This is a genomic window from endosymbiont of Ridgeia piscesae (assembly GCF_001443665.1).
Lineage (GTDB): Bacteria > Pseudomonadota > Gammaproteobacteria > Chromatiales > Chromatiaceae > Endoriftia > Endoriftia persephonae.
Genome location: NZ_KQ557138.1, coordinates 1 through 55,326, shown reverse-complemented (window position 1 = coordinate 55,326; position 55,326 = coordinate 1). Strand labels below are relative to the sequence as shown.

The following is a 55,326-nucleotide window of genomic DNA, read 5'->3' as shown; positions in this document are numbered from 1 at the left end:
ATGCCACCGATGGTGGTCAGAAATTCGGCCGTGTCATCCATTGTCTCCCCTTAACGTGAAGTATGGACAAGAATCGACTATCGCTGAAGCTGATGCTCCAGATAGCCCAGCCACTCCGCCAGCTGCTTACGCTGTGGTTCACCTTTGGCCAGCGGCTCTGCCCGAGTGAATGCCGCCTGCGCCTCTGGAAATTTGTTCAGGCGGATATAGACAGCCCCCAGCAGCACCCAGTTATCGTAACTGGGTCGTTTCAGCTGTTTTACAGCCCGTTGCAGGCGTTCCGCCGCTTCATCCCAACGCTCCAGCTCCACCAGCTGTTCCGCGCCGCGCAACTCCCAGCGGCCACTCTGATCGCGCTTGGCCAATGCATCGAATACCGGCAACGCCTTCTCCGGCTCCCGTGCCAGCACCCAGGCCTGGGCGAGCAGCTCCAGTGCCTTCTGGTCCTGCTCCGCCTCCCCTGTCGCCAGCAGCTGCGCCGCCAGCTGCGGCATCTTTTGATGCAGGTAGAGCTGCGCCAGCCAGAGGATCTCCCGCTGCTTCAGCTGGTCTCTGGAATGCGCCAGCTCCAGAGTCGCCAGCGCATCCCGCTCCCGTCCCAGCTCCATCTGCAACCCGGCCAGTTGCCGCCAGTAGGCCGCCGTCGCCGGAAAGCGGACGATCATCTTCGATAATAGGGCAACCGCCTGTTTAGTCTTCTTCGCGTCGAGATAGAGGCCGATCAACAGTTGAAACCAGGACTCTGCGGGATCATCACTCAGCCGGATCGCCGTCTCGAGATCATCGATTGCCGCCTCGATCTGATCCAGGGCACGGTGGATCTGTGCCTTCAGCAGATAGACGCGGGGCGGAGGTTTTGCCTCAGACTTCATCCAGCGGATCAAGAGCTGCAGTGCGGCCGCCGCATCATCCTCCTGAAACAGCAGCTGGACCAGCGTGTAACTTAGCTGGTGCGACACCTCCGCGGGCAGTTGCGCCGAATTCACTGCGGCCCTGAAGTGCCGGATCGCACTCGGATACCTCTCCCGACCGATCTCCACATAGCCAAAACTCTGATGTACCAGGGCGGTTTCGTAGCCATTGCCCGCGACACGCTGCAGCAACCCCTCAAGCTCCAGTGCCGCTTCATCGTAACGCTGATGGCGCATCAGTGCCTCCACCAGAAACAGGTATTCGTAGGTAAGACGGGAGGCGAGCTGAGCGGGCGGCGGCTCCTTGGCAAAGGCGTCGCTGGCGAAGGCGATCAACAGCAGAGGGAGCAGTAACAGCTTGATCATTTTTTCAGGGAGAAGCGGATTGTCTGGGTAGCTGAACGCGCCACGGCCACGCCATTTTCCAGCTGGGGCTGGAACTTCCAACCGCGAATCGCGCGCAGCGCAGCCTGCTCAAAAAAACCCTTCGGCTCGGCCTCCACCACTTTCGGGTCGCTCACCCCGCCATCGGGGTCGATGGTGAACTGCACCACCACATGGCCCTCGGTGCGGCGCAGCAGGGCTCGCCGCGGATAGCGTGGCGGGATCCGCACCAGCGGCACCGGCTCCGCCGGCAGCGGGGGTGGTGGCGGTGTCGCGAAGCCCCCCAGGTAGGGACCATTGCCTACATCCAGCGGCAGCGCAAGATTCGGCGCCTGCCAGGAGGGCAGTTCAATCTGTGGATTTTTCGCCGCGGCCGCAGCAGGCATCGGCCGCGGCAGCTCAGGCGTCGGCTCCTCCACTTCAGACGGTGGCTCCTCAGCTGGCGGCGGCGGTTCCTCGGGGGGCAGGCGCACAAAGTCGATCGGCAATGCTTTGGACAGCTGCGTGTTGCCCCGCTGGTGATCGGGGGTAACCATCGACTGCATCAGCTTCAGTAACCCGAAATTAACCAACAGTGCGATCAGCAGCGCCAGCCCCCATCTCACCGCCCCGGCACCTCGCTGGCAGCGATAGAGACACTGGCAGCACCGGCAAGACGCGCCTGATCGAGCACTTGGATCACCACCCCGGTAGGCGCCTGTCGGTCGGCCTGGATGACTACCGCTCCCTCAGGGTTCTCGGCCCGCAACCGCTCCACATTGGCACGCACCGCACGCGGGTCGATGCGCCGCTTGTCGATCCAGATTTCGCCGCTGCTGGTGACCGCAATCAGGATCGCAGCCTGCTCCTGGCGCAGCGCGGTAGCTGCGCTGGGCCGGTCCACCTCCACCCCGGTCTCTTTGACAAAAGAGGAGGTCACCATGAAAAAGATCAGCAGGATGAAGACCATATCAATCAGCGGCGTCAGATTGATGGTGACGCTGCCTGTCTCACCCTCGGTATGCCGGTGGCGCATCAGCCCCCCTCCCGATTGCGGCCCGGGTCGAGAATCCGGTGGCGCAGATCATTGACAAAATAGAAACCGGAGAGGGAGCTGACCAGTCCCGCCATGGTGGTGATTAGGGCGGTGGAGATGCCTGCCGACATGCCGCGAATATTGCCCGAGCCGTGGCTCGCCATCACATGGAACAAATCGATCATGCCCTCCACCGTGCCCAGCAGACCGAGCATCGGCAGAATCTGCACCATCGCCTCGACCAAGCCGAGATAGTCACCCCGGTGATTGTCCGAACCGCCCCTTGGCCACCACTGATGCGAATAACAGAGCGCGATCATCAACCACATCAGCAGCGACAGCAGCAGGATCAGCCACAGCACCGGCCCGCCCCGGTCGAGGAAGGCGGCGGTCTCCATCGGCATCCACTCAAACAGCCGGTCCATGCCTCGACTCCGCCCGTTCAGCCACCATCGCGGCACTCTGTTCATCCAGAATCTGGATCAGCCGATTGCTGCGCCCGGAGATAAAACTGTGCAGCAGCACCAGTGGGATCGCCGCCGCCAGCCCCAGTTCGGTAGTCACCAGCGCCTGGGAGATGCCACCGGACATCAAACGCGGATCCCCGGCGCCGAACAGGGTAATCGACTGAAAGGTCTCGATCATGCCGGTAACCGTGCCGAGTAACCCCAGCAATGGTGCCACCGCAGCCAGGATGCCGACCAACGGCAGACCTCGGCGCAGCCGCGGGATCTCTTTCAGGATCGCCTCGTCGAGGCGCAATTGCAGGGTCTCCGCATCCACCTCGGCCTCGCCGCTAACCGCCTGGCGCACCCGTCCCAGGGGATTATTCCCGCCTGGCGCTTCGAGCCTGAGCTGTCGTTTCATGCGGCGACCGAGCAGGCCTAGCACCGCCAACCGCTCGATCACTACCAACAGACCGACCACCCCCAAGGCGATGATCAGGTAGCCGATCACCCCACCCTGGCGAATCCGCTCCTCAAGGGTCGGCGTCTGCACCAGCTGCGCCAGAATCGCACCGCGGGAGGGATCGATGGCCATCATGCCGCCCGCCTCACCCGCCGCTTCGAAACGCCTGGCGACAAGTTGATAGCGGTGATCCGGCTGCCGCCCCAGCTCCACCAGCCGGCCGCTCTGCGGCAAATAGCGCAGATAGCGGCCATCGGAGACTGCACTGAACGGGCCGATACGGGTCACGCTCTGCTCGCGTTCCCGCCCATCGGCGCCGATCACCTGGCTCTGCAGGCGAACCACCTTGCCAGCCGCCAGGGTGCGCTCGAACAGCAGCTGCCAGAAGCTCTGCAGTTTGTCGATGGAGGGCAGCTCGCGGCTTTCGGCCAGCGACTTCAACTGCTGCAGATCACCCGGCCTCTCGATGTTGATCAGCGAGTCGGCGAAGCGTTCACGACTCTGCGAGGCCGCCTGACGCACGCTGCCGAACAGCTCACCCAGCTCAGCGCTGGCCTGCTCAAGCAACTCACGCCGCTGCTGCAGCAACCGTTGATTCTCAGCGAACTGCGCATCCTGCTGCTGGCGCTTCTGCTTCGCGGCCTGCAGCGCCTGCAGCGTCGACTCAAGTATCTCCTGGCGCTCCTCCCTGCGCTGCAGAAACCGCGCCTCTCGCTCGATGTGGCGCTGACGCTGCATCAGCCGGGTATCGCGCACCTGCTCCAGCAATCCATCCAGGGTGGCGTTGGCAGGCAGCTCCGCCCACGCCGGCAGACAACAGAACATCGCCAGTGGCAGCAACAGCCAGCGCTTCATTGCACCACCTCCGCCGCAGGCACCGGCAACAGCAGTAGGTCCGGCGGCAACTGCTTGCGTGCCACCCGGATCGCACGGTCGATCTCCCGCCCAGCATCCTCATCGAGGCCCCGCCAGCTCTTATCCGCGACATCCCAGATACCAGCCTGGCTGCCATCAAGGGTCCGGTAGAAGAGCCCAACCCGCCCGATGCGCAGGAAGTCGACCATACGTTCGCCGCCGTCCGCCTCCAGCACCCCCTGATAGGCCTCGATAGTGCGACCATACTCAGACTCGATCTGATAGGCCTCCAGCAGCCGGCGAAAGCGTTCTGCAAGATCAGTGTCAGGTTGGCTCTCCAGCTCGCGCAACTGCTGCACCCGCTGCTGGCGCTCCTGCAGCAGAAATGGGATATCGAGCGCCACAAACTGCTCCAGCACCTCAGTCATGCGGCTGGTGAGTGGGCCGATCTCATGCCGAGTCTGCTGCAGCGCCTGCTGTTGCCGTTCCAGGCTCTCAAGCTCCTGCTGCTGGGCGACCAACTGTTTCTCCCGCAGGCGGTTGTAGCTCTCAACCCGCTCCAGCTCCGCCGACGCCTGGCGCCACTGCTCGAGCAAATGCCGCGCCTCATCGTCCAGCTGCTCGACACGCTGCTGCGATGTGATCGCCTCTTGGTCGGCGCGCCGCTGCTCCTGCAGCGCCTGCTGCAGCGGATCGGCCTGGAGAGTTGCAGCGAGATTAAGCCCCAGCAGCAGCGCGAGGCCAGGCTTCAGCGAGATCCTCATAGCTTTGTGTTCCTATCGTAATCAATCGAACTGACAGCAGGGAATTACCCCGTGCCGCCAGTGGCGCAACAATTCAGCACACTTGCATGCGCGGTGCAATGATGAGTCTCAACCCGCCAGGCCGGCGAGTGGAAAGAGGACGACAGGCGCTAACTCTCCTTGTCCTGCCACTGGCGGCGGTTGATGGCGTAGCCGCTGATCTGCCCGATAAAGGGCAGCAGCAGCATGCCTGGCAGCCGATCCACCTGCTGCGCGTCACGGAAGTGGTGGATGCCGATGCTCATCCCCTCATGCCCCGCCCGTGGCTGCTGCCGATAGGTACCAAACAGCCGGTCCCAGATCGAGAGGTTGAAGCCAAAGTTGGAGTTGGCCTCGTCATCTTCCACCGAGTGGTGAACCCGGTGCATGTCGGGGGTCACCAGCAAGCTCCGCAGGGTGCGGTCGAGCGCCTCAGGTAGCTTCACATTGCCGTGGTTAAACATCGCCATGCCATTGAGGATCACCTCGAACAGGATCACTGCCACCACCGGCGGCCCCAGCAGCAGGATGGTGGCAAACTTGATCAGCATCGAGAGGATGATCTCGATCGGGTGAAAGCGCGCCCCGGTGGTGACATCGTAATCAAGATCGGCATGGTGGACCCGGTGCAGCCGCCACAGCAGCGGCACCGCATGCACCATCACATGCTGCAGCCAGATCACAAAATCCATCGCGATCACCGCGATCAACAGCGCTGGCCAGAAGCCAACCTGGTAGTGGTTCAGCAGGCCCCAGTCCTGTTCCGCCGCCACTGCCGCCACGCCTACCGCCGCAGCCGGAAACAGCAGTCGCAACAGCAGAGTATTGAGCGCCACCAGACCCAAATTATTGGCCCAGCGCAACAGTTTTGGGACGCTGAGCGCACGGCGCGGGGCAATCAGCTCCCAACCCGCCATGAGGGCAAAGATGCCGAAGAAACAGCCCAACCGGATAGTGACCTCATGGGCCTCGATAAACGCCTGCATCTGTGATCCCCCCACCTGATAGGGCCATACTCTAGTGTGGTTTGGCGGTTCATCCAAGGCCGGCCACCTCCAGGCCACACAAATCACGTACCATATTGGCCAACAAGATGCAGCACAGCCAAAGGAGACAGCGTGGCCGACAGCACAACACAACCCAACCTCTTCGCCCCCCGCCATTGGCCGAGCTGGATCGGCATCGGCCTGCTGCGGCTCGCCTGGCTACTGCCCTACCGGCCGCGTATGGCGCTGGGGCGAGCACTCGGGCGACTGGTGCTGCGGCTGGCGTCACGGCGCGCGCGGATCGCCCGCATCAATCTAGAGCTCTGCTTCCCGGAACTCGACCCGCAGGCCCAGCAGCTGTTGCTCAAACAGCACTTTGAATCCCTCGGCATGGGGTTGATGGAGACCCTGATGGCCTGGTGGGACGATGGCAAATCACTCAGCCAACGGGTGGAGTTTCATGGCCTGGAAGAGCTGCAGAAGCGGCTCGATGCTGGTCAGGGGGTGATTCTGCTCACCGCACACTTCACCACCCTGGAGATAGGCGCCCGCTTTCTCATGCGCTACTTCCCCAAGCCGTACTGTGTCTACCGTCCTAACCAAAACCCAATCATCGACCAGCAGATCATCAACGGACGCACCGGCCAAGGCGCGGTGATGATCGCCAGGGATAACGTGCGCGAGATGATCCGGCAGCTGCGCCAGGGACGGCTGCTCTGGTATGCCCCGGATCAGAACTACGGCCACAAATACAGCCTGTTTGTCGATTTCTTCGGCATCCCCGCCGCCACCAACTCCGCCACCTCCCGCCTCGCACAGATGGGGCAGGCCCAGGTCGTCGCCTACTACTGCCGGCGTAAACCCGACCTGAGCGGCTACCAGATCCGCTTCGAGCCGATCCCCGAGATCCCCTCTGGTGATCCATTGGAAGACACCACCCGCATCAACCAGACCTTCGAGCGCTGGGCGCGGGAATCCCCCGCCGACTACTTCTGGCTGCACCGGCGCTTCAAGGACCGGCCTGAGGGCGAAGAACGCTTCTATTAAGGCGCCTTCAGCCGGCAATCAAATAGATTGCATCTCTGTAGATGGGTGGGGCGATACCCATCTACAGCGCTAGCCCAACCGGGGTAAAGATGAGTTTAGTTACACTCACCCTATAGGGATGGCTATCTGGCCGATATCATCCCCGCCGCCAGGCATGGAAACGCCCCACCCACTCAAGCAGCTTTTGCGGTGCATGGGCCCGCTTCCACTCACCGGCGGCATATTTATTGGCCTCAAGCAGGGTCGGATAGATGTGGATGGTGCCGAGGATCTTGTTGAATCCAAAGCCGGGTTTCATCGCCGCGGTGAACTCGCCGATCAGCTCACCGGCATTCTCACCGACGATGGTGGCGCCGAGGATACGGTCCTTGCCCGGCACCGTCAGCACCTTGACCATGCCATGGGCCTCCCCCTCAGCGATCGCCCGGTCCAGCTCCGATAGATCGAAACGGGTCACCTCATAGCTCACCCCCTGCTGCTGCGCCTCCTGCTCGTTGAGCCCGACCCGCGCCACCTCCGGATCGGTGAAGGTGGCGAAGGGGATCACTGAGTAATCGACCCGAAAGCGGCGAAATCCGCCAAACAGTGAGTTGACCGCCGCATACCAGGCCTGGTGGGCGGCGGTGTGGGTGAATTGATAGGGACCGGCCACATCACCGCAGGCGTAGATGCTGGGGATCGGGCTCTGCAGATAGTCGTCGACCTGGATAGTGCCGTTGGGATTGAGCGGCAGCCCCAGCTCCTCCAGACCAAAACCGCTGGTATTGGGACGCCGCCCCACCGCCACCAGCACCTGATCGAAGGGGACGATCACCGCATCGCCGTCACGATCACACCGGAGCCGCTTTTCGCCATCCTCGATCAGAAACTCGGTGGCGCGATGTCCGGCCAGCACCTCGATCCCCTCCTCCTCGAAGCGCGCCTGCACCAGCGCAGCCACGTCTTCATCCTCACGCATCATCAGCCGCGGCGCCATCTCCACCATCGTCACCTTGGCGCCGAAGCGGGCGAAGGCCTGAGAGAGCTCGCAGCCGATCGGCCCGCCGCCCAGTACCAACAGACGCTGCGGCAGCTCACGCAACTGCCAGAGGTTGTCGGAGGTCAGGTAGTCGATCTGATCCAGGCCGGGGATCGGCGGCACAAAAGGGCGCGCGCCGGTAGCAACAATGATGTTGCGGGTAGTCAGCTCCCGACCGTCCACCTCCACCGTGTAGGGCGAGGTGATACGCGCCTCACCCTCGATCACATCGACACCGAGGCGGCTGTAGCGCTTCACCGAGTCGTGTGGCTCCACCTGTTTCACCACCCGCTGCACCCGCTCCATCACCCGGCCGAAGTCGAACTTTACATCCATCGAGTCGAACCCCCACTCCTGGGCGCGACGGCTCTGGGCGAGCAGACGCGAGGAGCGGATCAACGCCTTGGAGGGCACGCAGCCGGTGTTAAGGCAGTCGCCGCCCATCTTGTGTTTCTCAATCAGGCTCACCTTCGCCTTCACCGCCGCAGCGATATAGGCGGAGACCAGCCCGGCGGAGCCGCCGCCGATCACCACCAGATTGCGATCGAAAGATCTGGGTCTGTTCCAGCCCGCCAAGGCACGCCGGCGCTTGATCAGGGTGACGATCCGCTTGGCGATCAGCGGGAAGATCCCGAGCAAGACAAAGGAGCCGATCAGCGCCGGTGAAAGGATGCCGGAGAGCGAATCGAGCCCCGCCAGCTGGGTGCCAGCGTTGACATAGACCAGGGTGCCGGCGAGCATCCCCAGCTGGCTCACCCAGTAGTAGGTCCAGGTGCGGATCGGCGTTAGCCCCAACACCAGGTTGATCACAAAGAAGGGAAACAGCGGCACCAGCCGCAGGCTGAAGAGATAGAGTGCGCCATCCTTCGCCATGCCCGCGTTGATCGACTGCAGCCGATCGCCAAAACGCTGCTGCACCGCATCGCGGAACAGAAAGCGGGCCACCAGGAAGGCCAGGGTCGCGCCAATGGTGGAGGCGAAGGAGACCAGCACGAAGCCCCACACCAGGCCAAAGATCGCGCCGATCGCCAGGGTCATCACCGTCGCGCCTGGCAGCGACAGGGCGGTCACCAGCACATAGACCAGAAAGAACCCCAGGGAGCTGAGCAACGGCGCCTGATCGCGCCACTGTTGCAGGCCATCGCGCTGCTGCTTGAGGTTCTCCAGGGTCAGATAACTGCCCAGGTCGAAGACAAAGAAGGCCGCGATCAGAGCCAGAAGCAGCGCCAACAGGATGATCTTTTTCTTATCCATAACGATTCCGTTTGCGAAACAATGTGTCAGCCTTTACGCCGTACTTCTCGGTTTGGATGCAGAAAAGATGCGCCCAGGCGGGGCCACCGATTATTTTCGCCAGAAGCCTGGAGAGAGCAGCACCAGGATGGTGAAGATTTCCAGCCGACCCAACAGCATCGCGATCACCGCCACCAACTTGCCCATCGAGCTGACACTCTGGAAATTGTACGCCACCTCACCCAGCCCCGGCCCCAGATTGTTCATACTGGTGGCGACCGCGGAGTAGGCAGAGACCTGGTCCAGGCCGGCGTGTATCATGACCAGCATCAAGCCCCCGAAAGTGGCGACATAGAAGGCGAAGAAGCCCCACACGCTCTGCATCAACCGTGGCTCGACCACCCGCTGGCCGATCCGCACCGGCAGGATCGCGTTGGGGTGGATAAGACGGCGGATCTCATGCTGTCCCTGCTTCACCAGCAGCAGCACCCGCATCACCTTGATTCCACCAGCGGTAGACCCACCACAACCTCCCACGAAGCTGATAAAGATCAGCAGCACCGGCAAAAAATCGGGCCAGTGGGCAAAGTCAACCGTGCCGAAGCCGGTGCTGGTGACTACCGAGACCACCTCAAAGGTGGCATCTCGCAGGCTGGATGGGAGCTGTTCATAATTGCCCTCTAGCCTGAGGGTCAGGCCGACCAGCAATACCATCAGCAATACAAACAGCAGAAAGCTGCGTGATTCGATGTCCGTCAGATATTGGCGTAGGTTTCGGTTGTGCCATGCAAAATAGTGGACCCCGAAATTGATCGCAGCCAACACCATGAAAAAAATGGCTACCGCCTCAATCGCCGGACTGGCATAGAAACCCAGACTGGCGTCATGGGTAGAGAAACCGCCGGTAGAAACGGTGGAGAAGCTATGGGCAATGGCATCAAAAGGGGTCATGCCCGCCAGCCAGTAGGCAATGGCACAGCTGATGGTCAGCCCCAGATAGATCGTCCAGAGCGCGCGCGCAGTATCTGCCAGCCGGGGCGTGAGCTTCTCCTCCTTCATCGGGCCAGGAGCCTCGGCACGGTACAGCTGCATGCCACCGATGCCCAACATCGGCAGCACTGCCACGCCGAGCACAATCAGCCCCATACCCCCCAGCCACTGCAACTGTTGGCGGTAGAAGAGGATAGACTTGGGCAGATCATCCAGCCCGGTGATCACCGTGGCGCCAGTCGTTGTTACCGCTGAGGTCGACTCAAACAGCGCATCCACCAGCCCGAGGTGGACGCTCAGGATCAGAGGCCAGGTACCAAGCAGGCTAAGCAACACCCAAAAGGCAGAGACAATAATATAGCCATCCCGGTTGCTTAGCCGGATACGACTGCGGCCACCTACCAACCACAACAGCCCACCCAAGGCCAGAGTGCCAAGCATGGGTATCAGAAAATTCGTCAGCTCGGCTTCCTGGTACCAGATAGCGACGCCCAAGGGGCCACACAGGGAGAGTCCGAAAATAATTGCCAGGGCCCCCGAAACGCGAGCAATGATCCGTGTGTGCAAGATATCTACTTAAAAGATGAAAAACAGGATAGCGATTTTATCACTATGCCTTGGAGACACGCCGCTACCACTCACTATGGATCGCCCCCCGCTCCGGCTGGTCGATGCGTTCATAGGTGTGAGCGCCAAAGGCATCGCGCTGGGCCTGGATCAGGTTCTGCGGTAGCCGTGCGGTGCGGTAGCTGTCGAAGTAGCCCAACGAGGCGCTCAGCACCGGCACCGGGATACCGTTACCAGCGGCCTGACCGACCACCCGCCGCCAAGCCCCCTGCACCCCCTGCAGCTGCAGGCTGAGATCCCCCGCCAGCATCAGGTTGGCGGGCTGCTGATCGGAGTAGGCATCACGGATCGCATCGAGCAGCCGTGCGCGGATGATGCAGCCGCCCTTCCAGATACGCGCCACCTCAGCCAGATCGACCCCCCAGCCGTAGCGCTCTGAGGCACTGCTGATAAGCGCCAGCCCTTGGGCATAGGCGGCGATGCGTGAAGCGTAGATGGCGCCGTGCAGATCCGCCACAAAGGCCTCGCGGTCGGTGATGGATGACGTCTCGGGGCCCTGCAACCGATGTGCCGCATGCTCCCGTTGCGCCTTGGCCGCCGACAGCACCCTGGCATCCACCGCTGCGGCGATGCTGGGCACCGCTACCCCCTGCTCCAGCGCCGCCTGCACGGTCCAGCAGCCAGTGCCCTTCTGTCCCGCCTTGTCGAGGATCTGTTCCACCAGCGGCCCACCACTCTCCTCATCCTGCACCCGCAGCACCCGGGCAGTGAGTTCTACCAGAAACGATTCCATCGGCCCCTGGTTCCACTGTTCGAACACCTCGGCCATGGCATCGGTGGAGAGCCCCAAGCCGCGCTTCATCAAGTCATAGGCCTCCGCCAGCAACTGCATGTCGGCATACTCGATGCCGTTATGCACCATCTTCACGAAGTGGCCAGCGCCGTCACCCCCCACATGGGTGACACAGGCCCCCGCTTCGGTCTTGGCCGCGATCGCCTGCAGGATCTCCCCGAGGGCGGCATAGGCTTCAGCAGAGCCACCCGGCATCAGTGAGGGACCACGACGCGCCCCCTCCTCGCCGCCGGAGACCCCCATGCCGACAAAGTGGATACCCTTTTCGCGCAACGCAGCCTCACGCCGCCGGGTATCCTCAAACCAGGAGTTACCACCGTCGATCAGGATATCCCCCGGTTCCAGGTACGGCAGCAGCCGCTCGATCATCTGATCCACCGGCTCACCCGCCTTGATCATCAGCAAAATGCGGCGCGGGCGTTCCAGCATCGCGGCAAAACCGGCCAGATCAGCCTCCCCGCCAAATACCTTGCCCGGCTGCTGCGCCAAGAATGCGTCGATCGTCTCTGGGTGGCGACCCCAGACCGCCACGCCATAACCCGAATCCTCGATATTGAGTGCCAGGCTGCTGCCCATCACCCCTAACCCAACCAGCCCTATCTGATACGCCATTACCTGTCACTCCCGTTGGGCAGAGCTGCCCCTTGTACATTCACTCTTCTGCAGGGAGCGCCTGTGCCGCTCCCCGGTCCATCAACCAGTCACCAGTATCGGCCAGAGCCGACGGCACATCGCCCTCCTGCAACGCGCGACGCACGGCCTCGGCCTTGCTCTCCCCCTTCGCCAACATCAGCAGATGGCGGGCCGCGCGGATCACCGCCGGGGTCACGCTCAAACGCCGTGGTGGCGGTTTACTGCCAACCACTGTCACTACCCGCCGCTGCCACTCCTGCAGCGCCGGTGAGCCGGGGAACAGCGAGGCGGTGTGGCCATCCTCCCCGATCCCCAGCAGCAAGATGTCGAGCTGGGCCGGCAGCACGCCTTCGTAGTCACGGGCAGCTTGCTCCGGTTCATCCTCACCGCGCATGCGATAGAGGATCAGCTCATCCGGCTTGCCATGAGGAAACAGCGCCGCCTTCACTGCCCGGTAATTGCTCGCCTGATGCTCCGGCGGCACGCAGCGCTCATCGCCAAAAAAGAGGGTCAGACGTATCCAGGGCAGCCGGTCTCGTTCGGCCAGCAGCCGGTAGACCGAGAGCGGCGTGCCACCGCCAGCAAGCATCAGGTGACAGCGCTCTGCCTGTTGCAAGCTCTGCTCGACCCGCGCCTCGATCCACTCCGCAGCGACCCGATCGTAGTCGGCGGCATCGACAATAATCCGTCGCCTCCCCATCAGCCGATCTCCCGCCAACGCCTATCGTAGCGGCGCATTAGTCGCTCCGCCTCCATCGGGCCATCACTGCCCTCGGCGTAGAAGAGTGGCCCGATACGCTGTGCATCCTCCCACGCCTTGAGAATTGGTGAGACGAAGCGCCAGGCATGCTCCACCTCGTCGCGCCGGGCAAACAGGGTCGCATCGCCGCGGATTGCATCCAGCAGCAGCCGCTCGTAGGCCTCTTTGATCGGCCGCTTGAAGGTCTCTGAGTAACTGAAATCCATCACCACCGAACGCACATCCAGACTATCCCCCGGTCGCTTGCTGACGATCTTCAGGTCAATCCCCTCATCGGGCTGGATGCGGATGGTAAGCACGTTCGACTCGAGCTGCTGACACACTTCATCCCGGCCGAACAGGCAGAGCGGCACCGGGCGGAACACCACCGAGACCTCGGTCATGCGCGCCCGCAGCTGCTTGCCAACGCGCAGAAAGAAGGGCACCCCCTGCCAGCGCCAATTGTCGATGAAGCACTTCATCGCGGTATAGGTCGGGGTGCGCGAGTCAGCAGCGACGTTCGCCTCGTCCCGGTAGCCACGGTACTGACCGAAGATCACATCCTCGAACACCTGGCTGCCGGTGATCTGGCGCAGCGAGCGCAGCACCTCCACCCGCTTGTCGCGGATATCGTCCGCGGCGAAGGAGAGCGGCGCCTCCATGGTGCAGAGCGAGAGCACCTGCAGCAGGTGGCTCTGCACCATGTCGCGGATCACCCCGGTCTGGTCGTAGAAGCGGCCTCGCCCCTCGACCCCGATCGCCTCGGCGGCAGTGATCTGGATGTGGTCGACATATTTGCGGTTCCAGAGTGGTTCAAAGATGGTGTTGCCGAAACGCGCCACCAGGATATTCTGCACCGTCTCCTTGCCCAGGTAGTGGTCGATGCGGTAGACCTGATCCTCCCCCAGCACCTCGCCGACAATCCGATTCAGCTCCTGCGCCGAATCCAAATCCCGGCCATAGGGTTTCTCCATAATCACCCGGCTCCAGGGGCTGCTGCTGCCGCTGGTGTTGATCAGCCCCGCCTCCTGCAAGCGATGCAGGATAATCGGCGCGGCAGATGGGGGCGTGGCCAGATAGAAGAGCCGGTTGGCGCTGCCGCCAGCGGCCTCCAGCTGTTCAAGCCGGTCGCGCAGCGCACGATAGCCTTCAGGGTCTTCAAAATTGGCGCTGAGGTAGTGAATGCGCTCAGCAAAGACTACCCACTCCGGCTCCTGCAGCGGCTCCCGGGTATGTTCAGCCAGCGCCTGTTTCAGCAGCTCGCGATAGCCATCACCATCCTGCTCCCGGCGGCTCAGACCGATCACCGCAAACCGCTCATCCAGCGCCCCCTCACGCAGCAGATTATAGAGCGCTGGCATCAGCTTGCGCCGAGTTAGATCCCCGGCACCGCCGAAGATCACCAGAGTGCAGCTATCCTGTTGGGTAGGAGTGAGCAGCGCCGCCCCAGCATCGGAGAGCTGCGCAAATCGAAGTGTCTGGTCTGACATGCATGTTCCTTGTTCGGTTACGGCGACGAAGCAACTATAGAACAATAGAGGAATGAAAACGTTTACTCTTCACAAAGGGATAGACCATTTTCCTAATGCACCAAAAGATCTTGCTTTCGGTTAGAGGCGCAAGCCGCATCTTCAGCATGGGGGACGTGCAGGTACCCGCCTTGCGCGACGCCTCCTTGGAGATCTACGACGGCGAGTTTCTGGTGATCGTTGGCCCCAGCGGCTCAGGCAAAAGTACCCTGCTGAATCTGATCGGCGGCATGGATCGCCCGACCGGGGGTGAGGTGCTGTTTCAGGAACTTGACCTGGCCCAGGCCTCGGAGCAGGCGCTGACCGAATATCGACGTCATCAAGTCGGTTTTGTCTTCCAATTCTACAATCTTGCGCCAATGCTGACTGCACTGGAGAACGTGCAGGTGGCCAGCGAGATCGCACAAGATCCGCTTGACCCGGCGCAGGCCCTGGCGCTGGTCGGACTGAGTGACTATCAGGAACACTTCCCATCACAGCTGAGTGGCGGCCAGCAGCAGCGGGTGGCGATCGCCCGCGCCCTGGCAGGTAATCCGCGGCTGCTGCTCTGTGACGAACCCACCGGCGCCCTCGATCTGGCCACCAGCCGCCAAGTACTGGGACTACTGCTGCGGCTCAAGCAGGAACTGGGCAAGACCCTGGTGCTGATCACCCACAACAGCGCCATCGCCGGCATCGCCGACCGGGTCGCCACCATCCGCGACGGCGCCATCCACTCACTGCATGAGAACCCCCATCCGGTGCCGGTGCAGGAGGTCTCCTGGTGAACCCGGTATTACAGCGCAAACTGCGGCGTGATCTCTGGCAGCGCAAGTGGCAGCTGTTGACTCTGTTTTCCATCATCGCCATCGGTGTTGGTGCCTACATCGGCATGGCCGGCACCTGGCGTGACATGGACGGCGCCCGCCATGCTTACTACCGCGACTATCACCTAAGCGACTTCCTCATCGATTTGAAGCGTGCACCGGAGTGGGCGGTAACGGATGCGGCCCACCTGCCCGGCATGATCAGGCTGGAGGGTCGGATCTCCCTACCGGTGCTGCTCGATCTGCCCGGCACCAACCAACCGATCACCGGCCAGGCCATCTCCCTCCCCGACCAAAGAGAACCTGCCTTCAACCAGCTGCTGTTGCGCAGCGGCAGCCGCCTCTCCGGCCCGGACCGGGCCGAGGTGATCCTCAACCACGCCTTCGCCGCGGCTCACGGACTCAAGCCGGGGGACCGCATCCGCGCCCTGCTGCTGGAAAGCCAGCAGGATCTGCTGGTGGTGGGTACGGCCCAGTCGCCGGAGTTTGTCTATCTGATCTCGCCCTCCGGTGGCCTCGCACCGGACCCGAAAAACTTTGGTGTGATCTATCTGGGCGAATCTTTCCTGCGCCAGCGCAGCGACCTGCAGGGCGCTTACAACCAGGTGCTCGGCCAGCTCGTCGACCCACGCCCGGCGGCGGTTAAAAACAGTCTGCAGGCACTCGCCGAACGACTCGACCCGTTTGGCGTCACCCTCACCACCCCGCTCAGCGAACAGGCCTCATTCCGCTTCCTGCAGGACGAGCTGACGGGGCTGGAGGTGCAGTCCCGCATCATGCCGATGATCTTTCTCAGCGTGGCAGCACTGGTATTACACGTATTGATCGGCCGGCTGGTCAACCAACAACGCACCCTGATCGGCACCCTGCGCGCCCTCGGCTACGCACGCAGCACACTGATCCGTCACTATCTCGCCTATGGGCTGGCGGTGGGGGCGATCGGCGGACTACTGGGGATCATGCTGGGGATCTGGCTACAGTCCGCGATGGTGGCGATCTACCGTGGGTTTTACGAACTACCGGGCCTGGTTGCACGCCATTACTGGGATCTCACCCTGATCGGTCTGGCCATCAGCCTGCTGTTTGCCGCCCTCGGCAGCCTGAGTGGCGTGAGGCGGGCGACCCAGCTGCAACCGGCGGAAGCGATGCGCCCGCCCGCACCACAGAGAGGTGGGCATATCCTGCTGGAATCGGTGCATCCACTGTGGCGACGCCTGAACTTCCGCTGGCGCTCAATCCTGCGATCAGTGTTCCGCAACCCCTTCCGCTCCTTTGTCAGCCTGCTCGCCAGCCTCATCGCCACCGCACTGATCTTCACCACCTTCAGCATGATCGATGCTCTCGATCATCTGATGGGTTACGAGTTTGAACAGCTCTCCCACCAGGATCTAACGATCAGCCTGCGCGACCCGGTGGCGCTGGCGGCGACCCGGGAGATCGTGTCACTGCCGGGCATCAGCCTGATCGAGCCGGAATTGCTGGTGAGCTGCGATCTGGTGAACGGGCCACGGCAAAAGCGCATTGCCATCACCGGTCTGAGCCCTGATGCCCGCCTGCACACCCCCCTGGACTCGCAGGGCCAGCGGGTGGCAATCCCGCCCCAAGGGCTGATCCTGGGGCGCAAGCTGGCGGAGATCCTGCAGCTGGCACCCGGCGACCGGGTTGAACTGCGCCCACTGATCGGTCGACGGATTCCGGCTGAAGCGACAGTGGCCGCCGTGGTAGAGAGCTATCTAGGGCTGGCGGCCTATGCCGATATCACCTACCTGAGCCGTCTGCTGGGGGAGCAACCCCTGGCAAACCAATTGCTGGCCAAAAGCGCAGGCGCTGGCATCGGAGAGAGGCTGCAGCATCAGCTGCAACAACGTCCCGCCTATCTGGGGGCGAGCGAGCGCCGTCAGGTGCTGGCACAACTCGACGCCACCTTTGGTGAGACCATGGGCAGCATGATCTTCGTGATGGTGCTGTTCGCCGGGATGATCGCCTTCGGCAGCGTGCTCAACACGGCGATGGTGTCACTCAACGAACGCCAACAGGAGATCGGCACTCTGCGGGTCATCGGCTACTCCTCGCTGCAGGTGAGCGGGCTGTTTTTTGGCGAGAGCCTGCTCCTGAACACGCTTGGCGTGGCGCTGGGGCTGTATGGCGGCGTATTGCTGAGTCACGGCCTATCGCTGCTCTACAGCACCGAACTCTACCGTTTTCCCGCCATCGTCCTACCCGGCACACTGCTGATCAGTGCGCTGTTGATGCTGCTGTTTCTGCTGCTTGCACAGGGGCTGGTCTATCTCATCATCCATCGGCTCGACTGGCTCGAGAGCCTCAAGGTCAAGGAGTAACCGTGTTAGCCAAAAGACTCATCACCGTCCTGCCTGTTCTGCTGTTGCCGCTGGCTGGCTGCGAACAGAGCCCACAGCTGCAGAGCACCACACCGGTCAGAGGGGAGATCCGCGCCTCCTTCACCGAACCCGCCCAAACCCGGCTGACGCGAGACTATCCGATTAGCATGCCGCTGGATGGGCGCATCGGCCCGATCAGGCTGCAGCCCGGCGACCGGGTGAAAAAAGGAGAACAGTTGGTGGCGATTGACCGGCTGCCGTTTGAACAAGCGGTAGTCGAGGCCAAGGCCGCAGTGGCCGAGCTGCAACAGCAGCTGCTGATCAACGCCTTCAACCGCATCGAAGCAACCCTCAGCGTGGAGCTGCAGGCGACCATCGACGCGGCACGGGAGGCGCTCAGGGCGGCCGATGCCCAAGTGGAGAGCCAACAGGTACGGGCCGCCTGGGCCGACAAGGTCGAGCAGCGCAACCGCGAACTCGACGCAGAGGGCAGTGTCTCGCAACAGCAACTGGATGATACAGTGCTGACAGCGCAGACCGCGCAGATCGAGCTGAAGCAGGAGGAGTTCATCCGCGCCGCCCTCAACACCCTCTTCACCGCAATCCAGCTGGGGCCCAAATATGTGGAGCAGTGGCTGCAGCGCAAACAGCTGTCGCGGGAGGTGATCGTGGAGCAACTCAACCAGGCTCGCGCACGTCTGGCCCGGGCGGAGCATCAATTGACGCTGGCGCAGCTGCGCGCACCGGTGGATGGGGTGGTGCTACGCCGCCATGAATCGGGGCCAGGCAGCTTCCCGGCCGGACATCCGCTGCTGGAGATCGGCAACTTCAGCGATCTGGAGGTGGTTACCGAGCTGCTCACCGAGGATGCCATGCAGCTTGAGCCTGAGGCCCTGGTTGAGTTCTCCAGCGGGATAGCAGAGCATCCCATCAGCGGCCGGATCAAGCGCATCGAACCGGCCGCCTTCACCAAGCGTTCATCCCTCGGGGTGGAGCAACAACGGGTCCGGGTGATCGCCAGCCTGGATCAGGTCCCGGCCATCCTGGGGGTGGGCTTCAGGCTGCAGGGACGTTTTTTCACCGGTATCAGCCATAACACCCTGATTCTGCCCCGCTTCAGTGTATTGCAGGCCACCGATGGCTCCCACTATGTGCTGCGTAACGACCACGGCCGGCTGCACAGACAGCCGGTCATCATCGGCTTGCACAACGACCGCCAGTTGGAGATCCTTGAAGGCCTGAGCGACGGAGAAAGCATCGTCGCACTCCCCGATGCCGATATGGAAGTTGAAACAGAGTAGCCATGGCCCTACAGCAAACCCTCTACATCAGAATCTATCGCAACCGCATCACCATCCAGGATGTCGAAAGCCAGGCAATCAGCAGCGCCGATGCGGTCAGCCCCTTCACCACCGACAGACTGCTGGCCGGCCAGTTCTCCGCCGCGGTTGAGACCCTGCAGAAGGCGATCCGACAGATCTACACTGGCTGGCGCGCCCTGCTGATCCGCCCGATCATCCTGATCCAGCCACTGTAGATGATCGAAAGCAGCCTCTCCGGGGTGGAAGATCGCATCTTCAAAGAACTGGCCGCCAGCGCCAAGGCCAACCGGATCGTGGTGTGGACAGGGCCTGAGCTTTCGCCTCAGCAAGTGATGGAACAGACTACGAACGCCCGTTAGGACTCGCCTACCCACGCATCCGCTTCAACAACTCATAGTGCGACGGCAGGGCGCGTTTGATCTGCCCCTTCATAGTCGCTACCTGGTTGGCGTATTTGATCCCGTCGCTCTTGGCCAGGAACCGCTCCGCCGGGAACTGGCACCCCTCGAAATCGTAGGGGGATGGCATGAACGATTTCCACAGCTCCTGGTTCTCCTGCAGCAGAGCAAACGCCTCCGCCCCGCCCGCCGCCAGGTACCAGGACATCCAGACGCTCACCGCAGTGAGTGGGTGAAACCGAATCGTTTTGAGTGAGATCAATCGTTAAATCGCGATCGGGATAGGGCTGCCGGACATGTCACAAATTTGCAATCCACAGCCACGATCAGCCCCCGGCTCTGCTATCATCTCCGCCATTTATCCGATCGTTGCACCAAGAAAGGCGTGAATTAAGTTGCAGAAAAACATCAATATTGGCGTGTTTGTAGACGCCGAAAATGTGCGTTACAACGGCGGTTATCAGCTCCGCTACGACATCCTGCGCCGCTTTGCCGCGCGCTCCGGCGGCAACCTGCTGCGCCTCAACACCTACATCACCTTTGACCAGGAACGGGCCAGCGAAGACTACGAGTATCAGAAACGCGCCTACGCCTACCAGCAGATGGTACGCGACTACGGCTGGAAAATTCTGGTCAAGAATATACGCCGCTATACCGACGAAGATGGCAATGTCACCACCAAAGCGAATGCCGACCTCGATATGGCGGTGGACGCCATGATCCAGTCGGAGAAGCTCGATCTGGTGCTGATGTTGACCGGCGACGGCGACTTCCTGCAGGTTGTCACCGCATTGCAGGATCGCGGCTGCCGGGTCGAGCTGATCGGCTTTCGTAACGTCTCCCGCGAGCTGCAGCGCCAGGTCGACACCTACTACTCCGGCTTCCTCATCCCCGACCTGCTGCCGGTCTCCTATGAACCGCGCAACGAGTGGGGCCAGCCAGGCTCCTGCGTACGCGGTGTCTGCCAGAAGTGGTTCCCCGACAAAGGCTACGGCTTCCTGCGCTTCATGTCGCGTATCGACGACAATCTCTGGATCACCGACACTCGCGAGCCCGACTCCCCCTACACCAGCGTTTTCTGCCACGTCAATGAGCTGGCCGACGGGGTCTCTGACGAGCTGCTGAAAAACCGGGATACGGTGCTTGAGTTCTACATCGAACAGAGTGACAAAGATGAAGGCCTGGTCGCCAACAACGTGCGCTTGGTGCCCTCCTACGGCAAGCACGGTTTACTTGAATGAGTCCGACCCGACTATGGAGCCTCTGAGAGCGGCGCCACCCCACGTCGCAGGGTGTTCTCGGTGATGCATCGCGGCTCCATAAACTGCAGCAGGTAATCACGGCCACCGGCCTTGCTGCCGATGCCGCTCATGGCGAAACCGCCAAACGGCTGGCGGCTCACCAAGGCGCCAGTGATGCCGCGATTGAGGTAGAGGTTGCCGACCCGGAACTCCCGCGCGGCCCGTTCAAGATTGGCCGGGCTGCGCGAATAGACACCGCCGGTCAGTGCATAGCGGGTGGAATTGGCCAGCGCCAGGGCCTGATCCAGATCCTGTGCCGGCAGCAGTGCCAGCACCGGGCCAAAGATCTCCTCCTGGGCCAGCGGGCTGTTCGGATCGACCTCGCCGAACAGGGTCGGCCCCACATAGTGACCGGACTCGAAGCCACGGCTCTCCATCCGATAGAGCGACCGCCCCGCCTGTCGCCCCTGTTTGATCGCCTGCTGGATGCGTGACTCTGCCGCGGCATTGATCACCGGTCCGATATCACACGCCGAATCGGTCGGGTCAGCCATGATCAGGCTCTCCGCCGCCTCGCACAGGCGCCGGCTGAAATGCGCATATTGATCCCCCACCAGGATCACCCGCGAGCAAGCGCTGCACTTCTGCCCCTGGAAACCGAACGCCGACTTCAGTATCCCATCGATCGCCTCATCCGGATCGGCGCTCTGATCGACGATGATGGCATTCTTGCCACCCAGCTCCGCGATCACCCGCTTGATGTGGCGCTGCCCCGGCCTCGGCTCGGCCGCCAGTCGGAGAATCCCCTGCCCCACCGCCTGGGAGCCGGTAAAGGCGATCAGGTGCACCGCGGGATGACGCACCAGATAGTCGCCCACCACCTCACCTGGGCCAGGCAGGAAGTTCATCACACCCGCGGGAAAGCCCGCCTGCTGCATCAGATCCACCAGCCTAGCAGCGATCACCGGGGTATCAGAGGCGGGCTTGAGGATGGCGCAGTTGCCGGTCACCAGGGTGGCGCTGAGCATGCCGGTGACGATCGCCAGCGGGAAGTTCCAGGGCGGGATCACCACCCCAACACCCCGTGGCTGGTAGAAGTGGCGGTTGTGCTCCCCTGGCAGCTCCACACTGGCGCCTGCCGCCAATCGCTCCGCCTCGTCGGCATAAAAACGCAGGAAGTCGATCGCCTCGCAGACATCGGCATCGGCCTCGCGCCAGCCTTTGCCCGCCTCGAGGATCTGCCAAGCGGCAAACTCATCACGCCGCTGCGCCAGCAAATCTGCGCTTTTGCGCAGCAATTTAGCACGGCTCTCTGCCGGACGCTCACGCCAAGAGGGAAAGGCAGCCTCGGCAGCCCGGATGGCGCGATCGGCATCTTCCTGGCTGGCACAGGCCGTGGTACCCACCAGCTGAGCACGATCAGCCGGGTTAAACGACTCGATACACGCTGCGGTGTCCCGCCACTCGCCATCGATCAGCAGCGGATAGTGATGGCCAAGCTGCCCCCGGACTTGATCGATGGCATGTTGAAACGCCTGACACTCATCCGGCTTCAGCCAGCTACGCAGCGGGGTGTTCTGAAAACCCGCTTCAGGCCGCTCGGCCGGCAACCGGGTCTCCACCTTGGGTGGGGCGAAACAGCTGGCCGCATCCTCGCTCGTAACCTGCCAGCGCGCCATCGACTGACTGCTGGCGTTCTCCAGTAGCCGCCGCACCAGATAGGCCATACCGGGGATCGGCTCACCGAAGGGCAGATAGGTGCGCAGCCGGTAGCCCAGCTTCACCAACGCCTGCTGGTAGGACGTCGACATACCGTAGAGCATCTGAAACTCGAACTGCTCAGTCGCCAGCCCGAGCCGCTCCACCTCGGCCATGCCCAGCGCCAGACTGCGCAGATTGTGGCTAGCGATGGCAGGATAGACCCCAGGCGCAGCCGCCAGCAACCGCTGCAGGCAGGCCTCATAGTGGCGGTCGGTCTCAGCCTGCTGTTGCCAGACCGGGATCGGCCAACCATTCTGCCGCGCCTTCACCAACTCCTGATCCCAGTAGGCGCCGCGCACTAGTCGAATGGCAAATGGCATCTGGCGCCGCCCCGCCAGTTCGATCAGCTGTTCCAGATCCTCCCCCCCCTGCCGCAGGTAGGCCTGCAGAGCGATGCCCAGGCCGTCCCAGTCGCAAAACTCAGGATCAAACAGCAGCCGCTCAAAAAGTGCCAGGATCACCGGCCGGCGCTCCGAATCCTCCATATCGAGAGTCACCGCCACCCCCTGCCGACGCGCCTTGAGCAGCAGCGGCCTGAGCCGTTGAACCATCACCTCGGTATTGGCCGTGACCCGTTCTGGCAGCAGCCGCGGCAACAGTGACGAGGGCTTCAACGACAGCTGCAGCGACTGATCCGGCTGGACACTCAGCACATCCAACAGCTGCAGATAACCGTTGAGATAGTCGTCTGCCTCGCGATGGCTGAGGGTGAGTTCGCCCAGCAGATCGAGGGAGACCAGACGCCCCTGGCGCTGCAGACCACTCAGGTTTTCGCGGATGGTGGTTGGCTCCCGGCCTGCCATGAACTGCCGCGAGAGCAGACCGATCGCCTTACGGATCGCCGCCGCCAACTGATGCGGCCCGAGCAGGCGACCGGAGCGGATCGCCAGCCGGCCCAGCCTGGGCAGGGGAAACTCCTGAGCATCGCTGAAATACTCATCAAACAGCCGCACCACCTCAGCGTCATCCTGCAGCGCAGGCAGCAGATCGACGAAACGCAGGGCACGAATGCGAAAATCGGGGTTTTGATGCAGCCGGCTCAGCAGCGACTGCAGCCAGTGGGAGACGGGATTGTGCGGCTCAAACGCCTCGGCGGCCTGCAGCAGCGCATCACCATGCTGGCGGATGCGGGCTTCCTGATCGGTCTGCGGGTTCGACGGGGTGGTATGCATTACTTGACCTCAGCGGAAGGGCCTCACTCAAGTATAGAAAGCGATGCGGGTCACGCTTCGATGCCCCCTCGGGCGGATTTAAAAGACCTCGGTGCGATAGCGGCGAGGATGCTCTGAAACACGCAGGATGGAACCACTGCGCAGCCGCAGACTGTCGGTGCTGCGGTCCGCGAAGAAGAGTTTGAGAGTCTCCTTTACCACCGGGAAGGCGAGCTCGTCCCAGGGGATCTCTGACTCATCAAACAGTGCCACCTCCAGACTCTCGCTGCCGGGGCCAAAGTCGAGTGACTGTAGACGGCTGAGAAACAGCAGGTAGACTTGATCGATATGCGGCAGGTTGAACAGGGTATAGAGTTCCCCCATCTCGACTCGCGCCTGGGCCTCCTCCCAGGTCTCCCGAGCCGCACCTTGCTGGGCAGTCTCACCGTTCTCCATGAATCCAGCGGGCAGGGTCCAGAGACCGTAGCGAGGTTCGATGGCGCGACGGCAGAGCAGCACCTGCTCCTCCCATAACGGGATACAACCCACCACCATCTTGGGATTCTGGTAGTGGATAGTGCGACATTCAGGACAGACATGGCGCTGCCGGTTATCCCCCTCAGGGATCAGTCGCTCAACCTCGGTACCGCATTGACTACAAAACTTCATCCGTTTCCCCATCCTCAACAAGGGCCCACCTGCGGGCAGAGAGAGTGAATCAAGCTCTCTTTATAGCAGGCGCGACAACTCTCCACATCCTCTCTGTTTTTGTCTATTATCGCGCCACCCATTTACCCCCGGAGTTCGAGATGGAGATTCTCCTGATCCGACACGCCATCGCCGAAGAGCGCACCCTGTTTGCCCATACAGGCCAGCCAGACGCGCAGCGGCCACTTACCGAAAAGGGCCGCAGCCGCATGCGCAGCGCCATCAATGGGCTGAGGCGGGTAGTGCCACAGATCGACACCCTCGCCAGCAGCCCGCTGCTGCGAGCTGTGGAGAGCGCCCAACTGCTGGCTGAGGGGTATGGCCTGGAGACGCCGCTGCAGCTACCACTATTGGCGCCAGGCGGTGACTTTGATGCCATCGCCGCCTGGCTGGCCGGTCACGATGAGGCCTCACGGGTCTGCTTGGTGGGTCATGAACCTGACCTCTCCGAGCTGATCGGCTGGCTCACCGCCGGTAGTGGCGAGAGCTTTATCCACCTAAAAAAGAGTGCCGTCTGCCTGCTCAGATGTGACCTGCTGCCTGAGCAGGGCACCTGTGAAATCGAGTGGCTGCTGGCGCCGAAGCAGCTGCGCCAGCTGGGCTGATTCAGCGATTAGAAAATACCCTCATGCTGCGGTAGAGTGAAGCCACTTTTTCACCGCAACCAACTGTCTGATGCAGCAACAAAAAGCAGAAACAGCGGGACAGGAACAGACCGTCGCCGCCATCGACCTCGGCTCCAATAGCTTCCACATGATCGTCGCCCGGGTCCACGATGGCAGTCTGCAGATCATCGACAAGATGCGCGAGATGGTGCGTCTCGGCGAGGGTCTGACCGACGACAAACACCTCACCCCCGAAGTGGCCGCCCGCGCCATCGCCTGCCTGGAACGCTTTGGTCAGCGCCTTGGCAGCCTGCCATCAGAACACGTCATGGCGGTCGGCACCAACACCCTGCGACAAGTTAGCAGCGCCGATGCGTTTCTCACCGCCGCACAGCAAGCGCTCGGCCATCCGATCGAGATCATCGCCGGCCGTGAGGAGGCGCGACTGATCTATCTCGGTGTCTCCCACGGGCTCGCCTCCAGCGGTGAGGCCAAGCAGCTGGTGATCGACATCGGCGGCGGCAGCACCGAGCTGATCGTCGGCGAGGGTTTCCGCACCGAGCGGCGCGAGAGTCTGCACATGGGCTGTGTCTCCATCAGCCGCAGCCACTTTGCCGATGGTCTGATCAACTCAAAACGCATGAAGCAGGCTGAGCTCGCCTGCGCGGTGGTGATCCGGCCGGTACGCAGCTTTTTTCGCGATGCTGGCTGGAGCCGCGCAGTCGGCAGCTCAGGCACCATCAAGGCGATCCGCAAGGTGGTCACCGAGGAGGGCTGGAGCCAGGAAGGGATCAGCGCCCGCTCCCTGGAGAAACTGCGCAAGCGCATGATCGAGGCGGGCTCCCTCGACAAGCTGCAGCTGAAGGGGTTATCGGAAGAACGCAAGCCCGTCTTCGCCGGCGGCGTGGCGGTACTCTCCGCGCTGTTCAAACATATCGGCATCGAGCAGATGCAGGTCTCAAATGAGGCACTGCGCGAAGGTCTGATCTACGACATGATCGGCCGCAGCCGCCAGGAAGATGCCCGCGAGCGTACCGTCAGATCCCTCAGCAAGCGTTACAACGTGGATCAGGAACAGGCACAGCGGGTGGAAAGCACTGCACTAGCGCTCTATCACCAAGTGATCCGCCCCTGGAAGATGCTCGATTCGCGCTACTCATCGATGCTCAGCTGGGCGGCCCAGCTGCATGAGGTGGGGCTCACCGTCTCCCACAGCCAGTTCCAAAAACACGGCTCCTACCTGCTGGAAAACTCCGATCTATCCGGCTTTACCCGCCAGGAGCAGCGGGTACTGGCGGCGATGGTGCGCGGCCATCGTCGCAAGTTCCCGACCTCGGTATTCGAGGCCCTGCCGCAGGAGGTGGTACTCTGCACCAAGCAGCTCTGTGTGCTGCTACGCCTGGCGGTGCTGATGCACCGCTCCCGCTCGCCAGTCGCCAAACCGCAGGCACTGCTGGATGTGAACGGCTTATCTCTCACCCTGGAGTTCCCTGCAGGCTGGCTGGCCTCGCACCCATTGACCCGTCTGGAGCTGAAGCAAGAGGCCAACTATCTGCAGGCGGCCGGCTTCAGTCTCACCTTCTCCTGACCGCGGCTCTACCCCTAAGCTAGATTATGACTCGTCCAGAAACGCCTCTGTTAAACGCAAAGGCCTCAGCGTGCTCAGCGTTTATTCCCAGGTTTCTGGATGGAAACCAGATCAGAGCAAACGTCGCAGGGCGGCCAGGATGGCCTCCGGCTCAGTGCCGTGAGAGAGCGTCTCGCGCAGCACCCCCTGGCGATCGATCAGATAGAGATCGGCCGAGTGATCCACCACATAGTTGGTCTCTGAAGGCTGTTCGACCCGGCGATAGGCCGCGCCATATTTTTTTGCCACATCGGCCAGCACCTCGGCCGAGCCGGTCACACCAAGGATCTTCGGGTGAAAATAGTGACTGTACTCTTCAAGGCGCTCTATGCTATCCCGCTCCGGATCGACACTGATGAAGAGCACCTGCAGCCCTTCCTGCTCCGCCTCGTTCAGTTCGTTGAGCGCCATCGACAGCATACCCAGACTCGTTGGGCAGATATCGGGGCACCAGGTGTAGCCAAAATAGAGTACTACCACCTGCCCATGTAGATCACTCAGCGAGAGCGGGCCATTGGCCGAGACCAGCGTAAAGTCACCACCGGTGGGTTTTGCCTGCAGCGACAACACCTGGTGTTTGGGTGGCTCCTGGCCAGCCGGATTCCAGAACAGACCAACCAACAACAGTGCGCCGCCCAACAGCAGAATCACGCCCCAGAGAACATATCTTTGCATCAACTTCTCCCAAAGATATCGGATCGTTTCAGGCGTCACTCTCCAGGGCCTTGCCCAGCGCTGTGTCCACCGCATTGGCCAGCACCTCAGAGTATTCGATCAACTGCCTGATCAGATTGTCATGTTTGTGCAGCAGTTTACGCGCTGCCTCATCCTGATCAACCACCTTGTAGTGCTGGTCATCCACCCAGGCTTCGAGCGTCTTTAGCTCCCTGGTAAAACGCTGATACTGCCGCCGAAGGTTATCGACCAGCAGATGGGAGCGCAGCGGATTGACCGGCTCCTTCAGGTAAAGAGCAAGCAGCTGCCCGAGGACCTGCTGCGCCTTGCTCATCTGGCGCTCGAGGCCGGAACTGTCGAATTTTCTGGCTTCAAGTCCGTGCAACCCCCTCAACTGGATGCGCAGCCGCGGCGCCATCTTTTTCATCCTGGCGGCCGATTTCTGCAGCAGTCGCAAGTCTGCTCCATCCAGTAGTTTTTTCGTTTCCTGAGCCAACCACGGCAGTTCACCAAGCGCCGAAGAGTCCTGACGAACAACCGGGGCAGTTTCAGCCATTGCCCCTCCCGTCACTATCGACACACTCAACATCAACCACCACTTTTTATAGTTATTTCGCATCTCCCATCTCCCGATCTTATTTTTTCTAAAGCTCTGCCAGATCCCCCTTTTCCTGCAGCCAGCGCTTGCGGTCTGCGGCCCGCTTCTTCGCCAGCATCATATCCATCACACGGCTACTGTCGTCACCCGCCTCAATGGTGAGCTGGACAAGCCGTCGCGTATCCGGATGGATAGTTGTCTCCCGCAACTGCGGGGGATTCATCTCACCCAGTCCTTTGAATCTCTGTACATTGACCTTACCGCGGATTTTCTCCGCCTCGATCCGGTCAAGCACGCCCTGCTTCTCACTGTCATCCAAAGCATAGAAGACCTGCTTACCGACATCGATACGGTAGAGCGGAGGCATTGCCACATAGACATGACCCTGTAGCACAAGTTTCCTGAAGTGGCGCAGAAACAAGGCGCACAGCAGGGTGGCGATGTGCAGGCCATCGGAGTCCGCATCGGCAAGGATGCAGATCTTGCCAAAGCGTAGCTTGGAGAGATCATCGCTGCCCGGCTCAACGCCGACCGCCACCGAGATATCGTGCACCTCCTGGGAGGCGAGCACCTCGGCGGAGTCGACCTCCCAGGTGTTGAGGATCTTGCCGCGCAGCGGCATGATCGCCTGGAACTCCCGATCCCGCGCCTGCTTTGCCGAGCCGCCGGCAGAGTCACCCTCCACCAGAAACAGCTCAGTGCGACTCGGATCAACCGCACTGCAGTCGGCCAGCTTGCCCGGCAGCGCCGGCCCCTGGGTGACCTTCTTGCGCTTTACTTTGCGTCCGGCGCGCATCCGCGACTGGGCGGCGTCGATCGCCATCTCCGCGATGCGTTCAGCGACATCGGTATGCTGGTTGAGCCAGAGACTGAAGGTGTCCTTCACCACTCCGGAGACAAACGCTGCACACTCCCGCGAGGAGAGGCGCTCCTTGGTCTGGCCGGAGAACTGTGGATCGTCCAGCTTGGCCGAGAGCACGTAGCTGACCCGGCTCCAGACGTCGTCGGGGGTCAGTTTGACACCCCGCGGCAGCAGATTACGGAACTCGCAGAACTCGCGCACCGCATCGGTCAGACCGCTGCGCAGGCCGTTGACGTGGGTACCACCGAGGGTGGTGGGGATCAGGTTGACATAGCTCTCGGTGACCACCTCAACACCACCGCTCTCCTGCAGCCAGACGACCGCCCAGGAGACCGCCTCACGATTCCCCTCCATCTGCCCGACAAACGCCTCCTGGGGCAGCCATTCAGTGCCACGCAGCGCATCGAGCAGGTAGTCTCTCAGACCATCCTCGTAGAACCACTCATCGCGCTCGCCCGACGACTCATCGAAGAAGCTGACCTTCAGCCCCGGGCAGAGCACCGCCTTGGCGCGCAACACATGACGCAGCCGACGCAGCGAAAACTTAGCGCTATCGAAGTAGCTGGGGTCGGGCCAGAAGCGCACTCGGGTGCCGGTATTGTTGCGCCCGACCTTGCCGATCGCCTCCAACTCCGACACCTTGTTGCCGCCAGCAAAAGCGATGTTGTATTCTTGACCGCCACGCCGCACCCACACCTCCAGGTGCTTGGAGAGCGCATTCACCACCGACACGCCAACACCATGCAGCCCGCCGGAGAAGCGGTAACTCTTGTTGGAAAACTTGCCGCCGGCATGCAGCTTGGTGAGGATCACCTCGACCCCGGGCAACCCCTGCTTGGGGTGGATATCCACCGGCATGCCACGGCCGTCATCAATTACCTGCAGCGAACCATCCTTGAACAGGCTGACCTCGATGCTGCTGGCGTAGCCGGCGACTGCCTCATCCACGCTGTTGTCGATCACCTCCTGCGCCAGATGGTTGGGGCGGCTGGTGTCGGTATACATGCCCGGTCGTTTGCGGACCGGGTCCAGGCCACTCAGGACCTCAATCGCCGAGGCGTCGTAGCTAGCACTCATGGAGACAATTCAACTGTTTGATAAACCTTATCGTTTACAGAAACCTGACCAGAATTCTACACATCCCACCCTGCTCATGCGAGCAGCCCCCATTGACCGGCACAAACTGCCTGGGGTAGCTTTACGCCACCCCAACTACTAGTAAACAGCTGTGCCGAGAAGAAAAAAGACCCCCCCCTTCGAAGAGGCGCTCGCCGAACTCGAATCCCTGGTCGAGACCCTGGAGAGTGGCGAACTGCCGCTGGAGGAGTCGCTGAAGACCTTCGAGCGGGGCGTGGAGCTGACCCGCAACTGCCAGAAGGCCCTCGATGATGCAGAGCAGAAGGTCAGAATCCTCAGCAACGAGAGCGGCGCAACGGAGCCTTTCGAACGTGAGCAGTAACACCGCCTTGAGGGAGTTCATGCTGTTCTGCCAAAATCGGGTAGAACATGCGCTGGATAAGAGCCTGCCTGCCGAGAGCACATCCCCCGCTCGCCTCCATCAGGCGATGCGCTACGCGGTGCTTGGCGGCGGCAAACGCATCCGCCCGATTCTCACCTACGCCACCGGTCAGGCGCTCGGCGTAGAGATCAACCAGCTCGACACCGCCGCCTGCGCAGTAGAAATGATCCACGCCTACTCGCTGGTGCACGACGACCTGCCGGCAATGGACGACGACGAGCTGCGCCGAGGCCGCCCCACCTGCCATAAGGCCTACGACGAGGCCACCGCGATCCTGGTCGGCGATGCGCTGCAGACCCAGGCGTTCCAGATCATCTGCACCAGCGGCAACCTGCACGCCAGTGCCAAGACCCGCCTGGAGATGATCGAGACCCTGAGCCGCGCCAGCGGCTCCCGCGGCATGTGCGGCGGCCAGGCCCTTGACCTCAACGCAGTCGGCCAGGAACTTTCTCTGGCGGAGCTGGAGAACCTGCACATCCACAAGACCGGCGCGCTGATCCGCGCCAGCGTCAATACGGCCAGCCTGCTGGCGCCCCGCCTGGAGCCGGAACAGGCACACCAGCTCGACCACTACGCCAAATGCGTCGGCCTCGCCTTCCAGATTCGCGACGACATCCTCGACGTGGAGGGCGATACCGAAACCCTCGGCAAGACCCAGGGCAAGGACCAGGCCCAGGATAAACCCACCTACCCCGCCCTACTCGGCCTCAACGGTGCCCGCGAAAAGGCCGCCGAACTGCAGGCCGACGCCCACCGCTCCCTCGCAGGTTTCGACAGCAAGGCCGACCCGCTGCGCTGGCTCGCCGACTACATCATCGGGCGGGATTACTGAACCACAGCTGCCAGGGAGGCTTGGCGGGTTAGGAGATGCTGGCGCCGGTGGATGAGTGAGACGCCCCTCCCCTACTTGCGCCGGCGGGCATCCGTTGGGATAATCGCGCGTTTTCGCGCTGACACGCACCGAGCGGCCCTGTGCCGAAATAACCCGAGGTTTCATCGGTTGTTGCTGACCGTCCACTGGACGATGATGCAGGCGCATCATCTTTGCCCGATTACAACGCCCACGCCCGTCGCCTGGCAGGATCTTTTACATGGCTGAAAATATTAGCACCGCTTCGTCTCAAATCGCCGACGTTCAGAGCAGCGCCGACACCCGCCAGATCGCCATCAACAAGGTGGGCATCAAGGACATCCGCCATCCGGTGCGTATCAAGGACCGCAGCGAGGGCGAGCAGCACACCATCGCCAACTTCAACATGTATGTTGACCTGCCTCACAATTTTAAGGGCACCCACATGTCGCGCTTCGTGGAGATCCTCAACAGCCACGACTACGAGATCACGGTGGAGTCGTTCAAAGATATGCTGACGGAGATGGCAGAGCGGCTGGAGGCGGAGTCGGGCCACATCGAGATGAACTTCCCCTTCTTCATCAACAAAACTGCGCCAGTCTCCAAGGTGCAGAGTCTGCTCGACTATGATGTCACCCTGATCGGCGAGATCCACAACGGCAAGCCCGAGATCGACATCAAGGTGGTGGTGCCAGTAACCAGCCTCTGCCCCTGTTCGAAGAAGATCTCCGAGCGCGGCGCCCACAACCAGCGCTCCCACGTCACCATCCAGGCGCGCACCGCCGGCTTCATCTGGATCGAGGAGATCATCGAGATAGTCGAGCAGGAGGCCTCCTGCGAGCTGTTTGGCCTGCTCAAGCGTCCCGACGAGAAGCATGTCACCGAGCGCGCCTACGACAACCCGAAGTTTGTCGAGGACATGGTGCGTGACGTGGCGGTACGTATGAACAACGAAACGCGCATCAGCGCCTATGTGGTGGAATCGGAAAACTTCGAGTCGATCCACAATCACAGCGCCTACGCGCTGATTGAGCGGGACAAGCTGAAAGACCCGGTTAGCTGAGGCTGCAGCGCAGGCCATCGAATAGATCGTGCAGGTCGGGATTTATCCCGACCGAGATCACTAGGTCAGGTGGATTGATAAAAGCTCAGAACCTGCTCTCCAGCAGCAGGTAGGCACCCTTATCCTGCATCGTAAGCTGGCTCAGGAAGCTCATCCCCAACAACACCTGGGTGGGACTGTTGCCTTCGATTATAAAGCCGCGCACCCCGCGCAGGGTAATCGCCCCCACCCGCACCTCTCTCAGCGTCACCTCATAGGCGCGCGCCATGCCCGAGGCGGTGCCCACCGCAATCGGCGTCCCCTTGCGCTTGTAGGCGATGCCCAGACGGCGCGCCTCGACCCCACTCATCGCCACCGCCGTGGCACCGGTATCCAGCAGAAACTGCACCGTGCGGCCGTTGATACTGCCCAGGATGGTGAAGGAGCCGGTCTCATCCCGCCAGACCTTGGCACTCTGGCGCTCTGGCTCAGAATAGCTGCTGGAGACATGGCGGCCAAGGCTGTAGGTGTCGCGCTTGCCATCCACCTCGATCAGCGCCTGGCGGCTGTCGGAGGAGATCAGCAACACTCCTTCGGGAGAGGCCTTGCCGGGCTTCAGCATACGCCGCTTGCCATCGATGGAGACCATCACCTTGTTGGCGAAGAGCGCCTCCACCACCAGCCGCTCCACTGCCAGTGCCATTGCGTGCGGCACCAACCACAGCAGACAGCAGAGCAGAGCCCTGTAGGGCACAGAGCACGTCATTGGATCACCCCTGTCAGCTCAATGGCCTGCATCACCACCAGAGCAAACAATCCCGCCAGCAGATCATCAAACATGATGCCGAACCCACCGCTCACCCGCCGGTCGATCCAGCGGATCGGCCAGGGCTTGAGGATATCGAACAGGCGAAACAGCAGAAAACCGAGCACCAGCCACAGCCAACCGGGTGGAGCAAGGCTCATGGTCACCAGATAGCCGACGACCTCATCCCAAACGATGCCACCGTGGTCGTGTACTCCCAGATCTTCAGAGGTTCTGCCGCAAATCGGGATGCCAATCAGAAACAGGCCCAGCAGGATAGTCAGATAGGCGGGCAACGGCTGCGACTGCAGCAGCAGATAGATCGGGATCGCCAGCAGGGTGCCGAAGGTGCCCGGCGCAAATGGCGCCAGCCCGGAACCAAAACCAAAGGCGATCAGGTGGTGTGGGCGACGCAGATCGGGCCGGGCAGGTCTGTTGGCTTCACTCATGGGATGCAAAGTGGTCGTAGCCCTTGGCTGATGGTCTCCAAATAGTAGCATCAGCCTGCTCACAGACCAGCCCCGGCGCGGCGGTGATCTCACCGATCTCGCTGATAGCAAGCCCCAGTTGCTCGCTGAGCGGCCACAGGCGGGAGAGTTCGGCGGGCGGCAGGGTGAAACAGAGTTCGTAGTCGTCGCCGCCGGCGAGCGGCAGGCCCCAGTCAGCCGTGCGACGCACCGCATCGCTGAGGGGCAGGCGCGCCAGTTGCAACCGGGCACCCACACCGCTGGCTTGCAGGATATGCCCCAGATCGGCCAGCAGGCCGTCGGAGATGTCGATGGCCGCGCTCGCCAGGCCACGCAGCGCCTGCCCCAATGCAAGCCGTGGCTGCGGGCGTTGCAGACGGTCGATCAGCTGACTGCGCTCAGGTTCGGAAAGATTGGCCTCTCCCTGTAACAGGCGCAGGCCGAGTGCCGCATCGCCGAGCCTGCCGCTGACACAGATTCGGTCCCCCGGCTGCGCGCCGTCGCGCCGCAGCGCGCTGCCGCGGGGCACAAAACCGTGGACCTGCAGGGTCAGCGTCAGCGGTCCACGGGTGGTGTCGCCACCCACTAGGCTCACCCCAGCACGACTCGCCAGCGCCGCAAAGCCGCAGCTGAACGCCTCCAGCCAGACTTCATTCACCTCGGGCAGGGCCAGCGCCAGGGTCACCCAGGCGGGCTCGGCCCCCATCGCCGCCAGGTCACTTAGGTTGACTGCCAGCGCCTTGTGCCCAAGCGTCTCCGGTTCGACATCCGCCAGAAAGTGGACCCCGGCCACCAGGGTATCGATGCTGACTGCCAGCTCCATCCCCTCAGGCACATCCAACAACGCACAGTCATCACCGATACCGAGCGCCACATCATCACGGAGCGGGGTCAGATCGCTGAAGTAACGTCGTATTAGGTCGAATTCAGAGAGCGCCATGAGAATATAGGGTGAATGGGGCCATCCTGACCCTGCTGACCTTTGTCCTGAAAGCGGGCCGTTGGCGTGGCCCGGCCAACGACCCGGAGACCAGCTGAGCTCAGCCGCGTATCTCCGCAGCACGCACCGACTTCGCCACCCGGTCGAGCACGCCGTTGACAAAGCGGTGGCCCTTCTCGGCACCGAACACCTTGGCCAACTCCACCGCCTCGTTGATCACCACTCGGTAGGGCACCTCCAGGTGGTGTTTCAACTCATAGACGCCGAGCCGCAGCACCGCCCGCTCGACCGGATCGACGCTCTCGATGGCGCGATCCAGCGCCGGCTTGAGCAGCCCATCCAGCTCCTGCAGATTATTCGGCACGCCGTGTAGCAGGTCCTTGAAATAGGGCACCTCAAACTGGCTGAGATCCTGCTCGCCAAGGAACTGCTCGTAGATTGCTGCCAAATCCTGTCCGGCCATCTGCCACTGATAGATCGCCTGCACCGCATGACGGCGCGCCTGACTGCGTTTTTTGCTCATCAGATCTGGCGCAGCAGATTGACCATCTCGATGGCCGAGAGAGTCGCCTCCGCGCCCTTGTTACCCGCCTTGGTGCCGGCCCGCTCGATCGCCTGCTCAATGGTGTCGACAGTCAGCACGCCGAAGGCGATCGGCACGCCGTGCTTCAGGCTCACCTGGGACATACCCTTAACGCACTCCCCTGCCACATAGTCGAAGTGCGGGGTGCCGCCGCGGATCACCGCGCCGAGAGCGATGATCGCGTCATATTCACCCTTCTGCGCCAGCTTCTCCAGCAGCACCGGCATCTCGAAGGCGCCTGGCAGGCGAACCAGGGTGATCTCCTCCTCCTTGGCGCCGTGGCGCTTGAGGGTATCGATCGCGCCGTCCACCAGGCTTTCGACCACAAAACTGTTAAACCGCGCCGCCACCACACAGAAGCGCGCGCTCTCCACCACCAGTGAACCTTCGATTGTATTGATAGCCATCTATTCTGGATCCTGATCAGTTAAATCTATCTGGGAAGTCGGATGGCAAGGGCTATTCGCACTCGACATACTCCACCACTTCCATATCGAAACCGGAGAGACCGTGAATACTCTTTGGCGCACTCAGCACCCGCATCCTGCGCACTCCCAGATCCGACAAGATCTGCGCACCGACGCCGTAGGTGCGTAGCTCTTTGCTGTTGTCGCTCTTCACGTAGCCCGTTTCCGCGCCGCCCTGCACCTGACGATCCATCATGCGCTGCACGATCTCACGCGGTGTATCGTGATTGCGCAGCACCACGATCACCCCTTCGCCCGCCTCGCTGACCTGCTTCATGGCGTTGGCCAGGGGCCAACCACAGTCGCCCCCCTCGGCGGAGAAGAGATCACACAGGCTGTTCTGCATGTGCACCCGCACCAGCACCGGTCGATCCGGCGTGGGCTGCCCCTTGATCAACGCCAGGTGGATCTCATTGTCGACCACATCCTGGTAGGCGGCGAGGCGGAACTCGCCATGCTCAGTGGGCAGGTGGCACTCGCTGACCCGCTCCACGGTATGCTCGTTGCGCACCCGGTAGTGGATCAGATCAGCGATGGTGCCGATCTTCAAGCCATGCTCGGTGGCGAACCGCTCCAGATCGGGACGGCGCGCCATGGTACCGTCCTCATTGAGGATCTCGACGATCACCGAAGCGGGCGAGAAGCCGGCCAGCCGTGCCAGATCACATCCTGCCTCAGTGTGACCGGCACGCACCAGCACACCGCCGGGTTGGGCCATCAGCGGAAAGATATGGCCCGGCTGGACCAGATCGCGCGGCTCAGCACCAGGAGCCACCGCCGCCAGCACCGTGGTGGCCCGATCGGCCGCCGAGATGCCGGTGGTCACGCCCTCCGCCGCCTCGATCGAGAGCGTGAAGTTGGTGGCCGAGAGCTCATCGTCGGTCGGCACCATCAGCGGCAGGCGCAGCTGACTGCAGCGCTCTTTGGTGAGGGTCAGGCAGATCAGGCCGCGTCCGTAGCGGGCCATGAAGTTGATCGCCTCGGGGGTGACGCTCTCCGCGGCCATTACCAGGTCGCCTTCGTTCTCCCTGTCCTCGTCATCCATGATGATGACCATCTTGCCCAGGCGCAGATCTTCGATAATTTCTTCTGTGGTATTGAGAGGCATTGATCTTTTATCGTGTCGTTCAAAGCGAACCGGCGATTCTATCAGAGCAGCCCCACCTAAGGAACGCCTGTATCCCTCATCGAAATGCCATTCTGACTGGAGCGACCGGCACCACTGAAACCGCCGGAGAGACGCAGGAAATGGTATCAGCCAGGGTTCAGCAGTATGATTGCCCGCACAACGGATCCTGGGCCATTGGGGAGAGAGACCTGATCAGCACTTCAGCGCATTCTAGCGACAACTTGCCCGGTTTTTGCTATAGACTCCTGCCTGGACATGAAAATACCGTGGATCTGCTCTGGAGGGCCCCTCAGCCAAGATAAAGGCAGCGGCCTCTAGCTCAGAGTCAGGGATCAACACTAACCCCCGCGCGCGCAAGAGCATGGTTCGGGTTGGTATTATTCAGAATCAACACCAGGCGCCGGAAACAGCGCGATAATTTATTTTTCAGACAGTTAAGCGATGAAAGACGCGATATTTGAGATAAGCAATCAAATCCGATCGGCCTGGAGATACCGCTGGTACGCCATGGTGGTTGCCTGGACCGTTGCCGTGGGTGGCTGGTCCTGGGTATTTGCAATGAACGACCAGTACGAATCGAGCGCCAAGGTCTTTGTCGATACCGAAAACCTGCTACGCCCCCTACTGAAGGGCATCGCGGTGCAGACCGACCTGAATCAGCGTCTCAACCTGATGACCCGCACCCTGCTGAGCCGCAAGAATCTGGAAAAAGTGCTGCGCGAGAGCGACCTGGACCACTCGGTAAAAAACCTGGAAGAGCGCGAGCTTCTGATCAAGCAGCTGCAGGAGAAGATCGCCATCGGCCATGAGCGCCGCCAGGACTTCTACACCATCGCCTACACCTATAAAGACCCCTATGTGGCCAAAAAAGTGGTGGAGACCCTGCTCAACATCTTTGTTGAATCCGCCCTCGGCGACACCCGTATCGAGTCGGATAGCGCACAGCGCTTCCTGGAAAAACAGATCCAAGAGTATGAAAAGCGCCTGGTGGAAGCAGAGAGCCGGCTTACCGAATTCAAGCGCCGCAATCTAGACACCCTGCCCTCACAGAGCGGCGACGCTTTCAACCGTCTGCAGCGCACCCAGGCACAGCTTGAGGATCTGCAACTCGAGCTGAAAGAGGCCAGCATCAAACGTAACGAATTGAAACGGCAGTATCAGGCCGCTGAAAAAGACGCCGAGGCCAAGCAGGCGGCAGGCGGGGTGATACTCGGCTCCCCCAATGCGCAACGCATCCAGCGAATGGAGTCCAGGCTCGATGAACTGCTGCTGAAATATACGGAAGCGCATCCCAGCGTGCGCGAACTGCGGGACACCATCAAGCAGCTGAAAGTGGCCGAGGATGTGGTCATCTCGTCAGGCGATGGGACCAGCACGTTGGCGGCAGATACCGCGGTGGAGCAGCTGAAACTGGCCTATCGCCAGGCCGAAGTGGAGCTGACATCGACCCGCGTACGTGTCAAAGAGTACGAAAAGCGCATCAAGGCGCTGAAAGAGAAACTCTCTTTCCTGCCCAAAGTTGAGGCTGAACTGAAAAGGCTCGACCGCGACTACCACATCAACAAGAAAAACTACGAGGAGCTGGTGCAGCGTCTGGAGTCTGCTCGCATGTCGGTACAGGCCGATGTTGCCGGCGACAGCGTCAAATTCCGTATCGTGGAGCCCCCCAAGGTACCGCTGGTTCCGGTCGGCCCCAAACGTATCCCCTTCAGCATAGGCATCCTGGTGCTAGCCCTTGGGCTAGGCGGTGGTCTGGCCTTCATCATGGGTCAGCTGCGCCCGGTTTACTACGATGTGGTGGGTCTGCGCCGTGGCACCGAGGTACCAGTACTGGGCCAGGTCACTCGAGTCTGGACACGAAAACTGGCGGTCAAGCGCAAGCTCGAAGTAAGCGGCTTCTTCACCGCCACCACGATGCTATTTCTGCTCTTCGTATCGTTGCTGGTGATCTATCAGATGGGTTACCGTGATGAACTTGTCGGCCTGATCAAAGGGGTGGTCTCAGCTTGATCGCCCCCACCCTGGTGCAGAGTCGCGCCAGGGTGGGCCTCAGCTCAATCTGAACCGCGCCATACCAACACTGCCCCGGCTCCTACCAAATCACCTGACAACTCTCTCTCGCCACACCACCCGCCCCCTTCTGTCATTCACAGCAAACGGCCTCTCTCTTCCCAAAACGCTCCAAGTTAAAGCCGAACAGGGCCAGACTGTCGAGACCATTACGCCCGCTCAACTCCATGTAGGGCACAACGGCAAGCTTGGGAGAGGCTGAATACAACATTTGCAGTATTGCTTTGTTTCTTGACGCGTCATCTATGTTGCTATATTTTCCTGCGGCTCTGCTTCAGGTGTCCCAAGGGTATCCACCCAAGGGGTGAAACGGGAAGCCGGTACGTACTGGTGAAAATCAGAACAATTCCGGCGCTGCCCCCGCAACGGTAGGCGAGTTGCGGCGGATCACACAGCCACTGCGTTTCGACGTGGGAAGGCGATCCGCCAGGTCTGCAAGACCACTCGCAAGCCCGGAGACCGGCCTGGAGCCCAAGGAACCTCTAAACGGACCATGGACCGCAAGGCTGCCGTCCAGATTCATTCAGAGGCTCCCCAAGGTTGGCATTGCGGAGGGCGATGCGGCGACTAACGAGCCATTATAGCTGCGCGCGTTTCGCGCCGTGCCTCTGCTCGCGTCGGATTCTCCTCCTCCGCTTATGTCTGTGCATCACCGTTTCGCGCGCGGGTGAGCGCGCCGGAGGAAATTAAGAATGAAGAGACACTATCTGTCTGCAGCGACACTGCTGCTGAGCTCCCACTCTGCTTTTACCGTCGAGCTCGATCCCGTCATCGTCACCGCAAGCCGCACCGCGCAGACGGTAGACGAAAGCCTCGCCTCGGTAACCGTCATCACGCGCCATGATATCGAGCGCCAGCAGGCGCAATCCATCCAGGACCTGTTGCGCGGCGTACCGGGCGTCAGCATCAGCAACAACGGCGGCCCCGGCAAAGCCACCTCGATACACCTCCGCGGCACCGAATCCGACCACGTGCTGGTGCTCATCGACGGTGTCAAAATGGGTTCTGCGACCCTCGGCACCACCGCCTTTGAGCAGATTCCCATCGCGCAGATCGAACGCATCGAGATCGTACGCGGTCCACGCTCCAGCCTCTACGGCTCCGAGGCCATCGGCGGTGTGATCCAGATCTTCACCCGCAAAGGCGGCGGCGCGCTCACGCCCTTTTTCAGCATCGGCGGCGGCAGCTACAGCACCTATACCGCCTCGGCAGGGATTTCAGGGGGCGGCGAACGCGGTTGGTTCAACCTCAACGCAAGTGGCATCGACACCGAGGGCTTCAACGCCTGTACTGGCAAACCGTTCCCGGACGGTGCCGGGTGTTTTACCACCGAGCCCGACAAGGACGGTCACCAGAACCTGTCCAGTTCCCTGCGCGCGGGCTACCGGTTTGAAAACGACATTGAGGTTGATGCCCACGCGCTGCGTGCCAGCAGCAACACCGAATTCGATGGGGACTTTGTCAATGAATCAGAATCTATCCAGCAGGTCATCGGCGGGACGATCCGTTTCTCGCCGATAGAGATCTGGCAGCTCACCCTGGCAGCGGGCCGCAGCCGGGATGAGTCCGACAACTTCAAGGACGGCACCTTTGTGACCCGCTTCGATACCGAGCGCGATACTGCCTCCTTGCAGAACGATCTCTACATCGCGGATGATCATCTGCTCACCCTGGGTATCGACTACCAGAGCGACAAGGTCGATAGCAACACCGCCTATGTGGTCAGCTCCCGCGACAACAAGGGGCTGTTCACCCAGTACCAGGGCACATTTTCCGCCCACGACCTGCAACTCTCCCTGCGCCGTGACGACAACGAGCAGTTTGGCCAGCGCACGACTGGCGGGGCAGCCTGGGGTTACGCATTGGCTAACAGCCTGCGGCTCACCGCCTCTTACGGCACTGCTTTTAAGGCGCCGACCTTCAACGAGCTCTACTTTCCCGGCTTCGGTAATGCCGACCTGCGGCCCGAAGAGTCGCGCAGTTTCGAGCTTGGCCTGAGTGGCTCGGTCAGCTGGGGGCACTGGTCGCTCAACGCCTATGAAACCCGCATCGACGATCTGATCGCCTTCGACCCAACCACCTTCGTCCCCGCCAACATCGACCAGGCACGCATCCGCGGCCTTGAAGCGGTCGTCAGCACCCAGATCGGGGGCTGGAGCCTCGACACCAATCTCACCCTGCTCGAACCCAAGAACCGCTCAAGCGGCACCAACAACGGCAAGCTGCTGCCGCGGCGTGCCAAACAATCCCTGCGCTTCGATGCAGATCGCCAGTTTGGCAACTACGCGCTCGGCGCAACGCTGCTGGCAGAAGGCAAACGCTATGATGACCTGGCCAACAGCCGTAAACTCGGCGGCTATGCCACAGTCGATCTGCGCACCGAATACAACCTCGCCCGAGAGTGGCGGCTACAGGCGCGCCTCGAGAACCTGCTCGACAAAGAGTACGAGACCGCTGCTTTCTACAAACAGCCTGGGCGCAGCCTCTACCTGACCTTGCGTTACCAACCCTGATCCATCGCAGAGGAGAAAACCGTGCGTAGCCCCTCCACACGCCATCAGCGACTGCCCTGTCCCGTCCTGACCGCCCTGATGACTGCGGGAGCGAAGCCGTGAGCAGCGACCAGCCGAAGCAGCGCCACCGCGGTCGCATGCAGCGCAAGAAGGAGGCGGTGGATACCGCCATCGCCCGCGCGGACCGGGACCAGGGCCTGTTGCTAGTGCTTACCGGTAACGGCAAGGGCAAGTCCAGTTCGGCCTTCGGCATGCTGGCCCGCGCCCTGGGGCATGGCATGAAAGTCGGCGTGGCGCAGTTCATCAAGAGTCACTCGGACACCGGCGAAGAGGCCTTCTTCCAGCGCCAGCCCGGCGTGGTCTGGCATCTGCTCGGTGAAGGCTTCACCTGGGAGACGCAGAACCTCACCCGCGATATCGAGACCGCGCAACGCGGCTGGACCGTGGTACGGGAGATGTTGCACGATCCATCTCTGGGCCTGGTCGTACTCGATGAGCTCACCTATCCCCTCAAGTATGGCTGGCTGGAGATCGATACCGTGCTGGCCGACCTCAAAGCCCGCCCACCGATGCAGCACGTGGTCATTACCGGCCGCGGCGCGCCTCAGGCGCTGTGTGACGCGGCCGACACCGTGACCGAACTGCGCGACATCAAACACGCCTTCCGTGCCGGCGTGCGGGCGCAAAAGGGGATCGATTTGTGAGTTCGCTCCCGCCATCCATGGCTCCCACAAAATTAGTGCCTCCCTGCGCTTCACTGCCAGGCAAACCGAAGCGCAGTGGCCAGGCTGGCAGTGATTGATCTCGCCGAGGCCAGCAGATGAGCGCCCGCACGCTGATGATCCAGGGCACCACCTCCGATGCCGGCAAGAGCCTGCTGGTAACGGCCCTGTGCCGCTGGCTGCTCCGGCAGGGTGTGCGCGTCGCACCCTTCAAGCCGCAGAACATGGCACTGAACAGTGCCGTGACAGCAGATGGTGGCGAGATCGGCCGCGCCCAGGCAGCGCAGGCACTGGCCTGCGGCCTGCAACCACACACCGACATGAATCCGGTGCTGCTCAAGCCCAATACCGATGTCGGGGCCCAGGTCATCATTCATGGCCATGCGGTCGACACCATGGATGCACGCGCCTACCACGACTACAAACGCACCGCCCGTGCCGCGGTGCTCGAATCGCACAACCGCCTCAGCGATGCCTTTGACACAATCATCGTCGAAGGCGCCGGCTCACCGGCGGAGATCAATCTGCACGCAAACGACATCGCCAACATGGGCTTTGCCGAGGCGGTGGACTGTCCGGTGATTCTGGTCGCCGATATCGACCGCGGCGGCGTGTTCGCCCATCTGGTCGGCACCCTCGCCCTGTTGAGTGAAAGCGAACAGGCGCGAGTCAAGGGCTTTGTCATCCACCGCTTTCGTGGCGACATTCGGTTGCTGCAATCCGGACTGGAGTGGCTCGAACAACACACCGGCAAACCAGTGATCGGGGTGCTTCCCTGGTTGCATGACCTGCACCTGGAGGCAGAGGATGCGCTGCCGCGTGAACCCAGCCCAGCCTCGCAATCAGAAACACCGTGCATCCGCATCATCGTCCCTACCCTGCCACGCATCAGCAACCATACCGATTTCGATCCACTACGCCTGCATCCGCAGGTGGATCTGCAATTTGTCGCGCCAAACGCAGCCATACCCGCCGCCGATCTGATCATCCTGCCGGGCTCCAAGAGCGTGCGCCAGGATCTCGCCTGGTTGCGCGAGCAAGGCTGGGAAGCGGCAATCCAACGGCATCTGCGTTACGGCGGCAGACTGATCGGTATCTGCGGCGGCTTTCAGATGTTGGGCAGAGCGATACACGACCCAGCAGGTCTCGAAGGTGATCCAGGCAGCAGCGACGGCTTGGGCTTACTCAATCTGGAGACAACACTGGAGCCGGAAAAGCAACTACGCAATGTGCGCGGCAGACTCACCATCAACGACGCGCAGGGATGCACAAGTGTCACGGGAGGCAGGATGCCGGGAGCGACTGAGGCAGAGATAAGCGGCTACGAGATCCATGCCGGCGTCACCCGAGGCCCGGCCCTTGACCGACCGGCGCTGCAGCTCAGCCAGGGCCCGGATGGGGCGATCAGCGACGATGGGCTGATCCTCGGCAGCTACCTGCACGGCCTGTTCGAGTCGCCCTCCGCCTGTACCGCGCTGCTCGGCTGGGCCGGACTGAGCGATGCACAACCAGAGGATTACCTGGCACTGCGTGAGGCCGCCATTGAGCGGCTGGCCGATGCGGTGGAACAACACTTGGATACTGCCCGGCTGCTGTCACTGCTTGGACTGAAGGCGGTATCGACATGATGAACGCCAAGACCCTGATCCTCGGTGGTGTCCGCTCCGGCAAGAGCCGGCTGGCCGAACGCCTCGCGCGCGATAGTCAACAGCCGGTCAGCTACATCGCAACCGCAACGGCGCAGGACGAGGAGATGCGCGCACGCATTGCCGCACATCGCCGTCACCGGCCAGCGCATTGGCAGCTGATCGAGGAACCGATCCAACTCGCCGCTGTGCTGAACACTCACGCGCTTGCTGGACACTGCCTGCTGGTTGACTGCCTGACACTCTGGCTCACCAACCTGCTGATGGCAGAGGACTCAAGCCTGTTCGAGCGTGAGCGTGCGGCTCTGCTGGCGGTGCTGCCGACGCTGCAGGGCCAGATCATTCTGGTCAGCAATGAAACCAATATGGGTGTGATGCCGCTGGGTGAACTCAGCCGCCGCTACTGCGATGAAGCCGGCCGGCTGCATCAGGAACTCGCACAGGCCTGCGACCAGGTGATCCTAACGGTCGCTGGCCTGCCTCACATATTAAAGGGAGGTCAACTTTGAACACGACCACTGAATGGTTGCAGGTACCAGCCGCCACCCCAGACGAGACAGCCCGGCAGGCGGCCGAGGCACGTCAGGCAGTTCTCACCAAGCCCCCTGGCGCCCTGGGGCTACTTGAGCAGACCGCGATCCGCCTGGCAGCGCTGCAAGGCAGCAAGCGACCCGGCGTGGAGCAGCTCTATATCGCCGTGTTTGCCGCCGATCACGGCGTAGTGGCTGAAGGTGTCTCCGCCTTTCCCCAGGCAGTCACCACCGAGATGGTAAAAAACTTCGCCCGCGGTGGCGCTGCGATCAGCGTGTTGGCCCGCGAACTCGGCGCAGAGCTGGAGGTGATCAATCTGGGTACGGTCAACGACCCCGGCCCCCTGGAAGGCGTGTTGAACCTGCCGCTTGCTCCCGGCACCGCCAACCTCTGTCGGGAGCCGGCCATGGACGAGCAGCAGCTTGCACGCGCCATGCATGGGGGGCGACAGGCGGCCGAACGCGCCAAGCTCGCTGGCGCCCAGCTCTTCATCGGCGGCGAGATGGGCATCGGCAACACCACCGCCGCGGCGGCGCTGGCCTGCGCCCTGCTCAATGCCCCACCTGAACGACTCGCAGGCCCAGGCACCGGCCTGAATGCGCAGGGAGTGGCGCACAAGAGCGAGGTGATCCACCAGGCGCTGGAGCGGCACAGCCAGCACCTTGGTACACCATTGGAGGCGTTGCGTCGGCTCGGTGGCTTCGAGATCGCAGCCCTGACCGGCAGCTATATGGCGTGCGCACAGATGGGCCTGCCGGTGCTGGTGGATGGCTTCATCAGCTCGGTGGCGACACTCACAGCTGCACGGCTCTGCCCTGGTGCCGAAGACTGGTTTCTTTTCTCCCACGCCTCAGCAGAACCAGGCCATCGAACCGTGCTCGATGCACTCGATGCTCGCCCCTTGCTGGATCTCGGCATGCGTCTGGGCGAGGGCAGCGGCGCAGCCGTCGCAGTGCCGCTGATCCGACTCGCCTGCACGCTGCACAACGAGATGGCCACATTCGCCGAGGCAGCGGTCTCGGAAAAACTCTGATCTGGCGTCATGGAAGGCATCATCCAGATCGATCTCCTGCGCCATGGCGAAACAGAAGGCGGTCCCCGGTTTCGCGGCAGCACGGACGATCCGCTGACCGATATCGGTTGGGATCAGATGAGGAGTGCCACCAACGGAGAGCCTCACTGGGATCGAGTGATCAGCTCACCGCTCAAACGCTGCGCCGGTTTCGCCAGAGAGTTTGCACAACAACATTCGCTGCCTCTCACCATCAAGCAGCGCCTGAGCGAGATTCACTTCGGCGCCTGGGAAGGCCGCAGTGCGGCCGAACTGATGGAGGAAGAGCCGAATGCGCTGGTACGCTTCTGGGCCGATCCGGAGCAACACACACCGCCCGATGGCGAGCCGCTGGCGCAGTTTCAAGCGCGTGTGCTCACCGCATGGAACAGCATCATCCATGCTCACACAGGAGAGCGTGTGCTGGTCGTCACCCACGGTGGGGTGATCCGCGTGCTGCTCTGTCAGGTACAACAACGTCCGGTTGGCAGACTGTTGGAGATCGAGGTCAAACATGGAGCCTTATACTCCCTACGCGCCTCAATTGATGCGCAGGAAACCCCATCCACCACACTGATCGAACAGCTCTGACATGTTCCCGCCCCGCCCTTTCCTGGTCGCTCTGCAGTTTCTCACCGTACTGCCTGTACGGCTCAAGAAACCGCCGGATAACAAGACGATGGGGCGTTCGCTGCTCTACTATCCGCTGGTTGGACTGGTCATCGGCGCGCTGCTTGCCGTCCTTGTCCTGGGGCTTAATGAAACGCCCACATTCGTAGCCGCAGCCTTGGCACTCACGCTCTGGGTATTGTTGACAGGGGCACTCCACCTGGATGGATTGGCCGACAGCGCCGATGCCTGGATCGGCGGCTTGGGTGATCGCAAACGGACGCTTGCGATCATGAAAGATCCCTATTGCGGCCCGGCGGCGGTGGTCACCCTGGTGCTGGTTCTGCTGATCAAATTCACAGCACTGCAACACCTCATCACCAGCGAAAACTGGCAAGCCCTGCTACTGGCTCCCGTGCTTGGGCGCACAGCACTGGTGCTGCTATTCCTCACTACGCCTTATGTCCGGTCAAACGGCCTTGGAAGCTTGCTCTCAGGCCATTTGCCCCGCCGTGTGAGCCTAGTCGTGACTCTTTCCACTCTGGCTGCGGTTCCCATCTTTATTGGCATCGCAGGGTTTTGGCTGCTGTTTACCATGGCGGGCATATTCTTTCTGCTACACACTCTCATGCTGAGGCGAATCGGCGGTACCACCGGCGACACCGCCGGGGCGTTGGTTGAGATTACCGAAACAATGATGCTGCTTACTGCAGCCCTGATGGCATGACTATTTTCTCCCGAAAGCAGGCTGTTCACGGCTAAAGAACGATAATCGCCTCTTTGGAGTAGCCCGACTCCTGGCCATCCTTGTCCACCACTGTCACCACAAAGAAGTGGCTGCCCAAATCCGCCAGCTCGATCTCGAACACGGTCTCTAGGTTTGGAACCCAGTGGCGATCCGGATAGTCGCCGGAGTTGAGCCCGTGGTAGACATAGTAACCTGTGACGTCGTCGCTCTTCTCAATCGACCAGGAGAGTCGCACCGGGTAGCTGCACTCACCCGCCTGTGCGTCACAGGAGACACGGATATCGACCAGCGCCGATGCGATCTCGCCGTTCTCGTCCTCGATCTGATAGACGAAGGAATCGCTCCCTTCAAAGCCCGCATGCGGGCTGTAGATCACCGAGCCATTGGCCTCGACGACCAGCTCCCCGGCATTCGGCCAGCTGATAATGTCGAGCCTGACAATCTCAGCATCGGGGGAGTTGTCGTTTTCCAGCACCGGAATCACCACATTGGCGTTCTTCGTCGTTGAAACAAAGTCGGGGTTGGCCTCAGGCGCACTTTTCTCCACCACCGGGGTGCTAATCTCAACAGGATTGGACGTCACCGTGCTGACACCGGACTCTCCAACAAAGCTGTTGTCCACAGCCTGAGTATCGATAACGCTGCTGTTAGAAGTGGATACGCTCTGCAGGGTTACACTATCGGTCCCACAGCCCGTCAGTGCGGTGGCGGCCAGCAGGCTGAGTGCAAAAAACGTGTTGTACGAGTAGCTTGACATGGTTTCCTGTTGCTCCGGTTGGTCACTGCCAGGAAGCTTACTCTGCTGCAGGAATAAGTATCGTGACCGATCAGTCGGAACCCGGGGAACCCGGTTCACACTTCATCCACCTTTGCGCTTAAACTGTGATTTCAGACACTTACCAGCCGCTGATAAACATCATCAAGTGCAACAGGAAAGATAGTCACTGACCCCGTCGAGCAGAAACTGCACAGCCAAGGCGATCAGGATCATGCCCATGAGTCGCGCAATCGCCTCCAGCCCCCGACGGGAGAACACTCGATAGAGGAAGGTCGAGGCCAGCAAAATAGCAGAAGTCGCCAACCAGGCGAGTAGTGCCGCAATTAACAGTGTGCCACGGGCGTCAGGTTCCGTGGCGGTAAATACCAGCAATACCGCCAGCAGAGAAGGACCGGCGATAAGCGGCACTGCCAGAGGCACCAGCAGCGGTTCATCCTCGAACTCATCATCCGCTGCCGCCTCCTTCTCAGGAAACACCAACCGCAAGGCGATCAGAAACAGAATGGCGCCACTGGCGATGGTTACCGCCGCCCGGCTCAAACCAAACAGGCTCATCACTGTCCCGCCAAAAAAGACAAACAGCAGGATCACCACTAGGGCCAGCAGCAGCTCCCGCGCCAGCACCACCCGGCGCCGCTCTTCCGTCACCCGCTCCAGGATCGACAGAAACACCGGGATATTGCCGAACGGGTCCATGATCAGAAACAGGGTAATCGCTATCGATAGAATCTCCATCGCCCCGGCACACCTCACCTACTATTTGGCTCAGCAAGTCGCCAAGCATACGCTGAACGCTTTCTCTATATAGTGGTTCAATATCAGCTGGATGACAGCCAGCCGTAGGACGCTCTGGAGAGACACAACCAGCTGGTGGATTGACTAAAATTCCAATAGGGGGTTGTTCGCAACCAGCCGTTGCCGATTCACGCATTGCCATGCTGATGGATTGAGCTTCTAGCTGCATCGGGCAACTGAGGAGCGGTGCCGTTGCCTATCAAGAGGAGGCCGACCATGAAAGCTGCCATGTTATTCACCGGAAGTGGACCTATTGTGATTCTCACCTCGTACGCCTCACTGGAGGACCCAGCATTGCTGAAGCGACTGGATGGCAAGGGGATCAGCAAATTCCTCGCCTTTGATGTACCGATCGAGATGGCGGAGGCCCGCTACGGCGGTCACTTCCAGAACGTACTGCACAACCTGCACGAGAGCGATGACCTGAGGGTTCTGGACTACAACGGCCAACGTGCAATGCAGTTGTTTGGTTTCAAGGAGTTGGGAGAGCCCGTCTACCACGAGGCCGCATAACGCGAGAAACTTCTAGGGCCCAGATCAGTTGGGCCCGTTCTCCTGCTGGCCCGCCATAAACGGGCTAGACGCCGCCGCTGTGCACGACTTCGTAATAGAGCTTTTCCAGCTCATTCTTGTGCTGGGTCTCTTCGTTGGCGAGAAACGCAAACAGCTCTTTGATTGGGCCGGAGTCGCTACTGTCAGCCAATGAGCGGTATTGCTCCATGGCGGCATGTTCACGACCGAGCGCATACTGGAGTACCGACTGGTCGTCCGGTTTCGCCCCCAGATCGGGGAGCTGGATGGCGTCCGAAAACCTGTGATCACTGGCCGGCAACTTCATCTTTATCTTAAGCTGCTGCTCGATATCGGGTCGGGTGCGCAGCTCACAGAAGAGATCGTAGTGGCGCTGCTCCTCCTTCGCCAACTCCTCAACCAGCCAGCGAATCTGCTTGCTCACCTTGGGGATCAGGTCACGATAGAAGTCCCGTGCTGTTCGTTCAAACTCGATGGCGACAGCCAGGATCTCATCCAGGCTCTTCTGTGACTTCAGTCTGTCGTGACCGGATGCATTGCCCTCACTCATGATCCGCCCTCTCCTTCAAATTCAGCCAGCCGTCGATGCTGGCCGCAATCCGGAGTCCATCCGCCACCGCGTGCACCACGTCCGGTCCGTTGACACAGTCGCCAGCGGCCCAGAACCCATCCACTGAGGTACGACCGTTTTCATCCACCTGGATGCGCCCCCGGTTCCACGCCAACTGTTCGGTCAGCGCATCACCCAACAGACTGACATCCGCCATCTGGCCGATCGCCTCGACCACCATCTCACCGGGGTGGAGCTGTTCGTCAGACTCGTCATAACTGGGGGCGAAGCGCCCCTGCTCATCGAAGATGGAGCGCACCCGCCAGCTTTTCAGCCCCTTCAGTTTGTCCTCCTCCACCACAAACTCCTGGGGGCCGCGGGCGTCGAGAATCTCGACCCCCTCCTCATGGCACTCCTTGATCTCCACCGGATCGGCCAGGAAGTGGGCCTGATCCTCCAGCGCGGTGACCGTCACCTGCACCTCGCCAAACTGCTGCTTCTGCAGCCGAGCCAAAGAGCGGGCAATATCCATCGCCACGTTGCCGCCACCAATAACCACCGCCTGTCGCGGCAGCTCGAACGGCTGCTCGTCGGTGATGGCACGCAACAGCTCCACCGCTTTCTTCACCTGGGCATGGTCGCTGCCTGGAATACGGGTGGAACGCCCCAGGTGCAGGCCAATAGCCAGTGCCACAGCGTCGTAACCTCGCTGCAGCTGCGGCATACTGATATCGACCCCGACCTGGGTGTTGCACTCGATCTTCACCCCCAGGGAGGTGATGACGTCGATGTCCCGATCCAGCATATCGTAGGGAAGCCGGTACTCCGGGATACCGTAGCGGGTCATACCGCCCGGCTTCTCCCGCGCCTCGAACACGGTGACCTCGTGCCCCTTGCATGCCAGGTCATAGGCGGCGGTGAGCCCGGCGGGGCCGGCGCCGATGATAGCGATACGGTGACCGGTCAGGTAGTCGGCCTTGCCCTCGGCAGCGATCGCCTTGACGCGCGCATGGCCCACCGCATCCATGGCGTAGCGTTTGAGCCAGCGGATCGCCACCGGGTCACCGCGGCGACCGATGGAGCAGGCGCTCTCACAACGGCGGGTGCAGACCCGGCCGCAGACGTGGGAGAAGGGGTTGGAGCGGTAGATCCAGCGTACTGCGCCTTCCAGATCCTCCTGCCAGATGGCGCGGATGTACTCCGGCGCATCCATATGGGTCGGACAAGCATCGTGGCACATCCCACACTGCACGCAGCGGGAGGCCTCCAGCACCGCCTGCTGCAGGGTGAAACCGGCAACGATCTCGTCAAAGTTGTCGATGCGTTGCTCAGGCTCCAGCTCCGCCATCGGCTGGCGTTCCAGGTCCAGCAGGTCGGAGTCAGCGGTTTTGGTCCAACCCTGGCCATGAAACTCGCCGTGGATACCGGTCTCGTTGGGCAGTATGAAGTAGCTGTCGATCTGCGCCTGGGTGCAGGTATGCACATACTCCCGGGAGAGAGTGATCGCCCCGGTGGGACAGATATCGACACAGAGCGCGCACCAGCAGCAGCGGCCATAGTCGATAGCCGGGCGCAGGTTGCGGATGCCCTGCACCGGATCCTCCCGCAGATGCGGCACCTTGACCATGGTGATGGCGGCGTTGTCACACACTTTCTGGCAGGAGCTGCAGCCGATGCATTTATTGTGATCGTTGAGGTGGAAGCCGCGATAGTTCTCCGCTGCTGGCCGCGGCTCGAGCGACTCTGTCACCGGCTTGCGGGCGAAGAACTGCAGACTCTTCAGCGGATTAAGGATGCTGCCCTTATCCTTATAGTCGATGTCGGACATCAGCGGTCGACCTCCGGCGGACAGGCGTCCAGCGAGAACATGGTCTGTGCCACGTCCTCGATACGCGAGCCCACAGCGAGTTTTTCCAGCACCTGCACCGCATGCATGGATGATGGCCCACGCACATGCACCCGGTGGGGTTTAGGGCCGCCATTGGAGACCACGAAGTAGCAGAGCTCACCCTTGGAGGATTCGACCCGACTGTAGGTCTCCCCCGCCGGCACGTTCCACGCCAGGGGATTGGGAATAGGCGCACGGAGCGGCCCTTTGATATCGGGCAGCGCCGCGATCACCTGGCGCAGGATGCGGATGCTCTGCTGCAGCTCGGCGCGGCGCACCAGGGTACGGGCCCAGGCATCCCCTGCATCTTGCGTGGGGATCTCGAAGTCGATCTGATCGTAGATCAGGTAGGGGTCATCTCTACGCACATCGAAGGCCAGGCCGGTGGCGCGCAGGTTGGGTCCGGTGACACCCCACTCCAGGGCCTGCTCTTGGCTCATTACTCCAACCCCCTTAGCGCGCTGCACAAACACCTGGTTGGTGAAGAAGAGGTTGTCGTAGTCGGGCAGGCGCGACTCGATGTAATCGAGGGTATCGGCGAGCCGTTTGAGAAACCCCTCCGGCAGTTCCCTGCGCACCCCACCGGGGATGTTGTAGATGCTGTAGACTCGGCCGCCGGTGAACTCCTCAAACAGGTCGAGCAGCAGGTCACGGTCCGCCACCCCCCAATACATGGTGCTGTACATGCCGGTGGTGGCCGCATGGCCGCCGAAGGTAAAGAGATGCGCGGCGATGCGCGACAGCTCCAACTGCATCACGCGGATCCACTGAGCCCGCTCCGGCACCTCCAGGCCGCACAGATCCTCCACCGCCATCGAGTAGCAGACTTCCATGGGAGAGGGATCGGGCACACAGATACGCGGCACCAGGGCGATATTTTGAATCCACAAGCGCTGCTCCATCAGCTTCTCGAAGCCTCGGTGCAGATAGCCGCCGTCGGCCTTAGCCTCGATCACCTTGTCACCATGCAGTTTCACCTTGAGAGCGTAGTTGCCCTCAATGCCTGGGTGGTTGGGCCCGAAGTTGAGTTCGTACTCGTTGCTCGGCGGCTGGCTAATCGCCTGGTAGTTCTCCGGTCGCATGGCTAGTCCCCCACCTTGCCTTTCTGGCTGAAGCGCTGCTCCTCCGGCGGCACCTCGATACCCCCACCCTGCTCCACCAGATCCAGCAGCCAGTCAGGCTGATAGTTCTGCCAGTTGAGGTGTTGGTTGACATAGGCCTCGCTATCGAACTCCTTGCGCATGGGAGGTGGCCCCTCCCACTCGGTGAGAATGAACCTTTCCATGTTGGGGCTACCCTCGAACCAAAGACCGTACATCTCGTGGATGTCACGCTCAAAGAAGGCGGCGGGCTGGTAGATGTCGTAGACCGAAAGGTAGACGCCAGGATCGCGGGCGATGCGCACATGGGCGGAAACCAGCGACTGACTCTCGTAGGACCAGACATGGTAGACCAGCTCAAACTCTCCCTCATCGATCCAGTCGACACAGCTGATGGCGGAGAGGTGCAGATAACCGGCCTTGCCCTGCAGCAGTTCCAGCAGCGCCGGCAGTGCATCGGCCGGTAGATCCACCCGTACCCGGCGCGATCGCTTGCGCCGCACCTCTATGCCTTCAATCTCTTTCAGTACCTTGTCGAGCTGCTGTTCCATCAATCCAACTTCTCAGTTATGAATTGTGAGTTGTGCAAATACCACCATTGCAAACTATTTAAGCCGCATCTCCAGCGCCTCCAGCGGCTTCTGATGCTGTTGCAATAGCGCCGTGTGCCGTCCCAGGGTCTGATCGCCGATCAGGCCATAGTGCTCCGCTTCGGCGATCACATCGGTGGGGGTCTGCCAGTTGTCACCGAACAGGTGCTGCTGGTTCCCCAGGTACCAGTCGTATCGGCGGTAGTAGTCCTGCCAGCGGTTGGCCTCTCCATGCCTGATCTGTTCCATCAACTGCCGCAGGCCGGTGATCACCGCCTCGGGCCGCGGCATACAACCGGCGATGTAGAGATCCACCGGCATGTACTCATCCAGCTTTTTGGCGGTAGCGTAGCTCTGCCAGTACATGCCGCCGTTGACGGTGCAGGAGCAGATGCCGATGACATACTTAGGCGAGCCCATCTGCTCGTAGGTGAGGATCACCCGCTTCAGGGTCTTGATCGAAACGTAACCCGTTATCAGCAGGATATCGGCCTGACGCGGCGAGACCATCGGTTGAAGACCCAGGCGCTCCATGTCGAAGCGGGAGGTCATCGCCGGCGGCAACTCAATCGCCCCGCAGCCGGTGCAGTAGTGGAGGATGAACAGCGAGCGAGAGCGGCAAAATCGCACCAGTTCATCAAAGACCCGGGCCAGGGGGTTACTGCGCTTCCCGGTCACGACCGGTATCTGTTTGATCGTACTCATATGAATCTATGCTTCACAAAATAACTACCAAAAACTTTCCTTTGGAATGCCTAAATCTTGCATTTCTTTTAATGTAAGTTTCTTCTCATCTAAATAATAGTGCCGAATCGGCCCATCCTGCTCTTTATTTTCAAGCAGATAATACGGATTCCTTTTTCGATTGACTTGCCAAAAACAAAGTGGATCAAACTCAAACACAAACCTTGTATCAAACAATAAACAAGGCCAATCGTCTTCACTATCTATACGCCAAATAACTTCTTGACGAAAAGCAAAGTTACCCTTCTCTTTGACCACCTTAACCACAAATGGATCAATATCCCTAATCTTTTCATCAGGCCGATAGGAGTCGGCTTCTACCAAATCATAAAATTTTATACTTACAGTATCGGCATCCATCTCATAGATAGAATATTTCCCATTAACCTCTGTATTAATAGACTGCCCTGCCCCATCAATCAGTTCGACGGTCCCATCCTCAACCAGCCTAATAAGGTGCAGATAATCATAATAGTTTGGATTTGCGGACAAAGTAACTCTCAATTCAGAACATGGACCAAAAAGATCCGACATCTCATCCCCGTGCTGAGCATATAGCTTCAATACATATTCAGGCAGAAAAAAAGACAACCTCATTTATACATTCCTATGGTTATGGCGAAACATGGCTGACGACTTATGGCTCATTCGCAGATTGAGCTCAAGAGCGCGAATGAAACCGAAAAATATCTGACTAAGGCAGGGGTTCCTCCTACGGCACAGGAACGTGATCATTGCCACTTGCCGCAAATACATCGCGGAAAGGTCCAAGAAACTCTCTTTTCAACGACCAGTCTGTAATGGCAAATACAATATCGGAGAACGCTCCGTTAAAATCATTTTCCAAAGCCTGTCGGAAGTCCCTAGCAGTGCGATGAGGATCATTCCCAAAAGCACCGCAGCCCCACGCACCCAGCACTAATGCAGAATACCCATACGCCCGCGCAACAGAAAGAATACGATGAATCCGTTTTTGCAAGAGGTCTCCCGCTTTCGGTTGACCAATATGGCGTGCCATAGGGGCTGCGCATGTAATAAAGCTCAGTAACCAAGGCTGCTTCAGCGCCTTTCCGTTATCCATTCGGAAAACAGGGACATCAGGTGAATAGATTACCCAATCCGTAGAATCCGGCAATCGACGTTTGCGGTGTTCTGTATACATCCGGTCACCAACTATTGTTCGATATAGTGCGGAGGATCGGCAAAGTACCTCCTCTTGGGCTCTGGCACCACTACGGAACCCCCCGCCAGGATAGATACCGTTGGCGAAATTCAGTGCAAGAGGTCGCAAGCCTCTTTCAACGAAGCGTCGCGCCGCTCCGAGCGTGGTCTCATTGGTGACTTGAACCCGAGTCTCATAGCAAGTGCTGCACTCACTACTTGGCAGTACATGATTCGGAGCTATGCTCATCTTGGCAGCACAAGCAACTTGTACAGCGTTGCGCCAACCAACCCTTTGACCCCTTTCGTCAACATAGATACCTTTATGGGCCGCCTCCACCGCAGATCGACCGAATGCAGCAGCAACATCCCTGGAGATGTTTAACTCTTGTCGCCTGGATGCGGCCATCTGATAAGAATCAAGACAAGGCAGTATGTGCAATTTTCCCATGCTTTTACCCTAATACTAACTTACAGCGACTTCCCCAGTATCCGATATAAGCATGAGGCTAAGTTGGCTTCAAAATAATTGAATGCTCACTCGCCACACGGTTTAATCAAATGACCTGCGAGCAAACGCACACATCAACTCAACACTCAAAACCCCTTCCCTCCTGTCACATCACAAACGCCAGACCGAACAGCCCCAATATCACCGGCCACTTCCACACCAATCTGATCATATCTTCGGTGCGGTAACGCGGAAACAGAAAGGCGATGGTCATGGGAATGGCGACGACCAGGAAACTCTTCAACAACAGATCGGGCCAGTTGTAGCCACCGCCAAGGAATAGCACCACGTAGAGCACAGCACTGGTGTAGAGCTGAAAACACTGCATCACAAACAGCCCACCCAGGTATTAATCGTTCCGAAAGTATTGGCAGTGTATACTGCTTTCCATGGCTACGATAAAAGAACAGCGTGATCAGAAAAGGAAAGATGTAGTGGAGGC

The 55,326-nt window shown here is 60.9% G+C and carries 56 protein-coding genes and 1 riboswitch (1 of these 57 only partly in view); of the genes, 21 read left to right on the top strand and 35 right to left on the bottom strand.

Annotated features, from left to right (window positions below; all coding sequences use genetic code 11):
- From Ga0074115_RS16860 to Ga0074115_RS11800, 8 genes are all read right to left on the bottom strand, one after another.
- Window positions 1-41 carry the 5' end (the start) of a cation:proton antiporter gene (locus Ga0074115_RS16860; protein ID WP_232433067.1) on the bottom strand. 391 nt of this gene lie to the left of the window's left edge, so the window shows 41 of its 432 coding nt (coding positions 1-41); its start codon is at window positions 39-41; its stop codon lies beyond the left edge, outside the window.
- Window positions 42-77: 36 nt separating this feature from the next.
- Window positions 78-1,277 (bottom strand): tetratricopeptide repeat protein, encoded by a 1,200-nt coding sequence (locus Ga0074115_RS11830; RefSeq protein WP_057955731.1) that lies wholly within the window; start codon window positions 1,275-1,277, stop codon window positions 78-80.
- Window positions 1,274-1,900, bottom strand: a complete 627-nt coding sequence (locus Ga0074115_RS11825) for an energy transducer TonB (RefSeq protein WP_057955732.1) — start codon at window positions 1,898-1,900, stop codon at window positions 1,274-1,276. Before Ga0074115_RS11825 ends, Ga0074115_RS11830 begins: the two co-directional genes overlap by 4 nt.
- Window positions 1,897-2,310, bottom strand: coding sequence for an ExbD/TolR family protein (locus Ga0074115_RS11820; RefSeq protein WP_005965208.1), 414 nt, complete (start codon window positions 2,308-2,310; stop codon window positions 1,897-1,899). Before Ga0074115_RS11820 ends, Ga0074115_RS11825 begins: the two co-directional genes overlap by 4 nt.
- Window positions 2,310-2,735, bottom strand: coding sequence for a MotA/TolQ/ExbB proton channel family protein (locus Ga0074115_RS11815; protein WP_005965209.1), 426 nt, complete (start codon window positions 2,733-2,735; stop codon window positions 2,310-2,312). The genes Ga0074115_RS11820 and Ga0074115_RS11815 overlap by 1 nt, the downstream gene beginning before the upstream one ends.
- Entirely contained in the window at window positions 2,719-4,074 is a 1,356-nt protein-coding gene (locus Ga0074115_RS11810) for a MotA/TolQ/ExbB proton channel family protein (protein WP_057955733.1), read from the bottom strand. Before Ga0074115_RS11810 ends, Ga0074115_RS11815 begins: the two co-directional genes overlap by 17 nt.
- Window positions 4,071-4,838 carry a DUF3450 domain-containing protein gene (locus tag Ga0074115_RS11805; RefSeq protein WP_057955734.1) on the bottom strand — a complete coding sequence of 256 codons (768 nt, stop codon included), beginning with the start codon at window positions 4,836-4,838 and terminating at the stop codon, window positions 4,071-4,073. The genes Ga0074115_RS11810 and Ga0074115_RS11805 overlap by 4 nt, the downstream gene beginning before the upstream one ends.
- A gap of 149 nt (window positions 4,839-4,987) precedes the next feature.
- Window positions 4,988-5,842, bottom strand: a complete 855-nt coding sequence (locus Ga0074115_RS11800) for a sterol desaturase family protein (RefSeq protein WP_057955735.1) — start codon at window positions 5,840-5,842, stop codon at window positions 4,988-4,990.
- 132 nt (window positions 5,843-5,974) lie between these two features.
- Here Ga0074115_RS11800 and lpxL point away from each other — a divergent pair, with 132 nt between their 5' ends.
- The gene (gene lpxL, locus Ga0074115_RS11795) at window positions 5,975-6,889 is read left to right on the top strand and encodes an LpxL/LpxP family Kdo(2)-lipid IV(A) lauroyl/palmitoleoyl acyltransferase (RefSeq protein ID WP_057955736.1); all 915 of its coding nucleotides are present in this window, start codon (window positions 5,975-5,977) and stop codon (window positions 6,887-6,889) included.
- 136 nt (window positions 6,890-7,025) lie between these two features.
- Here lpxL and Ga0074115_RS11790 read toward each other — a convergent pair whose 3' ends face one another.
- From Ga0074115_RS11790 to zwf, 5 genes are all read right to left on the bottom strand, one after another.
- Window positions 7,026-9,161, bottom strand: a complete 2,136-nt coding sequence (locus tag Ga0074115_RS11790) for an FAD-dependent oxidoreductase (RefSeq protein WP_057955737.1) — start codon at window positions 9,159-9,161, stop codon at window positions 7,026-7,028.
- A gap of 90 nt (window positions 9,162-9,251) precedes the next feature.
- Window positions 9,252-10,697: a TrkH family potassium uptake protein gene (locus Ga0074115_RS11785; protein WP_057955738.1), complete on the bottom strand. Its 1,446-nt coding sequence runs from the start codon at window positions 10,695-10,697 to the stop codon at window positions 9,252-9,254.
- A 64-nt stretch (window positions 10,698-10,761) separates the two neighbouring features.
- Window positions 10,762-12,162 (bottom strand): NADP-dependent phosphogluconate dehydrogenase, encoded by a 1,401-nt coding sequence (gndA, locus tag Ga0074115_RS11780; protein ID WP_060528553.1) that lies wholly within the window; start codon window positions 12,160-12,162, stop codon window positions 10,762-10,764.
- 40 nt (window positions 12,163-12,202) lie between these two features.
- Window positions 12,203-12,883, bottom strand: coding sequence for a 6-phosphogluconolactonase (gene pgl / locus Ga0074115_RS11775; protein WP_057955739.1), 681 nt, complete (start codon window positions 12,881-12,883; stop codon window positions 12,203-12,205).
- Window positions 12,883-14,412: a glucose-6-phosphate dehydrogenase gene (zwf, locus tag Ga0074115_RS11770; RefSeq protein ID WP_057955740.1), complete on the bottom strand. Its 1,530-nt coding sequence runs from the start codon at window positions 14,410-14,412 to the stop codon at window positions 12,883-12,885. The genes pgl and zwf overlap by 1 nt, the downstream gene beginning before the upstream one ends.
- A 95-nt stretch (window positions 14,413-14,507) precedes the next feature.
- Between zwf and Ga0074115_RS11765 the strand changes: the two genes are divergently transcribed.
- The 5 genes from Ga0074115_RS11765 to Ga0074115_RS16850 are packed head-to-tail and all read left to right on the top strand — an operon-like array spanning window position 14,508 to window position 19,277.
- Entirely contained in the window at window positions 14,508-15,218 is a 711-nt protein-coding gene (locus Ga0074115_RS11765) for an ABC transporter ATP-binding protein (protein WP_005960705.1), read from the top strand.
- On the top strand, window positions 15,215-17,596 hold the full coding sequence (locus Ga0074115_RS11760) for an ABC transporter permease (protein WP_057955741.1): 2,382 nt from the start codon (window positions 15,215-15,217) through the stop codon (window positions 17,594-17,596). Before Ga0074115_RS11765 ends, Ga0074115_RS11760 begins: the two co-directional genes overlap by 4 nt.
- A 2-nt stretch (window positions 17,597-17,598) precedes the next feature.
- A complete protein-coding gene (locus Ga0074115_RS11755; RefSeq protein WP_057955742.1) occupies window positions 17,599-18,897 on the top strand; it encodes an efflux RND transporter periplasmic adaptor subunit in 1,299 nt (432 codons plus the stop codon).
- Window positions 18,898-18,899: 2 nt separating this feature from the next.
- Entirely contained in the window at window positions 18,900-19,133 is a 234-nt protein-coding gene (locus Ga0074115_RS16855; RefSeq protein WP_232433066.1) for a hypothetical protein, read from the top strand.
- Complete coding sequence (locus Ga0074115_RS16850) at window positions 19,134-19,277, top strand: hypothetical protein (RefSeq protein ID WP_232433065.1); 144 nt, start codon at window positions 19,134-19,136, stop codon at window positions 19,275-19,277. It begins immediately after the preceding gene.
- A 7-nt stretch (window positions 19,278-19,284) separates the two neighbouring features.
- Here Ga0074115_RS16850 and Ga0074115_RS11745 read toward each other — a convergent pair whose 3' ends face one another.
- Window positions 19,285-19,524, bottom strand: coding sequence for a hypothetical protein (locus Ga0074115_RS11745; protein ID WP_057955743.1), 240 nt, complete (start codon window positions 19,522-19,524; stop codon window positions 19,285-19,287).
- A 187-nt stretch (window positions 19,525-19,711) separates the two neighbouring features.
- Between Ga0074115_RS11745 and Ga0074115_RS11740 the strand changes: the two genes are divergently transcribed.
- Window positions 19,712-20,557, top strand: a complete 846-nt coding sequence (locus Ga0074115_RS11740; protein ID WP_060528552.1) for an NYN domain-containing protein — start codon at window positions 19,712-19,714, stop codon at window positions 20,555-20,557.
- 11 nt (window positions 20,558-20,568) lie between these two features.
- Here Ga0074115_RS11740 and pruA read toward each other — a convergent pair whose 3' ends face one another.
- A complete protein-coding gene (gene pruA, locus Ga0074115_RS11735) occupies window positions 20,569-23,490 on the bottom strand; it encodes an L-glutamate gamma-semialdehyde dehydrogenase (protein ID WP_158294674.1) in 2,922 nt (973 codons plus the stop codon).
- A 78-nt stretch (window positions 23,491-23,568) separates the two neighbouring features.
- Window positions 23,569-24,138 (bottom strand): NUDIX hydrolase, encoded by a 570-nt coding sequence (locus Ga0074115_RS11730; protein WP_039959802.1) that lies wholly within the window; start codon window positions 24,136-24,138, stop codon window positions 23,569-23,571.
- A 140-nt stretch (window positions 24,139-24,278) separates the two neighbouring features.
- Between Ga0074115_RS11730 and Ga0074115_RS11725 the strand changes: the two genes are divergently transcribed.
- Complete coding sequence (locus Ga0074115_RS11725; protein WP_057955745.1) at window positions 24,279-24,782, top strand: SixA phosphatase family protein; 504 nt, start codon at window positions 24,279-24,281, stop codon at window positions 24,780-24,782.
- Between the two features lie 70 nt (window positions 24,783-24,852).
- Window positions 24,853-26,370, top strand: a complete 1,518-nt coding sequence (ppx, locus tag Ga0074115_RS11720) for an exopolyphosphatase (protein ID WP_060528551.1) — start codon at window positions 24,853-24,855, stop codon at window positions 26,368-26,370.
- Between the two features lie 111 nt (window positions 26,371-26,481).
- Here ppx and Ga0074115_RS11715 read toward each other — a convergent pair whose 3' ends face one another.
- The 3 genes from Ga0074115_RS11715 to parE all read right to left on the bottom strand — a co-directional run bounded on the left by Ga0074115_RS11715 (window position 26,482) and on the right by parE (window position 29,621).
- On the bottom strand, window positions 26,482-27,084 hold the full coding sequence (locus Ga0074115_RS11715) for an SCO family protein (RefSeq protein WP_057957305.1): 603 nt from the start codon (window positions 27,082-27,084) through the stop codon (window positions 26,482-26,484).
- 28 nt (window positions 27,085-27,112) lie between these two features.
- On the bottom strand, window positions 27,113-27,640 hold the full coding sequence (locus tag Ga0074115_RS11710; RefSeq protein WP_232433064.1) for a geranyl transferase: 528 nt from the start codon (window positions 27,638-27,640) through the stop codon (window positions 27,113-27,115).
- Window positions 27,641-27,728: 88 nt separating this feature from the next.
- A complete protein-coding gene (gene parE, locus Ga0074115_RS11705; RefSeq protein WP_060528550.1) occupies window positions 27,729-29,621 on the bottom strand; it encodes a DNA topoisomerase IV subunit B in 1,893 nt (630 codons plus the stop codon).
- Between the two features lie 151 nt (window positions 29,622-29,772).
- Here parE and Ga0074115_RS11700 point away from each other — a divergent pair, with 151 nt between their 5' ends.
- From Ga0074115_RS11700 to folE2, 3 genes are all read left to right on the top strand, one after another.
- The gene (locus Ga0074115_RS11700) at window positions 29,773-30,003 is read left to right on the top strand and encodes an exodeoxyribonuclease VII small subunit (protein ID WP_057956220.1); all 231 of its coding nucleotides are present in this window, start codon (window positions 29,773-29,775) and stop codon (window positions 30,001-30,003) included.
- A gap of 19 nt (window positions 30,004-30,022) precedes the next feature.
- On the top strand, window positions 30,023-30,895 hold the full coding sequence (gene ispA, locus Ga0074115_RS11695) for a (2E,6E)-farnesyl diphosphate synthase (protein ID WP_082626826.1): 873 nt from the start codon (window positions 30,023-30,025) through the stop codon (window positions 30,893-30,895).
- Between the two features lie 259 nt (window positions 30,896-31,154).
- Window positions 31,155-31,976, top strand: a complete 822-nt coding sequence (gene folE2, locus Ga0074115_RS11690; RefSeq protein ID WP_057956218.1) for a GTP cyclohydrolase FolE2 — start codon at window positions 31,155-31,157, stop codon at window positions 31,974-31,976.
- Window positions 31,977-32,061: 85 nt separating this feature from the next.
- Here the strand turns inward: folE2 and Ga0074115_RS11685 are convergent, their stop codons facing one another.
- From Ga0074115_RS11685 to ribBA, 6 genes are all read right to left on the bottom strand, one after another.
- On the bottom strand, window positions 32,062-32,658 hold the full coding sequence (locus tag Ga0074115_RS11685; RefSeq protein WP_057956222.1) for a retropepsin-like aspartic protease family protein: 597 nt from the start codon (window positions 32,656-32,658) through the stop codon (window positions 32,062-32,064).
- 59 nt (window positions 32,659-32,717) lie between these two features.
- Entirely contained in the window at window positions 32,718-33,209 is a 492-nt protein-coding gene (locus tag Ga0074115_RS11680; RefSeq protein WP_057956217.1) for a phosphatidylglycerophosphatase A family protein, read from the bottom strand.
- The gene (gene thiL / locus Ga0074115_RS11675; protein ID WP_057956216.1) at window positions 33,202-34,167 is read right to left on the bottom strand and encodes a thiamine-phosphate kinase; all 966 of its coding nucleotides are present in this window, start codon (window positions 34,165-34,167) and stop codon (window positions 33,202-33,204) included. Before thiL ends, Ga0074115_RS11680 begins: the two co-directional genes overlap by 8 nt.
- A gap of 100 nt (window positions 34,168-34,267) precedes the next feature.
- The gene (gene nusB / locus Ga0074115_RS11670) at window positions 34,268-34,690 is read right to left on the bottom strand and encodes a transcription antitermination factor NusB (RefSeq protein ID WP_005960683.1); all 423 of its coding nucleotides are present in this window, start codon (window positions 34,688-34,690) and stop codon (window positions 34,268-34,270) included.
- Entirely contained in the window at window positions 34,690-35,157 is a 468-nt protein-coding gene (ribH, locus tag Ga0074115_RS11665) for a 6,7-dimethyl-8-ribityllumazine synthase (protein ID WP_057956215.1), read from the bottom strand. Before ribH ends, nusB begins: the two co-directional genes overlap by 1 nt.
- A gap of 52 nt (window positions 35,158-35,209) precedes the next feature.
- On the bottom strand, window positions 35,210-36,325 hold the full coding sequence (ribBA, locus tag Ga0074115_RS11660; RefSeq protein WP_005960681.1) for a bifunctional 3,4-dihydroxy-2-butanone-4-phosphate synthase/GTP cyclohydrolase II: 1,116 nt from the start codon (window positions 36,323-36,325) through the stop codon (window positions 35,210-35,212).
- A gap of 462 nt (window positions 36,326-36,787) precedes the next feature.
- Between ribBA and Ga0074115_RS11655 the strand changes: the two genes are divergently transcribed.
- The 8 genes from Ga0074115_RS11655 (at window position 36,788) to Ga0074115_RS11620 (ending at window position 46,215) form a co-directional block, all read left to right on the top strand.
- Window positions 36,788-38,356, top strand: coding sequence for an XrtA system polysaccharide chain length determinant (locus tag Ga0074115_RS11655; RefSeq protein ID WP_060528549.1), 1,569 nt, complete (start codon window positions 36,788-36,790; stop codon window positions 38,354-38,356).
- A 319-nt stretch (window positions 38,357-38,675) separates the two neighbouring features.
- Window positions 38,676-38,898, top strand: a riboswitch (cobalamin riboswitch).
- 210 nt (window positions 38,899-39,108) lie between these two features.
- Entirely contained in the window at window positions 39,109-40,929 is a 1,821-nt protein-coding gene (gene btuB / locus Ga0074115_RS11650) for a TonB-dependent vitamin B12 receptor (RefSeq protein WP_057956212.1), read from the top strand.
- 98 nt (window positions 40,930-41,027) lie between these two features.
- Window positions 41,028-41,633, top strand: coding sequence for a cob(I)yrinic acid a,c-diamide adenosyltransferase (gene cobO, locus Ga0074115_RS11645; RefSeq protein ID WP_082626825.1), 606 nt, complete (start codon window positions 41,028-41,030; stop codon window positions 41,631-41,633).
- Between the two features lie 116 nt (window positions 41,634-41,749).
- Complete coding sequence (locus Ga0074115_RS11640; protein ID WP_057956211.1) at window positions 41,750-43,279, top strand: cobyric acid synthase; 1,530 nt, start codon at window positions 41,750-41,752, stop codon at window positions 43,277-43,279.
- Complete coding sequence (cobU, locus tag Ga0074115_RS11635) at window positions 43,276-43,806, top strand: bifunctional adenosylcobinamide kinase/adenosylcobinamide-phosphate guanylyltransferase (protein ID WP_057956210.1); 531 nt, start codon at window positions 43,276-43,278, stop codon at window positions 43,804-43,806. Before Ga0074115_RS11640 ends, cobU begins: the two co-directional genes overlap by 4 nt.
- Complete coding sequence (cobT, locus tag Ga0074115_RS11630) at window positions 43,803-44,861, top strand: nicotinate-nucleotide--dimethylbenzimidazole phosphoribosyltransferase (protein ID WP_057956209.1); 1,059 nt, start codon at window positions 43,803-43,805, stop codon at window positions 44,859-44,861. The genes cobU and cobT overlap by 4 nt, the downstream gene beginning before the upstream one ends.
- Window positions 44,862-44,870: 9 nt before the next feature.
- On the top strand, window positions 44,871-45,470 hold the full coding sequence (gene cobC, locus Ga0074115_RS11625; RefSeq protein WP_057956208.1) for an alpha-ribazole phosphatase: 600 nt from the start codon (window positions 44,871-44,873) through the stop codon (window positions 45,468-45,470).
- Between the two features lies 1 nt (window position 45,471).
- Window positions 45,472-46,215, top strand: coding sequence for an adenosylcobinamide-GDP ribazoletransferase (locus Ga0074115_RS11620; RefSeq protein ID WP_057956207.1), 744 nt, complete (start codon window positions 45,472-45,474; stop codon window positions 46,213-46,215).
- Window positions 46,216-46,246: 31 nt separating this feature from the next.
- On the opposite strand, the gene Ga0074115_RS11615 is transcribed toward Ga0074115_RS11620, so the two are convergent.
- Both Ga0074115_RS11615 and Ga0074115_RS11610 read right to left on the bottom strand, forming a co-directional pair.
- Entirely contained in the window at window positions 46,247-46,993 is a 747-nt protein-coding gene (locus tag Ga0074115_RS11615) for an Ig-like domain-containing protein (protein WP_057956206.1), read from the bottom strand.
- A 162-nt stretch (window positions 46,994-47,155) separates the two neighbouring features.
- The gene (locus Ga0074115_RS11610) at window positions 47,156-47,749 is read right to left on the bottom strand and encodes a MarC family protein (RefSeq protein WP_057956205.1); all 594 of its coding nucleotides are present in this window, start codon (window positions 47,747-47,749) and stop codon (window positions 47,156-47,158) included.
- 315 nt (window positions 47,750-48,064) lie between these two features.
- Between Ga0074115_RS11610 and Ga0074115_RS11605 the strand changes: the two genes are divergently transcribed.
- Complete coding sequence (locus Ga0074115_RS11605) at window positions 48,065-48,322, top strand: cytosolic protein (RefSeq protein ID WP_324616994.1); 258 nt, start codon at window positions 48,065-48,067, stop codon at window positions 48,320-48,322.
- Window positions 48,323-48,386: 64 nt separating this feature from the next.
- Here Ga0074115_RS11605 and Ga0074115_RS11600 read toward each other — a convergent pair whose 3' ends face one another.
- The 8 genes from Ga0074115_RS11600 to Ga0074115_RS11570 all read right to left on the bottom strand — a co-directional run bounded on the left by Ga0074115_RS11600 (window position 48,387) and on the right by Ga0074115_RS11570 (window position 55,212).
- Window positions 48,387-48,890, bottom strand: coding sequence for a ferritin family protein (locus tag Ga0074115_RS11600; protein ID WP_057956203.1), 504 nt, complete (start codon window positions 48,888-48,890; stop codon window positions 48,387-48,389).
- On the bottom strand, window positions 48,883-50,718 hold the full coding sequence (locus Ga0074115_RS11595) for an FAD-dependent oxidoreductase (RefSeq protein ID WP_060528548.1): 1,836 nt from the start codon (window positions 50,716-50,718) through the stop codon (window positions 48,883-48,885). Before Ga0074115_RS11595 ends, Ga0074115_RS11600 begins: the two co-directional genes overlap by 8 nt.
- A complete protein-coding gene (locus Ga0074115_RS11590; protein WP_057957220.1) occupies window positions 50,718-51,860 on the bottom strand; it encodes an NADH-quinone oxidoreductase subunit D in 1,143 nt (380 codons plus the stop codon). The genes Ga0074115_RS11595 and Ga0074115_RS11590 overlap by 1 nt, the downstream gene beginning before the upstream one ends.
- A gap of 2 nt (window positions 51,861-51,862) precedes the next feature.
- A complete protein-coding gene (locus Ga0074115_RS11585; protein ID WP_057957221.1) occupies window positions 51,863-52,429 on the bottom strand; it encodes an NADH-quinone oxidoreductase subunit C in 567 nt (188 codons plus the stop codon).
- Between the two features lie 54 nt (window positions 52,430-52,483).
- Window positions 52,484-53,173, bottom strand: a complete 690-nt coding sequence (locus Ga0074115_RS11580) for an NADH-quinone oxidoreductase subunit B (RefSeq protein WP_057957222.1) — start codon at window positions 53,171-53,173, stop codon at window positions 52,484-52,486.
- 24 nt (window positions 53,174-53,197) lie between these two features.
- Complete coding sequence (locus Ga0074115_RS11575) at window positions 53,198-53,809, bottom strand: hypothetical protein (protein WP_057957223.1); 612 nt, start codon at window positions 53,807-53,809, stop codon at window positions 53,198-53,200.
- Window positions 53,810-53,924: 115 nt separating this feature from the next.
- Window positions 53,925-54,782, bottom strand: a complete 858-nt coding sequence (locus Ga0074115_RS15870) for a TIGR02452 family protein (protein ID WP_232433068.1) — start codon at window positions 54,780-54,782, stop codon at window positions 53,925-53,927.
- A 208-nt stretch (window positions 54,783-54,990) separates the two neighbouring features.
- Window positions 54,991-55,212, bottom strand: coding sequence for an NADH-quinone oxidoreductase subunit H (locus tag Ga0074115_RS11570; protein ID WP_057957224.1), 222 nt, complete (start codon window positions 55,210-55,212; stop codon window positions 54,991-54,993).
- Window positions 55,213-55,326: the final 114 nt, after the last annotated feature.

What these genes read in the sequence shown, in the direction of transcription:
- folE2 (WP_057956218.1), top strand. Translation starts at nt 31,155, where the DNA reads ATGGCTGAAAATATTAGCACCGCTTCGTCTCAAATCGCCGACGTTCAG.
- Ga0074115_RS16850 (WP_232433065.1), top strand. Translation starts at nt 19,134, where the DNA reads ATGATCGAAAGCAGCCTCTCCGGGGTGGAAGATCGCATCTTCAAAGAA.
- Ga0074115_RS11805 (WP_057955734.1), bottom strand. Translation starts at nt 4,838, where the DNA reads ATGAGGATCTCGCTGAAGCCTGGCCTCGCGCTGCTGCTGGGGCTTAAT.
- Ga0074115_RS15870 (WP_232433068.1), bottom strand. Translation starts at nt 54,782, where the DNA reads ATGGCCGCATCCAGGCGACAAGAGTTAAACATCTCCAGGGATGTTGCT.
- Ga0074115_RS11820 (WP_005965208.1), bottom strand. Translation starts at nt 2,310, where the DNA reads ATGCGCCACCGGCATACCGAGGGTGAGACAGGCAGCGTCACCATCAAT.
- btuB (WP_057956212.1), top strand. Translation starts at nt 39,109, where the DNA reads ATGAAGAGACACTATCTGTCTGCAGCGACACTGCTGCTGAGCTCCCAC.
- Ga0074115_RS11615 (WP_057956206.1), bottom strand. Translation starts at nt 46,993, where the DNA reads ATGTCAAGCTACTCGTACAACACGTTTTTTGCACTCAGCCTGCTGGCC.
- Ga0074115_RS11715 (WP_057957305.1), bottom strand. Translation starts at nt 27,084, where the DNA reads ATGCAAAGATATGTTCTCTGGGGCGTGATTCTGCTGTTGGGCGGCGCA.
- Ga0074115_RS11685 (WP_057956222.1), bottom strand. Translation starts at nt 32,658, where the DNA reads ATGGCACTGGCAGTGGAGCGGCTGGTGGTGGAGGCGCTCTTCGCCAAC.
- Ga0074115_RS11745 (WP_057955743.1), bottom strand. Translation starts at nt 19,524, where the DNA reads ATGTCCTGGTACCTGGCGGCGGGCGGGGCGGAGGCGTTTGCTCTGCTG.
- Ga0074115_RS11585 (WP_057957221.1), bottom strand. Translation starts at nt 52,429, where the DNA reads ATGGAACAGCAGCTCGACAAGGTACTGAAAGAGATTGAAGGCATAGAG.
- Ga0074115_RS11590 (WP_057957220.1), bottom strand. Translation starts at nt 51,860, where the DNA reads ATGCGACCGGAGAACTACCAGGCGATTAGCCAGCCGCCGAGCAACGAG.
- ppx (WP_060528551.1), top strand. Translation starts at nt 24,853, where the DNA reads ATGCAGCAACAAAAAGCAGAAACAGCGGGACAGGAACAGACCGTCGCC.
- Ga0074115_RS11640 (WP_057956211.1), top strand. Translation starts at nt 41,750, where the DNA reads ATGAGCGCCCGCACGCTGATGATCCAGGGCACCACCTCCGATGCCGGC.
- Ga0074115_RS16855 (WP_232433066.1), top strand. Translation starts at nt 18,900, where the DNA reads ATGGCCCTACAGCAAACCCTCTACATCAGAATCTATCGCAACCGCATC.
- ispA (WP_082626826.1), top strand. Translation starts at nt 30,023, where the DNA reads ATGCTGTTCTGCCAAAATCGGGTAGAACATGCGCTGGATAAGAGCCTG.
- Ga0074115_RS11800 (WP_057955735.1), bottom strand. Translation starts at nt 5,842, where the DNA reads ATGCAGGCGTTTATCGAGGCCCATGAGGTCACTATCCGGTTGGGCTGT.
- pgl (WP_057955739.1), bottom strand. Translation starts at nt 12,883, where the DNA reads ATGGGGAGGCGACGGATTATTGTCGATGCCGCCGACTACGATCGGGTC.
- Ga0074115_RS11570 (WP_057957224.1), bottom strand. Translation starts at nt 55,212, where the DNA reads ATGCAGTGTTTTCAGCTCTACACCAGTGCTGTGCTCTACGTGGTGCTA.
- Ga0074115_RS11600 (WP_057956203.1), bottom strand. Translation starts at nt 48,890, where the DNA reads ATGAGTGAGGGCAATGCATCCGGTCACGACAGACTGAAGTCACAGAAG.
- Ga0074115_RS11610 (WP_057956205.1), bottom strand. Translation starts at nt 47,749, where the DNA reads ATGGAGATTCTATCGATAGCGATTACCCTGTTTCTGATCATGGACCCG.
- Ga0074115_RS11830 (WP_057955731.1), bottom strand. Translation starts at nt 1,277, where the DNA reads ATGATCAAGCTGTTACTGCTCCCTCTGCTGTTGATCGCCTTCGCCAGC.
- Ga0074115_RS11725 (WP_057955745.1), top strand. Translation starts at nt 24,279, where the DNA reads ATGGAGATTCTCCTGATCCGACACGCCATCGCCGAAGAGCGCACCCTG.
- Ga0074115_RS11595 (WP_060528548.1), bottom strand. Translation starts at nt 50,718, where the DNA reads ATGTCCGACATCGACTATAAGGATAAGGGCAGCATCCTTAATCCGCTG.
- thiL (WP_057956216.1), bottom strand. Translation starts at nt 34,167, where the DNA reads ATGGCGCTCTCTGAATTCGACCTAATACGACGTTACTTCAGCGATCTG.
- Ga0074115_RS11765 (WP_005960705.1), top strand. Translation starts at nt 14,508, where the DNA reads ATGCACCAAAAGATCTTGCTTTCGGTTAGAGGCGCAAGCCGCATCTTC.
- Ga0074115_RS11575 (WP_057957223.1), bottom strand. Translation starts at nt 53,809, where the DNA reads ATGAGGTTGTCTTTTTTTCTGCCTGAATATGTATTGAAGCTATATGCT.
- gndA (WP_060528553.1), bottom strand. Translation starts at nt 12,162, where the DNA reads ATGGCGTATCAGATAGGGCTGGTTGGGTTAGGGGTGATGGGCAGCAGC.
- Ga0074115_RS11730 (WP_039959802.1), bottom strand. Translation starts at nt 24,138, where the DNA reads ATGAAGTTTTGTAGTCAATGCGGTACCGAGGTTGAGCGACTGATCCCT.
- nusB (WP_005960683.1), bottom strand. Translation starts at nt 34,690, where the DNA reads ATGAGCAAAAAACGCAGTCAGGCGCGCCGTCATGCGGTGCAGGCGATC.
- ribBA (WP_005960681.1), bottom strand. Translation starts at nt 36,325, where the DNA reads ATGCCTCTCAATACCACAGAAGAAATTATCGAAGATCTGCGCCTGGGC.
- Ga0074115_RS11710 (WP_232433064.1), bottom strand. Translation starts at nt 27,640, where the DNA reads ATGGCTGAAACTGCCCCGGTTGTTCGTCAGGACTCTTCGGCGCTTGGT.
- Ga0074115_RS11790 (WP_057955737.1), bottom strand. Translation starts at nt 9,161, where the DNA reads ATGGATAAGAAAAAGATCATCCTGTTGGCGCTGCTTCTGGCTCTGATC.
- Ga0074115_RS11655 (WP_060528549.1), top strand. Translation starts at nt 36,788, where the DNA reads ATGAAAGACGCGATATTTGAGATAAGCAATCAAATCCGATCGGCCTGG.
- Ga0074115_RS11580 (WP_057957222.1), bottom strand. Translation starts at nt 53,173, where the DNA reads ATGAGTACGATCAAACAGATACCGGTCGTGACCGGGAAGCGCAGTAAC.
- parE (WP_060528550.1), bottom strand. Translation starts at nt 29,621, where the DNA reads ATGAGTGCTAGCTACGACGCCTCGGCGATTGAGGTCCTGAGTGGCCTG.
- Ga0074115_RS11680 (WP_057956217.1), bottom strand. Translation starts at nt 33,209, where the DNA reads ATGAGTGAAGCCAACAGACCTGCCCGGCCCGATCTGCGTCGCCCACAC.
- cobC (WP_057956208.1), top strand. Translation starts at nt 44,871, where the DNA reads ATGGAAGGCATCATCCAGATCGATCTCCTGCGCCATGGCGAAACAGAA.
- Ga0074115_RS11810 (WP_057955733.1), bottom strand. Translation starts at nt 4,074, where the DNA reads ATGAAGCGCTGGCTGTTGCTGCCACTGGCGATGTTCTGTTGTCTGCCG.
- zwf (WP_057955740.1), bottom strand. Translation starts at nt 14,412, where the DNA reads ATGTCAGACCAGACACTTCGATTTGCGCAGCTCTCCGATGCTGGGGCG.
- Ga0074115_RS11815 (WP_005965209.1), bottom strand. Translation starts at nt 2,735, where the DNA reads ATGGACCGGCTGTTTGAGTGGATGCCGATGGAGACCGCCGCCTTCCTC.
- Ga0074115_RS11620 (WP_057956207.1), top strand. Translation starts at nt 45,472, where the DNA reads ATGTTCCCGCCCCGCCCTTTCCTGGTCGCTCTGCAGTTTCTCACCGTA.
- pruA (WP_158294674.1), bottom strand. Translation starts at nt 23,490, where the DNA reads ATGCATACCACCCCGTCGAACCCGCAGACCGATCAGGAAGCCCGCATC.
- ribH (WP_057956215.1), bottom strand. Translation starts at nt 35,157, where the DNA reads ATGGCTATCAATACAATCGAAGGTTCACTGGTGGTGGAGAGCGCGCGC.
- cobU (WP_057956210.1), top strand. Translation starts at nt 43,276, where the DNA reads ATGATGAACGCCAAGACCCTGATCCTCGGTGGTGTCCGCTCCGGCAAG.